This is a genomic window from Collinsella sp. OM06-18AC (assembly GCF_003438785.1).
GTDB lineage: Bacteria > Actinomycetota > Coriobacteriia > Coriobacteriales > Coriobacteriaceae > Collinsella.
In genome coordinates this window covers 1-56388 of the sequence record NZ_QSTX01000003.1, presented here as the reverse complement: position 1 = coordinate 56388, position 56388 = coordinate 1, and the positions used below count along the sequence as shown (strand labels likewise).

At 60.9% G+C, this 56388-nt stretch carries 54 protein-coding genes and 1 tRNA gene (1 of these 55 only partly in view); 19 read left to right on the top strand and 36 right to left on the bottom strand.

Going from position 1 to position 56388, the window contains the following annotated elements:
- Together DXB86_RS02690 and DXB86_RS02685 are read left to right on the top strand one after the other, a co-directional pair.
- Positions 1–613, top strand: the 3' portion of a protein-coding gene (locus DXB86_RS02690; protein ID WP_158555264.1) for a GntR family transcriptional regulator. The gene continues 107 nt to the left of window position 1, outside the view; only the last 613 of its 720 coding nucleotides appear in the window; its start codon lies off the left edge, out of view; the stop codon is at positions 611–613.
- 72 nt (positions 614–685) lie between these two features.
- On the top strand, positions 686–1618 hold the full coding sequence (locus DXB86_RS02685) for a type I phosphomannose isomerase catalytic subunit (protein ID WP_369831474.1): 933 nt from the start codon (positions 686–688) through the stop codon (positions 1616–1618).
- 284 nt (positions 1619–1902) lie between these two features.
- Here DXB86_RS02685 and DXB86_RS02680 read toward each other — a convergent pair whose 3' ends face one another.
- Positions 1903–4803, bottom strand: coding sequence for an ATP-dependent helicase (locus DXB86_RS02680; protein WP_117629941.1), 2901 nt, complete (start codon positions 4801–4803; stop codon positions 1903–1905).
- A gap of 227 nt (positions 4804–5030) precedes the next feature.
- The gene (locus DXB86_RS02675) at positions 5031–6011 is read right to left on the bottom strand and encodes an undecaprenyl-diphosphate phosphatase (protein WP_089572431.1); all 981 of its coding nucleotides are present in this window, start codon (positions 6009–6011) and stop codon (positions 5031–5033) included.
- Positions 6012–6260: 249 nt separating this feature from the next.
- Here DXB86_RS02675 and DXB86_RS02670 point away from each other — a divergent pair, with 249 nt between their 5' ends.
- The gene (locus DXB86_RS02670) at positions 6261–6698 is read left to right on the top strand and encodes a universal stress protein (RefSeq protein ID WP_117583590.1); all 438 of its coding nucleotides are present in this window, start codon (positions 6261–6263) and stop codon (positions 6696–6698) included.
- Positions 6699–7010: 312 nt separating this feature from the next.
- Here the strand turns inward: DXB86_RS02670 and DXB86_RS02665 are convergent, their stop codons facing one another.
- The 4 genes from DXB86_RS02665 to purH all read right to left on the bottom strand — a co-directional run bounded on the left by DXB86_RS02665 (position 7011) and on the right by purH (position 11503).
- Positions 7011–8054, bottom strand: a complete 1044-nt coding sequence (locus DXB86_RS02665; RefSeq protein ID WP_117564916.1) for a sensor histidine kinase — start codon at positions 8052–8054, stop codon at positions 7011–7013.
- A 9-nt stretch (positions 8055–8063) separates the two neighbouring features.
- Positions 8064–8735 (bottom strand): response regulator transcription factor, encoded by a 672-nt coding sequence (locus DXB86_RS02660; protein ID WP_117736057.1) that lies wholly within the window; start codon positions 8733–8735, stop codon positions 8064–8066.
- A gap of 178 nt (positions 8736–8913) precedes the next feature.
- A complete protein-coding gene (locus DXB86_RS02655; protein ID WP_117736056.1) occupies positions 8914–9645 on the bottom strand; it encodes a hypothetical protein in 732 nt (243 codons plus the stop codon).
- A 250-nt stretch (positions 9646–9895) separates the two neighbouring features.
- Positions 9896–11503, bottom strand: a complete 1608-nt coding sequence (gene purH / locus DXB86_RS02650; RefSeq protein ID WP_117736055.1) for a bifunctional phosphoribosylaminoimidazolecarboxamide formyltransferase/IMP cyclohydrolase — start codon at positions 11501–11503, stop codon at positions 9896–9898.
- A gap of 277 nt (positions 11504–11780) precedes the next feature.
- On the opposite strand from purH, the gene DXB86_RS02645 reads away from it, so the two are divergent.
- The gene (locus DXB86_RS02645) at positions 11781–12422 is read left to right on the top strand and encodes a GNAT family N-acetyltransferase (protein ID WP_117736054.1); all 642 of its coding nucleotides are present in this window, start codon (positions 11781–11783) and stop codon (positions 12420–12422) included.
- A gap of 452 nt (positions 12423–12874) precedes the next feature.
- Here DXB86_RS02645 and DXB86_RS02640 read toward each other — a convergent pair whose 3' ends face one another.
- Positions 12875–14821 carry a DUF2207 domain-containing protein gene (locus DXB86_RS02640; RefSeq protein WP_158555263.1) on the bottom strand — a complete coding sequence of 649 codons (1947 nt, stop codon included), beginning with the start codon at positions 14819–14821 and terminating at the stop codon, positions 12875–12877.
- Between the two features lie 514 nt (positions 14822–15335).
- On the opposite strand from DXB86_RS02640, the gene gluQRS reads away from it, so the two are divergent.
- The 3 genes from gluQRS to DXB86_RS02625 all read left to right on the top strand — a co-directional run bounded on the left by gluQRS (position 15336) and on the right by DXB86_RS02625 (position 17178).
- Positions 15336–16337, top strand: a complete 1002-nt coding sequence (gluQRS, locus tag DXB86_RS02635; protein ID WP_117736052.1) for a tRNA glutamyl-Q(34) synthetase GluQRS — start codon at positions 15336–15338, stop codon at positions 16335–16337.
- A 104-nt stretch (positions 16338–16441) separates the two neighbouring features.
- Positions 16442–16708 carry a DUF1778 domain-containing protein gene (locus DXB86_RS02630; protein WP_089572439.1) on the top strand — a complete coding sequence of 89 codons (267 nt, stop codon included), beginning with the start codon at positions 16442–16444 and terminating at the stop codon, positions 16706–16708.
- Positions 16705–17178, top strand: a complete 474-nt coding sequence (locus DXB86_RS02625; protein ID WP_089572440.1) for a GNAT family N-acetyltransferase — start codon at positions 16705–16707, stop codon at positions 17176–17178. The genes DXB86_RS02630 and DXB86_RS02625 overlap by 4 nt, the downstream gene beginning before the upstream one ends.
- A gap of 121 nt (positions 17179–17299) precedes the next feature.
- Here DXB86_RS02625 and DXB86_RS02620 read toward each other — a convergent pair whose 3' ends face one another.
- The 4 genes from DXB86_RS02620 to DXB86_RS02605 all read right to left on the bottom strand — a co-directional run bounded on the left by DXB86_RS02620 (position 17300) and on the right by DXB86_RS02605 (position 19750).
- A complete protein-coding gene (locus tag DXB86_RS02620) occupies positions 17300–18025 on the bottom strand; it encodes a metallophosphoesterase (RefSeq protein WP_089572441.1) in 726 nt (241 codons plus the stop codon).
- A complete protein-coding gene (locus DXB86_RS02615; protein ID WP_117635617.1) occupies positions 18022–18660 on the bottom strand; it encodes a hypothetical protein in 639 nt (212 codons plus the stop codon). Before DXB86_RS02615 ends, DXB86_RS02620 begins: the two co-directional genes overlap by 4 nt.
- A 9-nt stretch (positions 18661–18669) precedes the next feature.
- On the bottom strand, positions 18670–19425 hold the full coding sequence (locus DXB86_RS02610; RefSeq protein ID WP_117736051.1) for a metallophosphoesterase: 756 nt from the start codon (positions 19423–19425) through the stop codon (positions 18670–18672).
- Positions 19426–19510: 85 nt separating this feature from the next.
- Positions 19511–19750, bottom strand: coding sequence for a hypothetical protein (locus tag DXB86_RS02605; RefSeq protein ID WP_117736050.1), 240 nt, complete (start codon positions 19748–19750; stop codon positions 19511–19513).
- Between the two features lie 159 nt (positions 19751–19909).
- On the opposite strand from DXB86_RS02605, the gene DXB86_RS02600 reads away from it, so the two are divergent.
- Positions 19910–20221: a hypothetical protein gene (locus DXB86_RS02600; RefSeq protein ID WP_117736049.1), complete on the top strand. Its 312-nt coding sequence runs from the start codon at positions 19910–19912 to the stop codon at positions 20219–20221.
- A gap of 144 nt (positions 20222–20365) precedes the next feature.
- On the opposite strand, the gene DXB86_RS02595 is transcribed toward DXB86_RS02600, so the two are convergent.
- Positions 20366–20581, bottom strand: a complete 216-nt coding sequence (locus DXB86_RS02595) for a hypothetical protein (protein ID WP_117736048.1) — start codon at positions 20579–20581, stop codon at positions 20366–20368.
- 423 nt (positions 20582–21004) lie between these two features.
- On the opposite strand from DXB86_RS02595, the gene DXB86_RS02590 reads away from it, so the two are divergent.
- The gene (locus DXB86_RS02590) at positions 21005–23875 is read left to right on the top strand and encodes a DUF3427 domain-containing protein (RefSeq protein WP_117736047.1); all 2871 of its coding nucleotides are present in this window, start codon (positions 21005–21007) and stop codon (positions 23873–23875) included.
- Between the two features lie 40 nt (positions 23876–23915).
- Here the strand turns inward: DXB86_RS02590 and DXB86_RS02585 are convergent, their stop codons facing one another.
- Together DXB86_RS02585 and DXB86_RS02580 are read right to left on the bottom strand one after the other, a co-directional pair.
- Positions 23916–24311: a (deoxy)nucleoside triphosphate pyrophosphohydrolase gene (locus DXB86_RS02585; RefSeq protein ID WP_117736046.1), complete on the bottom strand. Its 396-nt coding sequence runs from the start codon at positions 24309–24311 to the stop codon at positions 23916–23918.
- Between the two features lie 97 nt (positions 24312–24408).
- Positions 24409–25032 carry a type IV toxin-antitoxin system AbiEi family antitoxin domain-containing protein gene (locus DXB86_RS02580; RefSeq protein ID WP_158555262.1) on the bottom strand — a complete coding sequence of 208 codons (624 nt, stop codon included), beginning with the start codon at positions 25030–25032 and terminating at the stop codon, positions 24409–24411.
- Between the two features lie 505 nt (positions 25033–25537).
- Between DXB86_RS02580 and DXB86_RS02575 the strand changes: the two genes are divergently transcribed.
- Genes DXB86_RS02575 through DXB86_RS02565 form a run of 3 tightly spaced genes read left to right on the top strand, consistent with a single transcriptional unit; the run spans position 25538 to position 28148 of the window.
- The gene (locus DXB86_RS02575; protein WP_117736044.1) at positions 25538–26080 is read left to right on the top strand and encodes a DUF4342 domain-containing protein; all 543 of its coding nucleotides are present in this window, start codon (positions 25538–25540) and stop codon (positions 26078–26080) included.
- A gap of 18 nt (positions 26081–26098) precedes the next feature.
- A complete protein-coding gene (locus DXB86_RS02570) occupies positions 26099–26869 on the top strand; it encodes a response regulator transcription factor (protein WP_117736043.1) in 771 nt (256 codons plus the stop codon).
- Positions 26853–28148, top strand: a complete 1296-nt coding sequence (locus DXB86_RS02565) for a cell wall metabolism sensor histidine kinase WalK (RefSeq protein WP_117736042.1) — start codon at positions 26853–26855, stop codon at positions 28146–28148. The genes DXB86_RS02570 and DXB86_RS02565 overlap by 17 nt, the downstream gene beginning before the upstream one ends.
- A gap of 294 nt (positions 28149–28442) precedes the next feature.
- On the opposite strand, the gene DXB86_RS02560 is transcribed toward DXB86_RS02565, so the two are convergent.
- Together DXB86_RS02560 and DXB86_RS02555 are read right to left on the bottom strand one after the other, a co-directional pair.
- A complete protein-coding gene (locus DXB86_RS02560; protein WP_117736041.1) occupies positions 28443–28817 on the bottom strand; it encodes a VOC family protein in 375 nt (124 codons plus the stop codon).
- An 11-nt stretch (positions 28818–28828) separates the two neighbouring features.
- Positions 28829–29116 carry a PTS sugar transporter subunit IIB gene (locus DXB86_RS02555; protein WP_117736040.1) on the bottom strand — a complete coding sequence of 96 codons (288 nt, stop codon included), beginning with the start codon at positions 29114–29116 and terminating at the stop codon, positions 28829–28831.
- 163 nt (positions 29117–29279) lie between these two features.
- On the opposite strand from DXB86_RS02555, the gene DXB86_RS02550 reads away from it, so the two are divergent.
- The 3 genes from DXB86_RS02550 to DXB86_RS02540 all read left to right on the top strand — a co-directional run bounded on the left by DXB86_RS02550 (position 29280) and on the right by DXB86_RS02540 (position 31795).
- Complete coding sequence (locus DXB86_RS02550) at positions 29280–29903, top strand: hypothetical protein (protein ID WP_117736039.1); 624 nt, start codon at positions 29280–29282, stop codon at positions 29901–29903.
- Positions 29904–29934: 31 nt separating this feature from the next.
- A tRNA-Leu gene (locus DXB86_RS02545) sits at positions 29935–30019 on the top strand.
- A gap of 474 nt (positions 30020–30493) precedes the next feature.
- Positions 30494–31795 (top strand): ATP-binding protein, encoded by a 1302-nt coding sequence (locus DXB86_RS02540; RefSeq protein WP_117736038.1) that lies wholly within the window; start codon positions 30494–30496, stop codon positions 31793–31795.
- 140 nt (positions 31796–31935) lie between these two features.
- Here DXB86_RS02540 and DXB86_RS02535 read toward each other — a convergent pair whose 3' ends face one another.
- The 3 genes from DXB86_RS02535 to eno form a co-directional block, all read right to left on the bottom strand.
- Positions 31936–32940 carry a hypothetical protein gene (locus DXB86_RS02535; RefSeq protein WP_117736037.1) on the bottom strand — a complete coding sequence of 335 codons (1005 nt, stop codon included), beginning with the start codon at positions 32938–32940 and terminating at the stop codon, positions 31936–31938.
- Positions 32941–32960: 20 nt separating this feature from the next.
- Positions 32961–33722: a septum formation initiator family protein gene (locus tag DXB86_RS10090; protein WP_233504122.1), complete on the bottom strand. Its 762-nt coding sequence runs from the start codon at positions 33720–33722 to the stop codon at positions 32961–32963.
- Between the two features lie 186 nt (positions 33723–33908).
- Positions 33909–35198, bottom strand: coding sequence for a phosphopyruvate hydratase (eno, locus tag DXB86_RS02525; protein ID WP_099432260.1), 1290 nt, complete (start codon positions 35196–35198; stop codon positions 33909–33911).
- Between the two features lie 375 nt (positions 35199–35573).
- Here eno and DXB86_RS02520 point away from each other — a divergent pair, with 375 nt between their 5' ends.
- On the top strand, positions 35574–36941 hold the full coding sequence (locus DXB86_RS02520; protein WP_117736036.1) for an ATP-binding protein: 1368 nt from the start codon (positions 35574–35576) through the stop codon (positions 36939–36941).
- A gap of 50 nt (positions 36942–36991) precedes the next feature.
- Here the strand turns inward: DXB86_RS02520 and mazG are convergent, their stop codons facing one another.
- From mazG to larC, 3 genes are read right to left on the bottom strand one after another with little or no spacing between them, the layout of a single operon-like run.
- Entirely contained in the window at positions 36992–37852 is an 861-nt protein-coding gene (gene mazG / locus DXB86_RS02515; RefSeq protein ID WP_117736035.1) for a nucleoside triphosphate pyrophosphohydrolase, read from the bottom strand.
- A 2-nt stretch (positions 37853–37854) separates the two neighbouring features.
- Entirely contained in the window at positions 37855–38403 is a 549-nt protein-coding gene (gene yfcE / locus DXB86_RS02510; protein WP_117736034.1) for a phosphodiesterase, read from the bottom strand.
- Between the two features lie 57 nt (positions 38404–38460).
- On the bottom strand, positions 38461–38946 hold the full coding sequence (gene larC, locus DXB86_RS02505; protein WP_233504121.1) for a nickel insertion protein: 486 nt from the start codon (positions 38944–38946) through the stop codon (positions 38461–38463).
- 383 nt (positions 38947–39329) lie between these two features.
- On the opposite strand from larC, the gene DXB86_RS02500 reads away from it, so the two are divergent.
- From DXB86_RS02500 to DXB86_RS02490, 3 genes are all read left to right on the top strand, one after another.
- Positions 39330–42896 (top strand): ATP-binding cassette domain-containing protein, encoded by a 3567-nt coding sequence (locus DXB86_RS02500; RefSeq protein ID WP_117736032.1) that lies wholly within the window; start codon positions 39330–39332, stop codon positions 42894–42896.
- A complete protein-coding gene (locus DXB86_RS02495; RefSeq protein ID WP_089573587.1) occupies positions 42896–43315 on the top strand; it encodes a nitrous oxide-stimulated promoter family protein in 420 nt (139 codons plus the stop codon). Before DXB86_RS02500 ends, DXB86_RS02495 begins: the two co-directional genes overlap by 1 nt.
- Positions 43316–43435: 120 nt before the next feature.
- The gene (locus DXB86_RS02490; protein WP_117736031.1) at positions 43436–44347 is read left to right on the top strand and encodes a PHP domain-containing protein; all 912 of its coding nucleotides are present in this window, start codon (positions 43436–43438) and stop codon (positions 44345–44347) included.
- Between the two features lie 27 nt (positions 44348–44374).
- Here DXB86_RS02490 and hisE read toward each other — a convergent pair whose 3' ends face one another.
- The 14 genes from hisE to DXB86_RS02420 all read right to left on the bottom strand — a co-directional run bounded on the left by hisE (position 44375) and on the right by DXB86_RS02420 (position 56155).
- Entirely contained in the window at positions 44375–44692 is a 318-nt protein-coding gene (gene hisE / locus DXB86_RS02485; protein WP_117736030.1) for a phosphoribosyl-ATP diphosphatase, read from the bottom strand.
- A 45-nt stretch (positions 44693–44737) separates the two neighbouring features.
- Positions 44738–45067, bottom strand: a complete 330-nt coding sequence (hisI, locus tag DXB86_RS02480; RefSeq protein ID WP_117736029.1) for a phosphoribosyl-AMP cyclohydrolase — start codon at positions 45065–45067, stop codon at positions 44738–44740.
- A gap of 141 nt (positions 45068–45208) precedes the next feature.
- Positions 45209–45991 carry an imidazole glycerol phosphate synthase subunit HisF gene (gene hisF, locus DXB86_RS02475; protein ID WP_089573592.1) on the bottom strand — a complete coding sequence of 261 codons (783 nt, stop codon included), beginning with the start codon at positions 45989–45991 and terminating at the stop codon, positions 45209–45211.
- A 3-nt stretch (positions 45992–45994) separates the two neighbouring features.
- Positions 45995–46738 (bottom strand): HisA/HisF-related TIM barrel protein, encoded by a 744-nt coding sequence (locus DXB86_RS02470; protein WP_117648476.1) that lies wholly within the window; start codon positions 46736–46738, stop codon positions 45995–45997.
- Positions 46735–47436 (bottom strand): imidazole glycerol phosphate synthase subunit HisH, encoded by a 702-nt coding sequence (locus DXB86_RS02465; RefSeq protein ID WP_233504120.1) that lies wholly within the window; start codon positions 47434–47436, stop codon positions 46735–46737. Before DXB86_RS02465 ends, DXB86_RS02470 begins: the two co-directional genes overlap by 4 nt.
- A 137-nt stretch (positions 47437–47573) precedes the next feature.
- Positions 47574–48161 carry an imidazoleglycerol-phosphate dehydratase HisB gene (gene hisB / locus DXB86_RS02460; RefSeq protein ID WP_117736027.1) on the bottom strand — a complete coding sequence of 196 codons (588 nt, stop codon included), beginning with the start codon at positions 48159–48161 and terminating at the stop codon, positions 47574–47576.
- Positions 48162–49277 (bottom strand): histidinol-phosphate transaminase, encoded by a 1116-nt coding sequence (hisC, locus tag DXB86_RS02455; RefSeq protein WP_117736026.1) that lies wholly within the window; start codon positions 49275–49277, stop codon positions 48162–48164.
- 1 nt (position 49278) lies between these two features.
- On the bottom strand, positions 49279–50715 hold the full coding sequence (gene hisD, locus DXB86_RS02450) for a histidinol dehydrogenase (protein WP_117736025.1): 1437 nt from the start codon (positions 50713–50715) through the stop codon (positions 49279–49281).
- A 105-nt stretch (positions 50716–50820) separates the two neighbouring features.
- On the bottom strand, positions 50821–52536 hold the full coding sequence (hisG, locus tag DXB86_RS02445) for an ATP phosphoribosyltransferase (RefSeq protein ID WP_117736024.1): 1716 nt from the start codon (positions 52534–52536) through the stop codon (positions 50821–50823).
- A gap of 169 nt (positions 52537–52705) precedes the next feature.
- Entirely contained in the window at positions 52706–53542 is an 837-nt protein-coding gene (locus tag DXB86_RS02440) for a sugar phosphate isomerase/epimerase (RefSeq protein ID WP_117736023.1), read from the bottom strand.
- An 83-nt stretch (positions 53543–53625) separates the two neighbouring features.
- Positions 53626–54462 (bottom strand): PTS system mannose/fructose/sorbose family transporter subunit IID, encoded by an 837-nt coding sequence (locus DXB86_RS02435; RefSeq protein ID WP_117564887.1) that lies wholly within the window; start codon positions 54460–54462, stop codon positions 53626–53628.
- Entirely contained in the window at positions 54452–55243 is a 792-nt protein-coding gene (locus DXB86_RS02430; RefSeq protein WP_117564886.1) for a PTS sugar transporter subunit IIC, read from the bottom strand. Before DXB86_RS02430 ends, DXB86_RS02435 begins: the two co-directional genes overlap by 11 nt.
- Before the next feature lie 8 nt (positions 55244–55251).
- A complete protein-coding gene (locus tag DXB86_RS02425; RefSeq protein ID WP_117564885.1) occupies positions 55252–55722 on the bottom strand; it encodes a PTS sugar transporter subunit IIB in 471 nt (156 codons plus the stop codon).
- 16 nt (positions 55723–55738) lie between these two features.
- The gene (locus tag DXB86_RS02420; protein ID WP_117564884.1) at positions 55739–56155 is read right to left on the bottom strand and encodes a PTS sugar transporter subunit IIA; all 417 of its coding nucleotides are present in this window, start codon (positions 56153–56155) and stop codon (positions 55739–55741) included.
- Positions 56156–56388: the final 233 nt, after the last annotated feature.

Below are 56388 nucleotides of genomic sequence, written 5' to 3'. Positions count from 1 at the left end.
CTATAGCGTTTCCAAAATCACCGTCAAACGTGCTATTGAGCAGATTACCGATGAAGGTCTTGTTACCAGCCGGCGCGGATCGGGCACCTACGTTAAGGACACGGCGGGGCTTCCCGGCCAGGCGTTTTTCCAGGGCAAGAACGATCGCTCCCAGGGCTTTTCGTATGAGCACCGCGGGGAGAAGGTGACCTCGGTGGTCTACGATTTCTCGATTGTCAATCCGCCAGCAGACGTCGCTGCCCAGCTGGGAATTGCCGAGGACGACTTTGCCTATCACATCGTGCGCGTGCGCCAGGTCGACGAGAAGCCCATCGTTATCGAGTACACCTACATGCCCCTCGAGCTGATTCCGGGCCTTAAGAAAAAAGACCTGTACGCATCGATCTACAGCTTCATCCGCGAGCAGTGCGGACTCAAGATCTCAAGTTTCCACCGTACCATTCGCGCTGTCGCGGCAACTGAAGAAGAGGCTGAGCGCCTGGATACCAAACCCGGCTCTCCCCTGCTCGAACTCAACCAGATTGGCTTCTTGGATAGCGGCACCGCGTTTGAATATTCTGTCTCGCACAACGTAGGCGACCGCTTTGAGCTGCACAACGTAACGCTGGCCTAGTTTTGTAATCCGGTGGGTGCTCGTTTTGAGCTGTCCTACGCGGCACCCGCACAACCTTATGGGAGTATGCACATGTCCGATTTGATTAAACTCACGCCAATCTTCCACGAGAAGATCTGGGGCGGCCGCCAGCTGGAGACCGTGTTTGGCTACGACATTCCCGAGGGTCCCATCGGTGAGTGCTGGGCCATCTCGGCCCATCCCAACGGCGACTGCCAGATTGCGGAGGGCCCGTATACAGGCCACACGCTTTCGTGGCTGTGGGCCGAGCACCGCGAGCTCTTTGGCAATTGCGAGGGCAAGGAGTTCCCGCTGCTCATCAAGATTCTGGACGCCAAGGACGACCTTTCGATCCAGATTCACCCCAACGACGAGTACGCCGCCGAGCACGAGAACGGAAGCCTGGGCAAGACCGAGTGCTGGTACGTGCTTGATTGCGAGCCCGGTGCCACGATCATCGTCGGCCAGCGCGCGCACGACCGCGCCGAGGCCGCGCAGATGATCGAGGACGGCCGCTGGGACGAGATGCTCAACGTGCTGCCGATTCACAAGGGCGACTTTTTCCAAATCGACTCCGGCACCGTGCACGCCATCAAAACCGGTACGCTCATTTTGGAGACGCAGCAGTCGAGCGACGTGACGTATCGCCTGTACGACTACGACCGCCCCGGCACCGACGGCAAGCTGCGCCCACTTCACATTGAGCAGAGCCTGGATTGCATCGATTTTGACGTTCAGGCTCCGACCGACGGCACGGTGACCGCGCCCGAGGTCGATGGCGTGACCGAGCTCGAGTCTAACTCCTGCTACACCGTCGATCGCGTGCGCGTCGACGGCAGCAAGACCTTGGAGCAGCACTGGCCCTTCATGTGCCTGTCGGTCATCGACGGCGAGGGCACCGTCTGCGGCGACCCCGCCCACAAGGGAAGCCACCTGCTGGCTCCGAGCACCGTCAGCTCCATCGACCTCGAAGGCGAGATGGAACTGATCATCAGCCACCTCTAGGTCGCACCAACAACCAAAACGCAACAAGGGGCTCCCCCGTCCATGCACGGGAGAGCCCCTACTCACATCTATTTTTCTATCAGCCCACCCGGCTCTCCAGACCAAAAAGCGAACGAGCAAAGCAACGTTCGCAAGCAACGTTACCCAAGGCCCCGAACAGGCGCCATGGACAACGTCGATCGCGAGTTCCGCACGAGCCGGAGAGCACTTAATGTGCTCTCCGTGCGAGCAGGACTGTCCGAGCAGGCGATGTTGCCCTATACGCCCACCCAGGTCCGCCGGGATCACGACAGCTTGACGATCGGTGCAAAACCTTTCATCAGCTTTTTGGTCTGGCCGGTCTTTTCGAATTGAACCTCGATCATGTCTCCGGCGACCGAGATCACGGTACCGGTGCCAAAGGTCTTGTGGCTCACGGTATCGCCCGCGGCAAAGTCCTGCGACGCGCTGGCGCGATCGACCTTGCGCTCCACCGTCGGCGACACCTTGGACGACGGCTTTTTAGCTCGCGGCGCGCCCGAACCAAAGGTCGAGGCAACACGGCCGGCGTCGGGCGAAACCCCGCGATGGCGCTCGGTGCCATAGGTGCTGCCACCAAAGAAATCGTCGAAGCTCGATCCGCCGCGCGAACCGGAACCGCCGGTCGAGCGCGTATGCGAACCGAACACCTTGCCGCCATACATATCCGAGCCCATGCCCGAGCCAAAGGTGCCGTGACGGTCGCCGCGCTTCTCCCAGCCCGTGCCCTCAAAACCGGCAGAACCGATACCGCTAAACTCGATATCCTCAAACGGAATCTCGTTGAGGAAGCGAGAGCGCGGGTTGGCAGAGGTCGAGCCGTAGGTGCGACGCGTGGCCGCATAGGTCAGGAACAGGCGCTTACGGGCACGCGTGATGGCAACGTAGGCCAGGCGACGCTCCTCCTCGAGCTTGCCCGGGTCATCGCTGCCGCCAAAGTCGTGCACGTGCGGGAAGATACCCTCCTCCATGCCGGCCACGAACACCGCCGGGAACTCCAGGCCCTTGGCGGAGTGGATGGTCATCATGGTAATGGCATGCGTCTCGCCGGCCAGGGAATCCAAGTCGGAGCGCAGGGCCAGCCACTCCATGAGTGCCGGCAGTGCCTTACAGGTGAGCGGACCGTAGGTGCGCTCGATCTCGTCGGCATGCACGGCGCCCGCCGGTAGCTCTGTTGGCACGGCATACGCGTTGCCCGCGATGGCGGCGGCCAGGGCATCCTGCGGCGAGAGCGCCGGGGCGGCTAGGCTATCGAGCGGATTGGAGCCCGCGGCGTCACGAGCGCCGACAAGTGCCTCAAACGAGGATGCCGGAGCGGACGGCCCCGGCTCGGACGCGGGCGCACTCACCACGACGGACTCGGACTCGGCGACGGACGGCACGTCGGCAACACCGGCCGCGCGCAGCTCTTCTAGACTCTCGAGCGTACCCTCGATATCCTCGTGCGTCTCCTCAAATTCGGCGGCGACGCCCAGGAATTCCTGGATGTTCTCGGCGCGGCTCTCGGACTCCATGGTGCCCTCGGCGCGAAACGCCTGCAGCAGGCCCGTCTTATCGACAATCATCTCGACGACGTCCTTGAGCTCGCCGTCCATGCGGCGGCCCTCGCGCACCAGCGCCACAAAACTCGACAGGCCGTTGCGCACCTTGGCACTAAACATGCCCGTCTCGGCTGTTGCGATCTCGCAGGCCTGGAAGAACGAGCAGCGGTTGTCGCGCGCCAGCTGCTCGATCTTTTGGATCGAGGTGGAGCCGATGCCGCGGCGCGGCGTGTTGATGACGCGCTTGACGCTCATCTCGTCGGCCGGGTTCACGATCATCTTGAGGTAGGCCATGACGTCGCGAATCTCGGCGCGGTCGAAGAATCGCGTGCCGCCGACGATCTTGTAGGGCACGCCCGCGCGCAGGAACATATCTTCGAGGATACGCGACTGGGCGTTGGTGCGGTAGAACACGGCGATATCGTCGTAGCTCGTACCCTTGGCATGCAGCTTTTCGATCTCGCCGGCAATCCAGCGACCTTCGTCGCGCTCGTCGCTTGCCTGGAAAGCCTGAATCTTCTCGCCATCGCCCTCGGCCGTAAACAGGCGCTTGTCCTTGCGCTGCGAGTTGTGACGCACCACGGCGTTGGCGGCGCTCAGGATATGACCCGTAGAGCGATAGTTCTGCTCCAGCTTGACGGTCTTGCAGTTTTTAAAGTCCTGCTCAAAGTCCAGGATGTTGGTGATGTCGGCGCCACGCCAGCTGTAAATGGACTGGTCATCGTCGCCCACGACCATAAGGTTTTGGTACTTGGCGGCCAGCAGGTTGGCGATCTCGTACTGGACGTGGTTGGTGTCCTGATACTCGTCGACGCTAATGTAGCGGAAGCGCTCCTGGTACTTGTCGAGCACCTCGGGGCGGGTGCGCAGTAGCTCGAGCGTGCGCACGAGCAGGTCGTCGAAGTCCATCGCGTTGGCGGCGCGCAGGCGGCGCTCCAGCTCCAGGTAGACTTGCGCGGCCTTTTTGTCGTTGGGGCTATCGGCGCTCTTGAGCATGTCCTCGGGCCCGATCATGGCGTTTTTAGCAGAGCTGATCTTGCTGCGGATCATGTTGATGGGGAACTGCTTTTGCTCGATGCCGAGCGCCTGCATAATGTCGCGCACCATGCGCTTTGAGTCGTCGTCATCGTAGATGGTGAATTGACCGGTATAGCCCAGCAGGTCGGCGTCCTCGCGCAGCATGCGCACGCACATGGCATGGAAGGTGCACACCCACATGCCACGGGTGCCGCTTGGGATGAGTGCCGCCAGACGCTCGCGCATCTCGGCCGCAGCCTTGTTGGTAAACGTGATGGCAAGAACCTGCCAAGGCTTAACACCCAGGTCGCCGAGCATATGTGCGATGCGGAAGGTCAAGACGCGGGTCTTGCCCGAGCCGGCGCCGGCGAGCACCAGCAACGGGCCCTCGGTGGACAGGACCGCCTCGCGCTGGGCGGGATTAAGGCTGTCGATGTCGACGAGCGGCTTGGCGGGCTTGGGCGCCGGCGCGGGAGCGTCGTAGATGTCGAGCGGAACGAGCTCGGGCTCCGGCGCAGCGGGGGCGGTGTATGCATCGAGTGGCACGGGTTCCGGCGCGGGCGGCACGGGCGCGGCAGTGTTCTTTTCCCAGGGCAGGGGCTGGGTCATGGGCGACTCCTCATCTGACGGACGGCGCGCCTGCGGGCAGCGCCATAGTTTGAGCCGTACCAGTATACCGAGCCGCGCGGACACCGACGCAAATCACACCACGACTCCGTGCGCCACCATCGGACCCACCCCATCGCCCAAAAAAGAGGGCAGCATAGACCTTTTGGTCATGCCACCCTCTTTGAATGACAAGCTGTCGCTCTGGCCGCCGCGCAGCGTCGACTAAGTTAGAGGCCGAGCATGGGCTCCAGAACGAAGAAGTATGCGAGCACTACGATGCCCAGGATGATGCGGTAAACACCGAAGCACTTAAAGTCGTGACGGCGGACGAAGCCCATGAGCCACTTGATGGCGATGAGCGAAACCACAAAGGCAACAACGCAGCCCACGCCCAAGATGGCGATCTCGTTGGTGCCGAACGTGCCGCCCTTGATGAAGTACTTGACCAGCTTGAGCGCACTCGCGCCAAACATGACAGGGATGGCCAGGAAGAACGTGAACTTAGACGCCACCGAGCGCGTGCAGCCCAAAAGCAGGCCGCCGATGATGGTAGAACCGGAGCGAGACGTACCAGGCACCAGCGAAAGCACCTGGAAGCAGCCGATACCCAGCGCAGTCTTCCAGCTGAGGTCCTCGAGCGTGGCGATGGAACCAAAGTCCAGATTCTCGTCATCGTCCTCATCCTCAGCGGTAGCCGTGGGGGGCGCCGCAAAGTGCGCACCGGCGGGACGTCCACCCGACACCACAGCACGCGAACCAAACGAACCGGCAACGGCCATTTCCTCGCGCTTGCTCGCGCGCCAGTTCTCGATCACGATAAACAGCACGCCGTACACAATGAGCGCCAGCGCCACGACGGGAGCGTTGTAGAAATGCTCCTCCATCCAGTCGTTGAGCGGCAGGCCGATCGCCGCCGCAGGAATGCAACCGAGCACAATCTTGCCCCACAGCACCCAGGTGTCGCGACGGCCCTCCTTGCCCTTGCTGGGCGAGAACGGGTTGAGCTCGTGGAAAAACAGCACGCAGACGGCCAGAATGGCGCCGAGCTGAATCACGACCAGGAACATATTCCAGAACGTCTCGCTCACGTTCATCTTGACGAACTCGTCCACCAAGATCATGTGGCCCGTCGACGAAACGGGCAGCCATTCGGTGATGCCCTCGACCAGGCCCATGAAGGCAGATTTTAGAAGCTCGATAATATCCAAAGGGACCCCCTCGTTAGACACCCGCCGGTAGATGTTCTGCGGACGATGCGGGCGATGTCCCATTATCAACCGTTGGCGGTGCGACCGCGCCTACCCTTACCAAAAAACTCGCCCGTTCACAGAATTGCGAGCAGTTAAACCGAAATCCTTGGGTATAACTGCAACAAGATAAAGTGTCCGGCGGTCAACGCACCCGCGCCCGCCCGACGCACGAGCCCCGCGCCCGTGCGATAGACCAAGGAGGAAACCATGAACGAGGGTTACACCAAGGTATTTGTTTCACTCGACGGTACTGAGCAGCAGGATTTTGTGCTCGCACGCGCCATCAAGGTCGCCGCGAACAACGGCGCCAAGCTGATTATCGGCCACGTTATCGATTCCACGGCGCTCGAGAGCGCCGGCTCCTATCCGGTCGATTTGGTCAACGGTCTGGAGGAGGCCTTTAAGAACTCCATCGAAAAGCAGCTCGAAGAGGCCAAGGCCAATCCCGATATTCCCGAGGTCGAGGTTATGATACGTGCCGGTCGTATTCGCGAGACGCTCAAAGACGAGATGCTCGACGTGGTCAAGCCCGACCTGGTGCTCTGCGGCGCTCGCGGCCTGTCCTCGATCAAGTATGCGCTTCTGGGTTCGATTTCGACGTTCCTGCTGCGCAACACGGACTGCGACATTTTGGTCGTAAAGTAGCGTTGCTCCCACCGGCCGCGGGGCCTGCGGGGTTTCCACGGGCACGTCCTCGCCGCGTTGCGGCTGCGGAATGTGCCCTTAGGAAACCCCTCCCGGCCTCGCGGCCTTCGCAGCCTTACTTCAGCGAGTTGGCTGATAAAAGATGGCGTGCCGCCCCGTTTGGGGCGGCACGTTTTGTTTGGGCTGCACGTTTTTGTTTTGGGAGATCCATTTGAGCCTCATAGTTATGTTCACGTTCGGGAACATAACGCCAGTTGCCTTAGCTAAGTTCACGTTCGGGAACATAGCCGTCCGCAGCGCAAGACGGCCCGGCTACTCAAAGTATTGGAACTTGTTCGTCGAGAAGGCGAACGTTACGACAAAGCCTTCGCCGGAGTCGGATGCCGCCGTGACGTCGATGCCCATCTTGGAGCATAGGCGCGCCACCAGGTAGAGGCCGATGCCCGTTGCGCGCTTGGTGGTGCGGCCGTTGTCGCCGGTAAAGCCCTTCTCGAACACGCGTGGCAGGTCTGCCGCACACACGCCGCAGCCGTTGTCCGCAACGGTGAGCTCGATGCGCTCGCTCGCCAGGCCCTCGTCCAGTAACGCGCCCGAAAACACGATCTTCGCGCCGTCCTCGCGCGCATATTTAATGCTGTTCTGAATGAGCTGGCCCAGGATAAACTCGAGCCATTTTTCGTCGGTAAAGACCTCGAAGTCGAGGTTCTCGCACACCGGAGCCACGTGCGCCGCAATGAGCTCGCGCGCGTTGGCCTTAATCGCACCCGTCACCAAGGTCTTAAGGTCCCAGCGGCGAATCAGGTAGTCGCGCTCCACGACTTCCGAGCGCGCGTAGTACAGCGCCTGGTCGATATAGCGTTCCACGCGAGCCAACTCGCGACCCAGGTCATCGACACGTGTTGGGTCATCTGCGCCGCCGTCGAGGTTTTCCAGAATCAGGTGAGCCGCCGCCAGGGGCAGCTTGGCCTCGTGGACCCAGCTCTCGATATAGTCGCGATAGTCTTCGGTCTGACGCCGGCCCTCGGCAACCTCGTCGCAGGCGGCTTTGCCCACCCGGCACAGGACCTCGTACTCGAGCTCGCCCTCGGCATAGGTTGGGCATTGCACCATCTCCTGCACCCATGCGGGACTCTCGAGCTCCTCTGCCGCGCGCTCCAACTGACGCAGAAAACGGCGACGGCGAGCGTACTCGATCACGATGCCGAGCATACCGAAGATAAAGGACACGCCAACCGCCACGACCACGATAGAAACGGGTGCGCCGGCGACCGTCAGCACAAAGCAGCTCAGCAGCACGCCGCACGTCCACACGGCGACGGGAAGCAGTGCATCTTTAAAGAACTTGCCAAACGACATAGCCGGCCCCTAGACCGAATAGCCTTGGCCGCGATGCGTCGTCAAATACCCCTTGATGCCGATTTTTTCGAGCGTGGTGCGCAGGCGGTTGATGTTGACGGTGAGCGTATTGTCGTCCACGAAGGCATCGGAATCCCACAGGTCCTGCATGATGGCCGAGCGCGAGACGATCTTGCCCGCGCGGCCCAAGAGCAGCGAGAGAATGCGCAGTTCGTTTTTGGTGAGCTCGGTACTGTCGCCGGTTGTCGTATTGGTAACCGTGGAGCGGGCAAGGTCGAGCTCCAGCCCCTTGTGGACCATGGTGCTGCGCTCGCCTGCCGCCGTGGTGCGGCGCAGCAGCGCGTTGATGCGTGCCACGAGCACGCGCGCGCTATAGGGCTTGGAGATAAAGTCGTCCGCACCGAGTGTCATGGCCATGACCTCGTCGATCTCGGTCGTGCGCGACGTGAGAACGATGATGGGGACCTCGGATTCGCGGCGGACTTCGTGGCAGATATGCTGGCCGTCTTTGACGGGAAGCGTGAGGTCGAGCAGTACCAGATCGGGCGCGGCAGCGAGAATATCGCGCGAGACGTGCTCGAACAATTCGCAGGCCTCGACCTCAAAACCTGCACGGACAAGGATGTCGGCAAGCTCGCGGCGAATGGGCTCGTCGTCCTCAACGATATAGATCAGCGCCATGGATTCCGCTCCCCTCTTGGTTGTCTTGCCACCATTATGGCTGCCAAACTGCAGGTGTGCGCCACGCACGTCGCCAAGGTGACAGAACTGTTCGCGAGCGGGGGCGTTTGGCTCGCCCCTCGCTCGCAACGGGTGCGGGGATCACATGATTATGAAATCCCCGTCCCAGAATAATCATTTAGCGGCGGGCGCGGAGCTTTTCGTAGCCTTCGGCGAAGAAGGCGACCGTGGCGGCGTCCGCCTCGGCGGCATCGGTATCGTCGGCGGGGACCACGCCGTGCTCGTCGCTCACCAGGAACAGCGCGCCCTTGAGCTGAGCGGGGATGTCTACGCGCGTGACCGGGATGTCCTTGGTCTGGGCCAGCTGTTCGATGAGCGTCGCCGTGCCGCACAGGCGCTCGTCCGCCGGCGCCACAAAGGCCAGCTCGCCGTCGTTGACGGCAGCAAGCAGCTCGGGCGCCACGCCGGTTTCGTCGGCCTCGGAACGGGCCTCGGCAGAACGGGCACGCAGCGCCTTGGCTGACGTATCGGCGAGCGGCTCGTACTCCCCCACTGTCATGGCGGCGTTGCCGTTGATGTCGATCACCAGCATGAGCACGCCGTCGTGCGCGGTGTAATCGCCCTCGGCAAGCGACCACTCAACGTGCTGCTTGGCCCAGCTGAGCATGTTATGGGTAAGCGGCTCGCCCTGCACCAAGCGCTCGGACAGCGCGCGAATGTGACGGTTGAGCATGGGCACCTTTTTGTTGGACATGCGCCAACGGCAGATAAGCGCGGGCTTGTCGAGCGTAAACTTCTCGACCGCCTCCTGATTGGCGCAAAAGTCCTCGTACGCACGCTGGTCCTCGGCATTGCCAAACAGCTCTGCATCATCAATCTGGGGCATGGTCATACCTTTCGTGTTAGTCATTCCGTCCTCTTATACCAAAAAGACGGCCCTCCAAACGGAGCGACCGTCTTTTGCAGAGATTATTTTAGAAGCGAGGCGGTCCAAGGGACGAGATAACATCCCATCCTCCCCAGTCAACCTAACAGGTCGGCGAGGGTTGCCCAGGTGCCGCAGATTGCCGTGAAAGAGGAGCGACGCGTACTTGGGTACGCGAGCGACGAATGAGCGGCAAGGTGCGGTGGCTGGGCAAGCCGCAGCGCCACCTCCCTACTTAATGGCGGAAGTGGCGGGCACCCGTGAAAACCATCGCAATATTGTGCTCGTTGCAGGCCTGGATGCTCTCGTCGTCGCGCTTGGAGCCACCGGGCTGGATGATGCAGGTCACGCCGTGTGCGGCAAGCACGTCGACGTTGTCGCGGAACGGGAAGAACGCGTCACTTGCGCAGGCAAAGCCGCCCTTCTCCACGCCTTCGCGCTCGCAGAAGTCCTCGGCGCGTTCGCAGGCAAGCAGTGCGGAGTCAACGCGGTTGGGCTGACCAGGGCCCATGCCAATGCCGGCCTTGCCCTTGGAGACCAGGATGGCGTTGGACTTAACGCCCTTGCAGACCTTCCAGGCAAACTCGAGCTCGGCCATCTCAGCGTCGGTGGGCTTGCGATCGGTGGGGAACGTAAAGGTCGCGGGATCCTCGGTCACGTGGTCGACCTCCTGCACCAGCATGCCGCCGTCGATGGAGCGCAGCTCCACCTGGGCACCGTGGTCCACGCCGCCGGTAGCCAGCACGCGCAGGTTGGGGCGCTTGACCATGCGCTCGAGCGCCTCATCGGTGTAGCTCGGGGCGATGATGACCTCGACGAACTGCTTGTTCTGGTCGGCGAAGTGCTCAACCAGCTCAAAGGGAACCTCGCGGTTGCAGGCGATGATGCCGCCGAAGGCGCTCTTGGGATCGCAGGCGAAAGCGCGGTCGTAGGCGGCCGTGATGTCCTCGGCAACGGCGGAACCGCAGGGGTTCTGATGCTTGAGGATCACGCAGGCCGGCTCGTCGAACTCGCGGACCAGGTTCCAGGCGGCATCGGCGTCCAGATAGTTGTTGTAGCTGAGCGGCTTGCCCTGGATCTGCTCGGAGCCCACAAGCGGGAACTGAGAGCTCGCGGTGTTCTCGCAGCCCTCGGCAAAGCGGTAGACCGTAGCCTTTTGCTGAGGATTCTCACCATAGCGCAGGTCGTCGACCTTCTCCAGCGAGATCTCGAGCTTGGCAGAGGTGTCCGCCACGTCGCTTGCCTGAGCGGCAAGCCAACGGGAGATAGCCGTGTCGTAGGCGGCGGTAGTCTGGTAGACCTTCACCTGCAGGCGGCGACGGGTGGAAAGCGTGGTGCAGCCACCGGTCTCGCGCATCTCGGCCAGGACGGCATCATAGTCGGCCGGGTCGGAGATGACGGTAACGCTCGCGGCGTTCTTGGCGGCAGAGCGCAACATGGAGGGGCCACCGATGTCGATGTGCTCGATGGCATCCGCAAAGGTGACCTCGGGGTTGGCGACGGTCTTCTCGAACTCGTACAGGTTGACGACGACCAGGTCGATCAGCTTAATGCCGTGCTGGGCGGCCTCCTGCATGTGCTGCTCGGAATCGCGGCGGGCCAGCAGCGCGCCGTGAACCTTGGGGTGCAGGGTCTTAACGCGGCCGTCCATCATCTCGGGATAGCCCGTGAACTCCTCGATGGGGGTTACGGGAACGCCCGCGTCCTCGATGGCACGAGCCGTGCCGCCCGTAGAGATGATCTCGACGCCAAAGTCATCAACCAGCGTCCGTGCGAAATCGACGACGCCCGTCTTATCGGTAACCGAGATCAACGCGCGCGCGATCTTCACATCAGATCCCATGCAGTCCTCCTGTCTGGTACGCCGCCGTGCTCTGTGAGTCGGTGATACGTCGATCTGCAGCGCTCGCGCAGCGGCATTGAAAATACTGATTCAATGTAGCGCATCGAGCGCGACGTTGCACCCCGCAACGAGCGCATGTGCAGAAAAAGTTTGCGAGCGGAGGGGATGGGCACGGCACCGGGCACGGTGAGTTCATGGAACACAGGGGCACCATAATTAGATGCCAATAGCGTGGTAGAACTGTGCTCGATATGCATCCGCAAAAGAAAGAGGCACCATGGTCTCGCGGGTTCTCTACCGACCGTTTGATACCGAAGACTTCGACGCCATCGCGCTGATTCTGCAGCAGCTTTGGCATAACAATTCGGATAACGATGAGTACAACCGCCTTGAGGCCGCATGCGACCTCGCCTATTGCCTTTCGTCATCGACGTTTTCGCAGGTTGCGGTAATTGACGGCGAGGCGCGCGGCATTGCGCTTGCACGCGCAGGACAGAGCCCCGACGTCACTATCAACGAGCATTGGATGGATACCGAACGCGCGTTGCTGTCGCAGATGCGCGAACTGGAGCCCGATGCCTGCGCCGAGTATCTCTCGTTTGTGCGCGCAACCATCCGAACCAACAACCGCCTGCTCGAGAGCAGCCCATTGCCGCACGACAACGAAGTCACGCTGCTCGCCGTCGACCCTGACGTCCACGGCCTGGGCGTGGGATCGGTGCTGCTCGACGCCGCAATCTCACATCTGTCCTCGTGCGGGGCGACCAGCGCACACCTGTACACCGATTCCAACTGCTCGTGGAAGTTCTACGAGCTGCACGGCTTTGAGCGCACGGCCACGCACCGCGCCAACCGCGAAGAGCGCCGTCACGACATGCCGCGCGAAAGCTTTCTCTACGAACTCGACCTAACAACCTAAACCCGGCATCCATACCTAGTCATTTAAGAACGTCCCCAACGACTGATCCCCAACGACTGGTCATTTAAGTCTGTCCCCAATGAGTAGCCTTGGTGATCTGCAAATAGCTGTGGTCAAAAAACATCAAATATGAGTACTGTTACCTTTTTAGTAGCAGCGATTTGAGGCATTTTTGATGCTTATAGGCATGACGACCAGCTGCACGAGCTGACGTAACTCCCCAAATGTTCAATAAAATGGGCTCCTAACGAGAAGTGCTCTCATTAGGAGCCCATTATTATGTGCAAACATATGTGACCAACGCAGCAACAGTACTCATATTTGGCATTTTTTGTCCACTGCCCCTTGCGCGAAGGTCCGCAGCGGAAAGTTTGACCCGTTTCGATGCACAAAAATGGGATGAATCTTCCCTGGCAACCGCCCAGAAAGATCCACCCCAAAGCAAGCGCTCGCTAGAACGTTCCGCCGCCGCCTCCGCCGACGCCGCCGCCTCCGCCGCCCGAGAAGCCGCCACCACCGCCGCCACTCGAGCTATCGGAGCTCGAAGCCAACTCGCGGATGGTCTCGTGATACACATCGTTGAACGAATCGAGCGGAGACTCGTTGCCGTAGTGATGGTAATACCACCAGTAGCAGGGGTAGTTGTCGTAGAAATCATCGCTGTTGCGCAGGTCCGCAGGCACGGCCTCGGCCAGCTGTCGCAGCACTTCTTTCGAAACGCCCAGGGCAACGCCCATCACCAGCAGCTTGTTCCACAGCACCAGATCGCCCGGGACGGCTTCCTTTAGGCGTGTGAAATCCTCGAGCCAATGCTTGAGCGCCTTGCAGCGAGCCGCCACCTCGGCGCCCTCCGGCGTGTAACGGCGGAAGGTGCAGCTCAGGACAAAGCCCACGATCGTAACGGGGATCGAGATCATAGCGGCACCGACGTTGGCGTCCGCAAAGTCGGTATAGAACAGAGAGCCCAGGATGCCAAAGACAATGATGATGCCGAGAACCAGGCCGGCCACTATCGCGATAGTGCCATCCGATGCAATAAGCTCGCGCGCCTCCAGCTTGCCCTTAACTGTGCTCTGATAGTCCTCGAGCTTGTCGCCAACAGATGTGGTGCGCTCGCTAGCGTACTCCTCCAGCTCGCTAAACGTGCGCGAACGGACTCCGTCCTTATCGGGCTTAACGCCAGCAAAGAAGACCTTGAGCACGTCGCGATCGATGCCGTCCTTCTTGGCAGCCTTCCAGGCCTCGTCGGTCACTGTGATGCGATACGTCTGCTCCTCTTTTTCGCGACGGAGCAGACCCTTCTTCTTGGTCTCGGTCGCTTCTTCCAGCTTGATCACGCGGTCGTCGGTGAGCTTCATAAGCGTGGCGATATATGCCTGATCGGGCACGTCGTTCCAGCTCATGAGAGCTGCAAGCACCGCGGGATGGTCGGCCGAGGGCACATCGCGGAAGTACTCGTCCTGAAAGAGCGGCTTGGGCTTGGACCTGCGCAGCTTAAGCATCACGATCACACCGGTATAGGCAACCGCCACGACAACACACACCACGGCAATCGCGCCGGCAACCGCACGCGCGTGCTCACGGCGAGCGTTGGCCTCGTCGGCCCATTCCTTCTCTTCGCTCAGGATCGTTGACATGCGCTCTTCGCCCGAAGCGGCAAGCTGCGGCACCCAGTCGCTAGGGAAGGCGATGCGTGCCTCGGCGAATTCGCCCTGGTGCACGCAGGGAATGGTATAGGTGACCATGGGCTCGTCCTCATCGAGCGACACGTCGCCCGTCAGCGGACCATGGCCCCATGCGCGGAAGTTATCGCCCTTGACGGCCGCCGTCCCGGCAGCGGCATTTGCGAAGCACACTTCCATCTCGACGTCATCGGAATCCGCAGACCAGCCGTCACCCACGAACTTCCAGTAGAGCTCGGCGGTATCGGCCCAGTTCATAACCGCACCGGTCATGGTGTAGCTCACGTAGTAGATTGCGCTGTCGCCGCTCTCGTGAGGGCTGAACACCTTAATCCTTACGCCGTCACCGGTCTGCTCGACCGTGTAGACGCCAGAGTCGCCCTTGTTCGCGCTATCGACTTTGTTAAACGCGGTGTCCTCTTCCTCGACACTCAGCACGTCAACGCCCGCCGTGCCGCCCTGCTGGTTGGTGCCCGTATTGATCTCCCAAAACACGCCGTTGATGTCGTCGTCGAAATCAAACTGGCGTCCCTCGACAACGGTCAGCGATCCATCGGCCTCGACCGTGGCACTGATGTAGGTTTGGGTCATGGAATACCCGTCGGCACGTGCAACGGCGGGCAACAGCAGCAGCGCGCACGCGACGAGCGCGCAAATGGAAGCAAATCGCGCAAACGGGCAGCGCTGCCGACAGGTCTTGGCAACGGGGGCGTTCATAGGCACATCCTTTGTCTGTGATACCAGTAGCGTCATTGTCCCACGTTTGCGGGTTCATGTGACGAACATCTAGGTCAGCGGAGTATTAAACGGGACGAAAGTCACGCCCGCGACCGGCACCTGGGGACGTTCCTTATCTGCCGGCAATCTGGGACACTCCTTGGCATAGCCCGCTCCGGCATAGATACCACTTCATAGCTCCGTCACAGGTGTAGCGGCTTTGTGCGGGCGCGGCGTGAGCCGATTAAGCCGGCGAGCGAGGGGCATAAAGCAGTTAAGCGAAAACGGTTTGCCCCTTTGCCGTTCGCTTGAGGATCATGTCCCCCTTTTCCGCGGAAACCCCGGCAGTTGCGAAGAGCTGCCGGGGCTTCTGTCGTTTGAGGGGTTGAAGGGGCTGAGCTTGGGGCGGTAATCGAGGTGTTGAGTCGGTGCCCGCCGCGCACAACACGCAGCCTCGGCAACTCGCGAGCATCGACGACGCCCCCTCACCTCACCCCGCGCTATACTCGTCCGCATGGATATCAACGCATGCAACATAGCAACACACGCCGCGGGCGCACCAGCAGCGGCCGCTCCCGCGCCCGTCGTGGGCCGCTTTGCCCCGTCGCCCTCGGGCCGCATGCATCTGGGCAACGTGTTCAGCTGCCTGTGCGCGTGGCTTTCGGCCCGCAGCCAGGGCGGCAGCATCGTGTTGCGCATCGAGGACCTGGACGATCGCTGCAAGCGCCCGGAACTTGCCGCCCAATTGATTGACGACCTAGCCTGGCTGGGGCTTGAGTGGGACGAAGGCCCCTACTGCCAGCACGATCGCCTGGACTTGTACGAGGACGCCCTGCACCAGCTGCTAGACGCCGGCCTCACCTATCCCTGCTTTTGCACGCGCGCCGAGCTCCACACCGCAAGCGCGCCGCACGCCAGCGACGGCACGCCCATCTACCGCGGCGCCTGCCGAGGCCTTTCTGCCGAGGAGGTTACCCGCCGCAGCGCCCTGCGCGCTCCCGCCACGCGCCTGCGTGTGCCCGCCGTCGACGACCTCGCCGGCGACGTGATCGAATTCGTTGACCGCACGTACGGAGCCCAATGCGAGGCACTCGCCACCGAGTGCGGCGACTTTTTGGTGCGCCGCAGCGACGGCGTGTTTGCCTATCAGCTGGCCGTGGTGGTCGACGACGCTGCCATGGGCGTCACCGAGATCGTACGCGGATGCGACCTGCTTGGTTCCACGCCGCGCCAGATCTATCTGCAACATCTGCTGGGACTGCCCACACCGCGCTACGCGCACATCCCGCTGCTCATGTCGCCGGACGGCCGCCGCCTTTCCAAGCGCGATCGCGATCTGGACCTGGGCGAGCTCCGCACCCGCTTTGGCACACCCGAGGCACTGTTGGGATGGCTCGCCGGGCAAACAGGCATCGCGCCGGACACCACGCCGCGTACCGCCGAGCAGCTGGTCGAGCACTTTAGCTGGGACGTCATCCGCGCGCACCGCGAGAACATCACCGTAATGGCCGAGTAGTCAAACGCCCTGCCCCCTTCACTACCCCCCCCCGACGAGTGCGTAATTCTGTATCTTGTTATGTACGGAATAGTTCCGTACAATGATGCAAAGGAGGTTTTACCATGCCAACGATTGAGAAACAGCGCCGTATGGATCTAAGGCTGACCGAGCGTCAACGCCTTACTTACGAGCGCGCCGCGGCCTTGCGCGGGCAAACTCTCACCCAATGGGCCACGGCTCACCTTGACGAGAGCTCCGCACGTGACATCGCCGAGGCGTCAACAACCTATCTTTCTCCTGATGGTTTTGATGCATTTTGCGAAATGCTCGACTCACCCATGCCCCAAGCCGCAAAAGCGTTGCTCGACCGTAAAGCGATTTGGGAATGAGCACGTTTACCAAGCCCGTTCAACTCCCCGTTGGTCAAGGCATCGAGGCTTTCCACTGCGGTAATACCCTTGTAGACGGATGGGCTAAAAACAGATCAGCCTCGGCGCGAAGAAGAGGGTCGGCGGTTATATACGCATCGTATTACGACGGCGCAGTCGCCGGGTTCTATACGCTATGTACGCACTCCGTAGCTCGCGAAAATGTTGACGGAGGATGGTTCGTTCGGAACTCCCCCTCCCAAGTTCCCGCAGTGTTGCTTGGAATGATGGGGGTTGATGAGAAATTCAAGGGGCTTGGTCTGGGAGCATCGTTGCTCAAAGATGCCATCGAAAACGCCTTGAAAATTTCTGCCCTAGCGGGAGCGCGAGCTTTGGTTGTCGATCCAGTAGATGATGAGGCGGCAGCGTTCTATGCGCATTTCGGCTTTGCAGCCCTACCCGGCACCAACCGAATGGCGTTGAAACTCTAGACCGCCAGCAGCATCTCCTCCAGCTCCCAGTATGTCTTAAGTTACCCTACAGATAATGACTATTGCCAAAATGTAGGGTAACTACCCAAGGCATCATACGAAGAGCTCGCTATGCCTGCCCCTACGCAACGTCCCAGGGCTGGAGCTCGCCGCCCAGGCGAACGATGCAGTCGTAGAGCACGGTGTGGCGCTCGGCCGGGTTGGCATCCCGATGAAAATGCCCGTAGTACCAGCGCTTGTAGTCCAAGCGATCTTCCAGCTCGTCGAAAAATGCCGTAAGCCGATCGACAGCTGGATAATTCCAGCCAGGTGCCGGATAGAGCGTGGGCGAGAGCATGCGCGTGGAGCAGGTGTGGGTGATCACGTAGTCGACCTTCCAGCCCACGCTATCGAGCTTTGCCCGCGCCTCCTCAAAGTTGCGCTCGCCCGGCAGCTCCTGCGGCCACCAGCTGGAATACGGGATGCGGTATTCCTTGTCCACACTCGTGGCGCCGCCCATGGTAAAGATCGTCGACCCACCGAGCTCAAAAACCTCGCCGCGCGTCAGGCGCCGTATAGGCGAGGTGTCCGACAGGCGTTGCGTCAGTCCACCGTGCCACAACTCCAGGGGGCGCTCCGCCCAATGGTCGTAGCGTTCGTGGTTGCCGTCGACGAACAGCACGGTATAGGGGCGCGACTCCAGCCAGGCGATATCGGCGCATTCCTCGGCAGAAAAATCCCACGGAAAGCCAAAGTCTCCCGCGATAATCAGATAGTCGTCGCTCGTCAGACTATCCCCAAGCTCCCAGTCGCGGAGCTTTTGCATGTCGATGCCACCGTGGACATCACCCGTCACATAAACCGTCATCGGATCACCACTTCCCTCTTATAGGCTTCGAGATCGTGCTCGATCTGCTCGTCGCCCGTGGCGTTGACCCACCACGGCCATTTAACGCAACACGCCGGCTCGTCGACCTGCGCAAACCACGACTTGAGCTCCTCCAGGCTCACCGGGGCGTAGCCGTTGGCGTCCACGCCCACGTCATAGCGCAGCAGCCCCTGCCTAAGGTTGAACGTGTTGTACGCGCCGCCGCAGCTGTGGATATGTCCGTGAAGATGCCAGCCGCCGTGCGACATGCCTTGCCAGTCGACCATGGGATAGTGGCTCAGCACGATTTTTTGGCGGTCGATCTTGAGCACACAAATGGGCGGCTCGACGATAAAAGCATCCGCCACCGCAGGCTGCGTCCAGTCTTTGTCGTGGTTGCCAGGCAGCAGATGGACGTGCTTGCATGCAATGCTCTTACGCAGCTCGTAGGCGTCTTGCACCGTCATCTTAAAGCTGAAGTCGCCCAGAATATAAAGCTCGTCGTCCAAAGCGACCTTGCTATTAATGTTGGCGACCATGGCGTCGTTCATCTGCGCACCAGTCGACCAAGGCCTGTCGGCGAGCCGCAGCATGTTCTCGTGTCCAAAGTGGGTATCGCTGGTAAACCAGATCATGGGAACCTCCTAACGCTGTTGCTCAAAATAGTCACTCGCCGTCTCATCCTGCCCATCGGCACATCGCGCTTCGATCGGCACGATATCTTGGTAGATAAGGCGATGCTTTTCATCACGCCATTCATCGTCATGGTAATGGCCAAAGAACCAGGTGCGGTAGTCGAGCCGCCCGTCGAGCTCGCCCAAAAAGGCCTGCAGCGAATCGTCGTAGAACTCGCGATTACACTCCATGCACAGTTCGTCCGCCAAATCGACCGGCGCCTCGTGAGTCACAACATAGTCAACCTTCCAGCCCACGCGATCGAGCGAGGCGCGACAATGGTTCATCTCGCCCTCACTCGGCATTTCCTCGGGCCACCAAGTTTTTCCCTCCCGGCGCCACTGCTTGTCATGGCTCGCGGCGCCGCCCATGATGAGCACCGCGCTCCCCGCGATGTCGAACACCTCGCCGCGCATCAGGTGCAGCACGTGCGGGCGAGCCTCGTGAACGAGGCCCCCGTTCCACTCTCGCGCCGGCAGTCCCGCCAGCAGATGGTGGTTCTCGTGATTGCCGTCGACAAAACACGTGGTCCAGGGCTTGGACTCAAACCAGTCGAGCCAGTATTTGTCGGTGTTCGAGCCGCCCCATATAAAGCCAAAGTCGCCGGCAACGATCACCACGTCATCGCGCGTCAGCGTTCGACCCAATGGCCAAGCGCGCGACGAGAAGCGGCTCGCCCCATACTCGGCAATACCGTGAACGTCTCCGGTAACGAAAATGGACATCAATCAACACCTCCGCGCTGTACGGCTCTGGACAAATCGATGGCAAAAACTGCAGGCCGGCCCCGGCATCTGCATCCCTTAGGGCTTACCCCTCGTTCTTCCATCCAAACGGGTCAAACACCCAAAAAATCAGATCGAGCACGCCGCCGGTTATCATGGCGCCGGCAAGGGCCATGCAAACGTGCAGAGAGCTGGCACTTCGGAGCACGTCAAACGGCCCCAGAACAGCCAGCAGCGCGACCGCTGCGCCGGCAAGGCACAGCGCGAGGCACGGCCCCGCGTCCTTGACGCACTTCTTTGCGAGATGCTTGGTGTTGTCACTCATCAATATCGAGCTCCTTAGAGGGTCGCCGTTCAGATGCATGCCGCCGCGACAGGGCTGGACGGCAGATTCAGTGTCCCATGTCGTGCGGACACGTATTAGTTACCCTACAAATAATTGCATTTGATAGAATGTAGGGTAACTGCTCAGAAGGGAGGCACCATGTCCGTCTTAGAAGATGCCCTAGAAGAGGAATACGCACGCTCGATCCGCCTCCTGGGCCTCATGGAGCAGGAAATTGGCCTCCTTCCAAAGGGCAGCATCCGCATGCGAAATATAAAGGGCCGCGAATACTGCTACCTCAACTATCGAGTCGGCGACAAGGTCAAAAGTGACTATGTCCCTGCTACAGAGGTTGAAGAACTGCGAGCCAAAATCGAACGTCGAAGGGCTCTTGCGGCCGCCATCAAAGAACAGAAGCAGTCTCAAAAGCTAATCATACGTGCGTTGGGAAGGGTACCGAATGCTGACTGAGCAGCAGCAAGCTTTCTCGAAAGTACTTGACCTGGTCGAGGAAGCAGGGTGCTTAGACCACGTTGTCCTCATCGGGTCTTGGGCGGAATTTGCCTACAGACAGGCAGCCTCGTTGACAAAGTGGTCATAAACCCACAGAACGCTCTAAGCCCCAAGCCCGCCCATCAAGAAATCGACCGCAGAGACGATTTTGATGCCGTCAATGTCGGTCGGATGGCTTCCCCGGCGAACGACGATGATCTTCTCGTAACCGCCGGTGATCTTCTCGAGCGACCTAAGCTCAAATGGACGCAGCTCGCGCTCGCGCGTCGCCTCCTCGTCAATCGACTCTGCAACCTGGGCATCACGAAAGTCTATCAACTAATCGAGATATCGATTCTAGGAACAATCCGGTTGTCCATTGCTCGCCCAAATCTGCAAGTTTTTCTCATCACATGACAAGAACTTGCGAATTCTGCAAGTTCTTCTCACGTAGCGACAAGAGCCTGCATATCCGTCCGTGGCCATTTGCGGTCGGATTCTGGCGAGGCCATGCAAAGCAGCAGGCCACATGGCCGACACGGAGCCATGGCATGCGCGGAATCTTGGGGGCAGGACTTCTCCCGGCAGCCTATAAGACAAAAACACATACACATAGATAAAGAGAAGCCCGGCAAGACACGGCGCCAAGGCCGCAGCCACAAACTTGAGTGGCCGATAGTCTAAAAATCACATACGCTCAAAACACGAACGATCGATCTGTTATCCTGGCGCCAACATAGTCTTTCGAAAGGTTTGGCCGGGATGACTACGCAACAGCAGATTGATATTGAATTCGACTCGCTTGCACGCGAGAACGATTCACCCAAGCTCATCGCCAACTCGAAGGCGACAGGCGGAACACTACTATCCGTTATCAAGGAGCAGCTCTCAACCTGCAGCTCTTTTGACTTTTGCGTAGCGTTTGTTGCAGACGGCGGCCTTCAAATCCTGGTCGAGGCGTTCCAGGAGCTCAAGCAGCGTGGCATTAAGGGCAGACTACTCACGTCCACCTATCTCAACTTCAACTCACCCGATGCGTTTCGAAAGCTCCTGGAATACGACAACATAGAAGTTCGCGTATTCCAGGGTAATTTGCATGCCAAGGGATACATTTTTGATAAGGGCGAAACCAGCACGGTCATCGTCGGCAGCTCCAACATGACGCAGACCGCCCTCACCTGTAATAAAGAATGGAACGTGCTGCACCAAACTGTCGAGAACAGCCGCCTGCTCGGAGAGCTTAGAGGCGAGTTTGATTCGCTGTGGAACGACACCTCAACCGTTTTGCTTTCCCAAGACTGGATTGAGAACTATGCCGCATATCGATCGGCACGTCCGTCAAAGCCCAAATCGAAACCGACGTTCCAGGCAACTATTAGCCCAACCACGAATGACCTCGAAGAAATCAAGCCCAATAAAATGCAGCAGCGCGCCCTTGAGGCGCTCGATGTAATCCATCGCAAGGGCGAGACCCGCGCCCTGCTGGTCTCGGCAACCGGCACCGGCAAGACCTTCCTTTCGGCGTTCGATGTACTCGCGTTTAAACCCCGGCGCGTCCTCTTTCTTGCGCACCGCCGGCGCATTATTGACGCCTCCCGCGCAAGCTACGAACGGCTCTTAGGTAGTGCCTATACGTTCGACACCTATCAAACTGGCAAGAATACAAGCAATGCCACCTGCGTGTTTGCCATGTGTTCTTCGATCGCCAAACATTTGAGCGATTTCTGTCCCGATGAGTTCGACTACATCGTCATCGACGAGGCCCACCGCACGGGATCCCAGGGCTACCAATCCATCATGTCGCACTTTACGCCTCGGTTTTATCTGGGCATGACCGCTACACCCAATCGCACCGACGGCTATGACGTCTTTGCCCTTTTCAATCACGTCATCGCGTTCCAGATCACGCTGCAGGACGCTTTGGCCGAGGAGATGCTTGCCCCCTTCCATTATTTTGGCATTCACGATCTGGAGATTGACGACGAAACGGTCGAAGATACCGCCTTGTTCGGACGCTTAACATCCGACGAGCGCGTGCGTCACATCGCCGAGAAGATTGAGGAATATAGCGTCACCAAAAGCAACCGCAGGGGCTTAATCTTCTGCAATCGAAACGCCGAGGCCGAAGAACTGTCACGCAAGTTCAACGCTCTCGGATATCGAACAACTGCGATTAGCGGTCAAGATTCCGATGAGGTCCGCGATGTCGCAATCAGCCGACTTGAAGCCGGCGAGCTCGAGTACATTTTCTCGGTTGATATCATGAACGAAGGCGTCGACATCCCCTCGCTCAATCAGATCATCATGCTTCGACGCACCGACTCCGCAATCATCTTTATTCAGCAGCTCGGCCGTGGCCTGCGCTTGGACAGCGGCAAGGAATACGCACTGATACTCGACTTTATTGGCAATTACCAGAGCAACTTCTTGGTACCCATCGCGCTGTCGGGCGACAAGACGTACAACAAAGATCGCCTGCGTCGTCTCGTCCAAGAGGGCGATTCGGTGATACCCGGATGCTCGACCGTGAGCTTCGATCGTATTTCCGAGGCACGCATTTACAAGGCCATCGATGGCGGCAACTTTACCTCCGCCCGCTTTTTGAAGAACGAATATCTCGACTTGCGGCAGAAGCTCGGAAAGATCCCCTCGCTGCTCGAATTTGATCGCAACGGCTCTATCGACCCGCTACTCATCTTCAAAAGCAGCAAGTCCTACCACGATTTTCTTTCCAAATGTGAGCCGGACTACACGGTCCAGTTTTCCTCGGACCAGATCAAAATCCTCAGATTTATTTCTCAAAAACTTGCCGCGGGCAAGCGATTTGAAGATCTCTATTTGCTTCAAACGCTCGTCGAAGCCGGACACGAGGGCTACCGGCATATGCGCGAGGCTGCGCTTAGGAACTACCACACACAGCTTAAGGACAGCGCCGTTAGGTCGGCAATCACAGTCCTTAAGGGCGACTTTGCCACTCCCAAGGATTTCGTTTCCCTGCTTATTGACGATGGATGCGGACCTCGTCTGACCGAAGCGTTTGCGACCGCTCTGCGCAACGCAGAGTTCAAGCGTCAGATTCTCGAGGTGCTGGATTTTGGCATTGCGCGTAACCGACTCGACTATGCCGAGACGTACCAAAACACAAATTTCGTTCTCAACGCCAAGTACACGTACGAAGAAGTTTGCCGCTTGATGAACTGGGAAAAGAACATCAACGGCCAAAATCTTGGCGGCTACTTCTACGACGAGAAGACCATTACATTCCCCGTGTTTATTAACTATGACAAGGCACCCGACATTAGCGAGTCCATTCAGTATGAAGACCGCTTTGTTTCGCCGAGTAAGCTAGTTGCAATCTCTAAGAACAACCGCACGCTCAACTCCCCCGAGATTCAGCGACTGCAGGCATGGCCGGGCAACGGGCTAAAGACGTATTTGTTTATGCGCAAGAACAAGGACGATAAGGGTGGCAAGGAATTTTACTTCCTAGGCGAAATGCATCCGACTGGCGAGTTCAAAGCTATTAAAACTAAGAGCGGCGACAACGCCGTCGAAATCGAATATGAACTCAATGCTCCCGTGCGCCAGGACATTTACGAGTTTATGCTCAGCGATCTGAGTGAGACAGAGTAACAAAGAAGGAGCGGGCCGCCATGCGACGTCCGCTCCTTTCTCACATAAGCCCGAGTTTCTTTTCGAGTTCCCTAACGACTTTAACGTCCGCCGGAAGCCAATCGACATCCCACAGGTTATTGGTATCGAGCCACTTCATGTCCTCGTGAGCGTGCTCTTTGAACTCGCCCGAAAGGATGCTAGCTAGGTAGCACTGCATCGACAGATGGAACGTCTCGTAATCGTGTTCGACCGTGCAAAGATAGTCGAGGTTACCGATCGTGACCTCGAGCTCTTCTTGAATCTCGCGCACGATTGCCTGCTCGCCGGTCTCACCCGGCTCGAGCTTACCGCCCGGAAACTCCCAGCCGTCTTTAAACTCGCCGTAGCCACGCTGGCAGCTCAGGATTTTCCCGTCCTTCTGAATAATTGCCGCTGCAACATTGATTGATTTCATAACTAGTTATCACCTCTCCAGTTGAGCCCAACCAGTATAGGTGATCAACAAAGATCCGCGTGACGGAACGCTGTTAGAGACTGCATGTTTATTCGCATTACCCGTTCAGTACCATCAGCAAAGGCCTCATTAGTTCGCGTCGTTTGGCGGTTTTAGAGTTTTCTTCTACAAGACCTCTCAGCCGCTGTATATCGAGCCCTCGCCCAAGCGCGTCGTTATAGGCATCGAGAATTAATGAGGGGTCCTCGCAATCGAGGCAAAGATCGACAAGCGTGCGCTCGGGTTTGGTTACTGGCAGGCCGTCGAGCCAAACGATGTCCTGCTCAGCGATCTCGCGCTTTACAAAAGAAAGGGATTCGTTTCTTGTATTGATACGCGTGGGCGCGGTCATCCTGTAGGGGGACAGATAGAAATCGCCCATTTGCTGCAGATTCGCCGCAGTCGTACCGCTCACGGCGATGCCATCCCACTGGCGCTTTCTCTCCCACGCGCAAAGAGAGGGATTGGTGAGTTTCCAAAAAGCGTTGAGCTCGTCGGTGTCTCGGCGCTGTGTTCCAGACATCCGGTAGGCACCGTGGCATATCCGTTCAAGACGCCCCGCACGACATGAGTGCGCCAGCGCATCTCGAGAGATGTCCATGCGAGCCGCCTGAGCTGTGGTGAACACGCCCTCGCTCTCGGAGAGCTCGCTTATCGCCGTTATGTTACTAAAATACTTCATGTTGCAATTGTAGGATATTTTCATACTTTTGCAACGCGATTTTGATCCATGCGATCCATACGACTTTCTTATCCCATTTTTGCCGCCGGCTTGATACCGGCTCACCATCCCCCGCTATCGAGGTCTAATACTTTTCCGTGAAGTGAACGTCTGCTTTTGGACCCCTGAAACATCCGCATTTTTCGGCGGCAAAATCGCAGGATTCCGGCATTAAAACCGCAGGAAACGACACGCTCAAAGTGTCGATGCTTCGGGGGTCCGATTTAGCTCGTTCACTTCTCGGGAAAAGTATTAGACTTCACCACCGGCCATAAAGAATAACCCCCTACCGCCACCCAAAAACTCATCCAACATTAATCTTGGCTCAAGAATCGCTTAATCTATAACCTGCACTATAGAGTTCGACCAAGGGCGGGGCGGCACCGCGCAACGCAGGCCGCCGAACGCAACGCTCGCGCCCGGGCAGATCGCCCGGCGTCGCGCCCATCGAACGAAAGGACAGGTCATGGACGACCTCGAAAAAGTTGAAACCATCCGCACCAAGTGCAACGTGAGTTACACCGACGCCAAGGCCGCGCTCGACACCGCCGACGGCAACGTTTTGGACGCCATCATTTGGCTCGAGTCGCAGGGCAAGACCCAGACCACGTCAGCGCACGCCGCCACCGAGTCCGCGCCGGTCGACGAGCCCTCGGCCGAGATGGTCGCCGCACAGGCCGCCTACGAGAAGTCGAGCGAAAAGACCGACTTTTCCAAGAAGATGGACAGCGTGTGGGAGTACCTCAAAAAGCTCTTCCGCCTGAGCCTGGACACCAAGTTTATCGCCACGCGCCGCGACGCCATCATCCTCAACATCCCCATCCTGATTCCCATCGTCGCCCTGTTTGCCTGGGGCGCCACGATATGGCTGATGCTGCTTGGCCTGTTCTTTGGCATGCGCTACCGCATCGATAGCGACGGCGACGTGCCCGGCAGCATCAACAACCTGATGGACAGCGCTGCCAATGCCGCGGACGACATCAAGCAAAATCTGAACGACGACAAGTAATCGCAGACGGGGGCACGTATGGCACGAATCCTGATCGTAGAGGACGAGGAGAAAATCGCCCGCTTTGTGACACTCGAGCTGGAGCACGAGGGCTACCAGGTGGAGCACGCCGCCGACGGACGCACCGCCGTTGACCTGGCGCTGGAGCGCGACTACGATCTGATTCTGCTCGATGTACTGTTGCCGCAGCTCAACGGCATGGAGGTGCTGCGGCGCGTACGCAAGCACAAGGATGTGCCGGTGATCATGGTCACCGCGCGCGATGCCGTGATGGACAAGGTGGCAGGGCTTGACGCCGGTGCTGACGATTACCTGACCAAGCCGTTTGCGATCGAGGAGCTTTTCGCACGGATCCGCGTGGCGTTGAAGCGCGCTGAGGCCGTACGGGCGGCTTCGGGTGTTGGCGGCGTTGGGGCCGGGGAGGGCGCTACGGGTGCCGCAGCGGTGCCCCCGGTCAGCGCCTCGACCCAAGCCTCTGCCATGCCCTCTCCCGCTGCGCTCACCGTGGGCTCGGTCGCGCTCGACCCCGACCGCCGCGAAGTCACGGTCGGCGGCTCGCCCATCGCGCTCACGGCCCGCGAGTTCGACGTCCTCGCCCTGCTTTTGGCACACGCCGGCACCGTGCTCACGCGCGAGCGCATTGCGCACGAGGCGCTGGGCTACGAATACGTGGGCGACACCAACAACGTCGATGTACACATCGCGCACCTGCGCGCCAAGATCGAGGACGCCGGCGGCGCCCGCATCATCCAGACCGTGCGCGGGGTGGGCTATGTCTGCCGCGCGTAACGACGAGGCTAAGCGCGTCACCTCCATCGCCCGCGCCATCAACTGGAGCTATATGTGGCGCCGCTTGGTGAGCTACGTCTGGCTGGATCTGTTGCTGCTGCTTGTTGCGGCGGCGATCCTCGTCTATGGCTACAACCAGACGCTGCCCGATGGCGCGTTTACCGCGGGATGGATCCCCGGCGCCGCCGTTCGCAGGATGTCGCTGACCCCCGCGCGCGGCTGGAACCTGACCACGCTCACCTATACCGTCGAGCTCGCGCGTAACACCAAGACCTTCCCCCTCGCACAGGACCTCGTCACGCTATGGCCTCTCTACCTTGTCGTTGCGGGCTGGCAGGTTATCAGCGTGCTCAACATGCTCGGCGGAGCCCGCCGCGTGCGCCGCACTATGGCGCCGCTCAACGACCTGGCCCTGCGCGTTGACGAACTCGGCCGCATGCAGCTCGCCGGTGGCAAGATGGAAACGCTCGAGCAGGCCATCGAGCGCGCAAGCGTCGACTCGCCGAGCGTCACCACCGGCGACGCCGATCTGGCGAGTATCGAGGTCGCGCTCAACCGCCTGCTGCGTCAGATGCAAGAAGCAAAGCTGCAGCAGATGCGCTTTGTCAACGATGCGAGTCACGAGCTGCGCACGCCCATCGCGGTGATTCAGGGCTACGTGAACATGCTCGACCGATGGGGCAAAAACGACCCGGACGTGCTATCAGAGTCCATCGCCTCGCTCAAAGCCGAAAGCGAGCATATGCAGGAGCTCGTGGAGCAGCTGCTGTTTTTGGCGCGCGGCGATGCCGGTCGCACCGTGCTGCGGCGCGCGAATACCAACCTGGCTGCACTGGTCGGCGAGGTTTGCGAAGAATCGCAGATGATCGATGCCGGGCACACATATCGGCTGGTGTATGATGCCGCACTTACCAGCGACCCGCGCTGCAACGCATCGGTTGACGTGGCACTCGTGAAGCAGGCACTGCGCGTGATCGTGCAAAACGCCGCCAAGTATTCGGACGCGGGCACAACCGTCACGTTTGCCATAACGCCGGATGCGGGCGCGGGCACGATCGACATAAGCGTTGAGGACGAGGGCATCGGCATGAACCAGGAATCCGCAGCTCACGCGTTCGAGCGGTTCTACCGTGCCGACAACGCGCGCGATGCCGGCGCGCAGGGCTCGGGTCTGGGACTCGCCATTGCCAAGTGGATTGTCGATAGCCACGGCGGCGTCATCGGTGTGACCTCGGTCGAAGGGGTCGGCAGCCGCTTTACGATTCGCCTTCCGCGGTAGGGGCGTCTCTCACGAATCGAAGGTGAATGCTTTTCCGCGAAGTGAACGACCTATTTTGGACCCCCGAAGCATCCGCACTTTTTAGCGCCAAAACCGCAGGAAAAACCTGACAAAACCGCAGGAAACGGTGCCTCCAAAGTGTCGATGCTCCAGGGGTTCGATTTCACTCGTTCACTTCGCGGAAAGCCATTCACCTTCGATTTACGGCAGCCCGTCAGTCACCCTCTCGGCATTAAAAATGGGGCAAGGCCACACGCCTTACCCCATTTTTCGTTAGCTATGGCAGCCTGTGCGCTACTCGCGGCACAGGTGCACGGCGAAGCCGGCGAACTCGCGCTTAAAGTACACGAGCTTGGTGCCGCCGTCGGGCAGCAGCACGCGCGACTCCTCGTTGACCTCGAGTCCGCGCTCGGCAAACCACTTCTCGGCCGCATCGATGTCATTGACAGCGAAGCCAATGTGGCCCTTGGTGCCACGACCGTTCTGCTTCATGACCTCGATCAGCGAATCGTTAAAGTACGAAACCGAGGTCTCGATGACGGGCAGCCCCATCATCGTCGAGAACAGCTCCGCGATCTCCAGCGCATCTGCCGGGTCGGTGGCGTTAATGCCCACATGGGCAACGCGCATGCCAAAGAGCTCGACCGGGTTGGCGTTCTGCTCACCCATACAGTCAGCGCCTACTGAGCCATGACGTCGAGGACGGCCTTCTCGGCAGCAACGCGGTTCATGCCGGTCATGAAGGGCACGCCGCTCACGTACGGGCAGGTGAGGCCCTCGGGGGCAACGGTGGTGGCGATCAGCAGGTCGGCGCCCTCGTCGCAAGCGTCCTTGGCCTCGGAGATGGCGCACTGCACGATCTCGTACTTGTCGGCGTAACCGTTGGCGTCGAGCATGGTGGCGACCTTCTGGGCAACGAGCGTGGAAGTGGCAGCGCCAGCACCGCAAGCCAAAACGATCTTCTTCATAGGTAATGTCTCCCTTCATGGTTTACTTTAGGTAAGTGTACCGCAGCGAGCGATGGCGCTCGGCCTCGATGCGCTTTTATGCCAGTTTGCTTGCACGCTGCGTATAATACATCTAGTACGTGTTGTCATACCGCTCGCTTTACGAGCGACTAAGGACCCCAATATGCCCGATTCCCGCACACTCTGGACCGCCGTCGTTATCATCTGCATCGCCGTGTCGGTGTTCTTTAGCGTCAAAAAACGCACCACGTTTAAGCGCCTACAGCAGCTTATGGCCGCTAAGCAGTGGGACGAGTTCGATCGCTTGCTCGACGCCAAACTCACCAGCATGCTGTACCCGCGCTACAACCGCGACTACCTGCGCCTGAACTCCTATCTGCTGCGCGAGGACCACAAGCGCGCCGACGAGATGTTCGATTTGCTGCTGGGACTCAACCTGCCCAAGATGCAGCGCGTCGACCTGGTAATCAAGGCCTTTAACTACTACGTTGGCCAGGAGGACCGCAAAAAGTCCAAGGAGTTGCTGCACGAGATCAAGGGCTTTGAGGGCGGTCAGGCCGAGGCAGTCGCGCACGAATGCCAGCTGATGTACGACACGATGATCCTCAAGCGCCACAACGACATCCCCGAGCTGGAGCGCATGCTCAAGGAGGCCGGTGACGACAAGGTCAAGAGCTGCCGCCTGGAATACCTGCTGGCCCTGCAGTACAAGAACAAGGGCGACGAGGCCAAGTTTGCCGAGTACTTGGAAAAGTCGGGCCAGCACTCGATGGCTGTCAACGCGTAACGGGCGGCTTGTGCTAGACTTCTAGTCTCACGGGGGCGTGGCGGAATTGGCATACGCAGGAGACTTAAAATCTCTCGCCGCAAGGATTGTGGGTTCGAGTCCCACCGCCCCTACCATATGGAGCTTTCGAGCCCGTGTCCCCCAGGGATGCGGGCTCGTTTCTTTTGGACGCCGGTGGGGCTCGAACCCGCGAGGGGGCGAGCGTCAAGCGGACGCGCAGCGTCCGCAGCGAGCCGACGAGGGCGCCGACAGGCGGCCGAAGCCGGTGCGTATTTGCGCAGCAAATACGCGGACGTCCCACCGCCCCTACCACGTATTGTTTACGGGCCCGTGTCCCCCAGGGATGCGGACTCGTTTCTTTTGGACGCCGGTGGACTTTAGAAGTTGCGGTGGAATAGTTCTTGTTTATGCCGTTTACCGGCCCATTTAGGAACTATTTCACCACAACTTAGATTGGTACTCCCACATTTTTCTATGGAAAAACGTGGCTAACTCCCACATTTTTCGATGGAAAAATGTGGTTGTCTCGCACATTTTCAAAGGGAAACGCCCAAATGGCCTTATACTAGCCAAGAGAGTTGGGAGGCAATATGCAGCGACAGCTTATGAGTGAACTTATCGCTTGGAAATCGAGAGCGAATCGCAAACCCCTCTTGCTTAAGGGTGCCCGCCAGACAGGAAAGACTTGGCTTCTTAACGAATTCGCGAGCCAACAGTATCGAAACATCATTCGTTTCGACTTTATGCTCGAACCGAGCGCACGCTCGCTGTTCGATGGAGACCTCGACCCCAAGCGCATCATCTCCCAGATAGAGCTTCTTCGCGGCCAAACCGTAACTCCGGCAGACACGCTCATCATCTTTGACGAGATCCAAGAGGCACCGCGCGGCATCACCTCGCTCAAGTACTTCAACGAGCTTGCGCCCGAATACCATATCGTCGCAGCCGGCTCCTATATGGGCCTCGCGCTCCGGCGCGAAAACGAGTCATTTCCCGTCGGCAAAATCGACCAGCTCACCATGCGTCCCATGGGGTTTACCGAGTTCGTTCGCGCCGTCGATGGCGACCCGCTCGCCGACGCCATCCTTGCCGCAGACATGAATCTTCTGGCAAACGTTACCGAAAAGCTCGAGCACTTGCTCAAGGAATATCTCGTTGTCGGCGGCATGCCCGAAGTCGTCTCCGCCTTCGCCGCGACCCGCGATTTCATTGAAGCCCGCAGGCTTCAGCAACAAATCATCGAGGCTTACGAATCCGATTTTGGCAAACATGCGCCCGCCCGCATTGTCGAGCGCATGAGGCTGGTTTGGAAATCCCTCCCCGGCCAGCTTGCAAAGGAAAATAAAAAGTTCATCTACGGAGCCCTTCGCCCCGGGGCGCGCGCACGCGATTTCGAAGAGAGTCTCCAGTGGCTCATGGATTACGGAATCGTTCATAAGGTGCCGCGCGTTTCCGCTCTCAGGGCACCGCTTTCGAGCTATGAGGACCTCTCGGGCTTCAAGCTGTTTTGCATCGACACCGGCATCCTCGGCGCGCTCTCCAACCTCCCACCGACCATCGTCCTGGACGGCTCCGCTGTTTTCACCGAGTTTAAGGGCTCGCTCACCGAGCAATATGTCGCACAGGAACTCTTGCTGCAAGACAAAAGTCCTGCGTACTGGTCCTCTACCTCCGGCAATGCCGAAACCGACTTTGCCATCGACCATGCGGGAACCGCGCTTCCGCTTGAGGTCAAGGCGGCGGAGAACCTCAAAGCAAAGAGCCTGAAAATAGCCTGCGATAAATTCAAACTCGAACGCTGTGTGAGGACCTCCCTGGCGGCATATAGAGACGAGGGCACGCTCGTCAATATTCCGCTTTGGGAGATTGGGCAGATCGACAAGCTGGCATAGGCGCTGTGGGGACGCCCCGCAAGGACTGGCCCAAGGTGCCGGCAGAAAAGGAACGTCCCTAAGTGCGGCTGTTGAGTTGCGGTGGAATAGGGACTGTTTGGGGCCCGAAAGGGCGATTTTAGTCCGTATTTCACCGCAACTTATTGGAGGGCACTCAGGCTGGGGATCCAACCGATGGTGGGGGTCGCGCCGTCGAGAACCTCATTGATGGTAGCGGCCATGCCGGCGAGTAGGCTGTTCTCGCTTACGGCGAGCGTGTCGTAGCCGCCGGCTCGCATAAGCTCGCGGATCACCGCGGCGCCAGCGAGAATCACGCCCGCGCGTTTGGGCTGCACGCCTGGCAGCGCGGCGATGCCTGCAACATCCAGCGTGGACATGCGCTCGATAGCGGCCGAGACCTGCTCCAGCGAAAGCTCGCGCAGGTGCACAAAGCTCGAATCGTACGGTTCCAGCTCATGAACGAGCGCCACGAGCGTGGTGACGGTGCCACCCACCGCGACCAAGCGCTCGGCGCGTTCAAAATTGCTCGGCAGGCCTTCAAAATAGGCAGCGAACTGCTCGCCCGCCCAGTTGGCGGCGGCAGCAAGCTCGCCGTCCGCAGGCGGCAGCACCGAGAAGAAGCGCTCCGTCACACGACGGCAGCCAATGTCCAGCGAACGCGTGCCCTCCAGCGCAAAGACCCCACGCTCCGGTGCGTACACACCCGTCGCGAGTTCCGTGGACCCGCCGCCCGAATCCGCGACAATAATGCGCTCGCCTGCAAAGTCGTGCGCCACGCCAAAAAACGTCAGGCGCGCCTCGACCTCGCCCGGAATCACCTGCGGCTCAAGCCCCAGATCGCGCAGGCCGTCCAGCAGCAGTGCGGCATTGGATGCATCGCGCGCGGCGCTCGTGCAGGTGGTGCAGATGCACGCGACCCCAAAGGCACGTGCCTCGTCCACAAACATGCGGCATGCGGCAAGCACGCGCTCAACGGCCGCCTCGCAAAAGCGCCCCGTCGCGTCGACACCCTCGCCTAGATCGGTAATCTCGGTATGCTTGGACGATTCCACGATCGCCCCGCCCTCGACCTGGGCCAGCACCAGTCGCGACGACACCGTTCCCAAGTCAATCGCCGCCACCTTATATCGTTTGCAATTCGTCATTGCAGGCTCCCCTCCGGGCGCTATTCGCCGCTGGACGCGACCGTCTGACCCTCGACGCCGTTAAATCCAAACAGCATGTCGAGCGTCTGGATGTACCACGGCACGTCCTTGCCCACCTCTTCGATCTCTTTGGCCACTTCGCTGGCCTTTTTGGCGTTCGACGACTTCTTGCTCGAAGACGAATCCGAATCGTCGTACAGGCCCAGCACGTCAATCTTGGTCTCGCCGGGCATCACCAGGCCCAGATCCTCGGTCGCCGCGTCCTTAATGCCCTCCTCCGAGAGCAGTTTGTCGACGCTTTTCTGCAGCTCGTCGTTGTACTGCTGGCGAATCTCGACCTGCTTGGCCAAGATGTCGCTCGAGCGTTTGGCAACGTAGAGGTCGCGCACGGGAAAGTACAGGCTCACGAGCACCAGGGCAACGACAATACCGATAAACAGTCCACGCTGGGGCCCATGGGTAAAGTCGTAGATTGCCTTGACCACCGCGTTGTCGTTGGCGTAGTGCATGAAGTCCGAGCCCGAAAGACGGCTCGAGGGCTTGGTCGACTTGTCGTGCGCTTGAGCAGACGGGCGCGATTCGTACGTCGCGCGCGACGGACGGTCCGGGCGATGCGTCGACATATTCGTTTGAGCATGGGAGTGCGAAGTGCCCGGCGTGCGATGCGTGGGACGGGCAGCACCCGTATATTCGGGCCCGCCAAGCTGCACCGAATGCGCGCGGCGAGACGACGGCTCACGCGAACCGGCGGAATAGTACCTGTTGTCGTAAATCTGATCCATGTGCGCCTTGTGCGGTTGAGGTTTGTTTGCGCTAAGTATTCTAGTTATAGCACGAGCGCGCGCACCGCCTTCGGCAGCCTTTGCTCGACATAAAAAAGGCGCTGAGCCACACGGCCCAGCGCCCAATAGCGGCCATCAGAAGTGGAACGGAGCCGAGTCAACTCCGCCCCCGCGAGCACCGCGTGTTTAGCGAATGTTGTAGAACGCAGACTTGCCGGCGTAGCGCGCGCTGCCCTCGAGCTCGTCCTCGATGCGGATGAGCTGGTTGTACTTGGCGATACGGTCACTGCGGCACGGGGCGCCCGACTTGATCTGGCCGGCGTTGACGCCCACAACGAGGTCGGCGATCGTGGAGTCCTCGGTCTCGCCGGAGCGGTGGCTCACGATGCAAGCGTAGCCGGCCTCCTTGGCGGTCTCGATGGCCTCGAGCGACTCGGTGAGCGTACCGATCTGGTTAACCTTGACCAGGATTGCGTTGGCGGCACCCAGCTCGATGCCCTTCTTGAGGCGCTCGGTGTTGGTGACGAACAGGTCGTCGCCCACCAGCTGCACCTTGTTGCCAATGCGACGTGTCAGCTCGACCCAGCCGTCCCAGTCCTCCTCGGCCATGCCGTCCTCGATGGAGATGATGGGATAGGTGTCGACGAGTTTCTCCCAGTAATCGACCATCTGGGCACTCGTGTACTCCACACCCTCGCCCTTGAGCTCGTACATGCCTGTCTCGGCGTTGTAGAACTCGGTGGACGCCGGATCCATGGCATACATGAAGTCGACGCCGGGCTTAAAGCCGGCCTTCTCCACGGCCTTGGTGATGTACTCGAACGGCTCGGCGTTGGTCTTAAGGTTGGGCGCAAAGCCGCCCTCGTCGCCCACGCCGCCGCCCAGACCCGCCTCGTGCAGCACGCCCTTGAGAGTATGGTAGACCTCGGCGCACCAACGCAGGCCCTCGGCAAAGCTCGGGGCGCCCACCGGCATGATCATGAACTCCTGGAAGTCGACGTTGTTGTCGGCATGCACGCCGCCGTTGAGGATGTTCATCATGGGCGTGGGCAGCAGATGAGCGTTGACGCCGCCCAGGTACTGATACAGCGACAGGCCCGCCGACTCGGCAGCGGCGCGGGCGACGGCCAGCGACACGCCCAGAATGGCGTTGGCGCCGAGCTTGGTCTTGTTGGGGGTACCGTCCGCGGCGATCAGCGCGGCATCGACGGCGCGCTGATCGAAGGCATCGAGGCCCACGACGGCATCGGCGCACTCGTTGTTGACGTGCTCGACGGCCTGCGAGACACCCTTGCCCAGGTAGCGACCCTTGTCGCCGTCGCGCAGCTCGCATGCCTCAAAGGCGCCGGTCGAAGCGCCCGAAGGCACCATCGCGCGGCCGAAGCTGCCGTCCTCGAGCACGACCTCGACCTCGACGGTGGGATTGCCGCGGCTGTCGAGTACCTCGCGACCGTAAACGTCCAAAATATCGCTCATGTTGTCTCCCTCTCACTTGGAAACGTAGTGGATGCAAGCGACTGGCCGACTGTGCACCATCGGTGTGCCTCCGTAAGTTAGCCGTGTCGCACTTTTTGCATTATGCCCTAAGTTAGCCGAGGGATACATATGAATTGGAGAAATCATTCTTTGGGGCGCTTGTTTTTGCACCGAGCATTCATCTCTAGAGGTCGCCCCCCCCATTAAATTCTTCTATCGGCATACCGTCTTTACCTGGCTTGCGAATGAAAGAGCCAATAATGTGCTTTTACATCGTGCAAAGTTCTGGATATCGTGCAATTCTAATGGTCTGAAGTTCTGGATATCGTGCATAATCAGGTTATAAAAGTTCTGGATATCGTGTACGAGGTAGCCATGCTTAAACGAAAAGCCTATGACAAACTACTAAAATGGAAGCATGAAAGCGCTGGTAAAACGGCACTTCTTATTGAAGGAGCCCGTCGCGTCGGCAAGAGCACGCTTGCCCGCATGTTTGGAGAAACCGAATACAAGTCCTGCCTTGTCATTGATTTCTTTCAAGCACCTGCCGAAGTTAAGCAATATTTTGAGGACTACCGCACTGACTTCGACTCGCTCTTCCTCTATCTCTCGGTTTTCTATAACGTCAAACTCTATGAACACGAGACGCTTATCGTCTTTGACGAGGTCCAGATGTACCCGCAAGCACGCGGACTCATCAAGTATCTCGTTGCAGACGGACGTTACGACTACATCGAAACTGGATCCCTGCTCAGCATCAAGCAGAACATTAAAGATATCGTCATCCCATCCGAGGAAGAGTCTCTGGAACTTGAGCCCCTCGACTTTGAGGAGTTTCTTTGGGGCATGGACGAAAAGGGGCTGGCCGATCTCATTCGCATGAGTTTTAACAAGATGAAGCCGCTCCCCGATGCCCTACATCGCAGAGCGCTCTCCCTTATGCGCGAATACATGCTCGTAGGCGGCATGCCTGAGCCGGTATCCATCTATGTTGAACAGCGCGCTTTTGCGCCCGTCGACGCTTCGAAGCGCCGAATCGTCCAGCTCTATCGCAACGATATCTCTCGTTTTGCAACCGGTTACGAATTCAAAGTCGTCTCCGTACTTGATGGCATCCCGGGTCAGCTCTCTAGGCACGAAAAACGATTCAAGCTTTCCTCACTTGATAAAAACGCACGCATGCGCACCTACGAAGAAGCCTTCTTTTGGCTGGCAGACGCGCGAATTGCCAATATCTGCTATGCCGCAAGCGAACCGAGCGTGGGCCTTTCGCTCAGCATGGAGCAAACGGCCCTCAAGTGCTACATGGCAGACACCGGCCTGCTTGTAACGCTTGCCTTCTCTGACAACAACGATACCGATGAAGACGTTTACAGGGCCGTGCTTCGCGGCGACATCGGATTGAACGAAGGAATGCTGACCGAAAACTACGTTGCCCAATCTCTAAAGGCCAATGGGCACAGGCTCTTCTTTTATTCCCAAAGCGGAAAGAAGGAGGGGGAGGAGCGCATGGAAATCGACTTCCTCGTTACCCGACCCTATATCAACGCCGCTGGAAAGCCGCGCATCAGCCCCATCGAAGTTAAGTCGCCGCGCAAATACGGGACCATCTCCCTCGATCGGTTCCGCGCACGCTTTAACAAGAAGATCGGGACGGCATATGTGCTGCATCCTAAACAACTCGAGTGGGATGCCGAAGCACAGCTGGCACATCTTCCGCTGTATATGGCTTTTTGCTTGTAGAGACCTCTCTGTGAGGCGCTGACGCAAACGAATACTGCATGAGGCGCAGGTCACTCGTTTGCCTTGGCGGCGTCCCACAGGTCGTTGAGGCCGTGGGTCGAAAGCTCGGCAAGATCCACGTGGGCGTCGGCCGCCATCTGCTCCATCGCGGCCCAACGGTGGCGGAACTTGGCCGTGCTGGCACGCAGAGCGCTCTCGGCGTCAATTCCCTCTTTGCGCGCGACGTTGACCAGAGCAAAGAGCAAATCGCCAAACTCCATCTCGCGCTCGGGCGAGCCAGGCTCCTCGGCCTCAAACTCGGCACGCTCCTCGGCGACCTCGTCCCACACGTCCTGGACCGTCTCCCACTCAAAGCCCACGGCAGCCGCCTTGCGCGACACCTTCTGGGCCTGCATCAGCGCCGGCAGATGCGTGGGCACGCCGTCGAGCAGGCCCTCGGGCGCAGCCTCGCCTGCCGCCACGGCCTTGTCCTTGGCAGCCTTCTCGGCAAGCTTAACCTCGTCCCAAATCTTGAGCACCTCGTCGGAGCCCTCGGCGTCCGCATCGCCAAACACGTGCGGATGACGACGGATGAGCTTGGCGTCGATATCGCGTGCCACATCGGCAAGCGTAAACTCGCCGGCGTCCGCCGCAATCTGCGCATGCAGTACCACCTGCATGAGCACGTCGCCCAGCTCCTCGCGCAGATGCGCCACGTCGTCCGCCTCGATGCAATCGAGCGCCTCGTAGGCCTCCTCGATCATGTTCTTGCCAATGCTGCGGTGCGTCTGCTCGCGGTCCCACGGGCAGCCATCGGGCTGACGCAGACGCCAGATGGTCTGCACCAAATGCTGCAGCTCGGCCGACGCGTCAACCAGCGTGGACAGATCGCGCGAGCCCTCGGCATTTTGCTGAGCCATATGCTCGGACATGGTTACTCCTCCTCCAGGATCACGTGGCGGAACGCGCCGCCCTCGTAGATACCGTAGCTGTGCGTGCCGTCTTTGGGGATGCTCACGCTACCGGGATTGAAGAGCCACAGGCCCGGGTGCGTCGCGCTCGCTTCGTTGACCTTAATGTGCGTGTGGCCGTAGACGAGCGTGGAGCCCTCGGGCAGCGCGGGCGCGTGGTCGACGCTGTTGTGCATGCCGGCGCCAAAGACGTGGCCGTGCGTCAGGAACAGCTCGCGGCCGGCCTCGTCGAACAGCGTAGCGTAGTCCGCCATGACGGGAAAGTCGAGGACCATCTGGTCGACCTCGGCGTCGCAGTTGCCGCGGACGGCAATGATGCGGTCGGCCAGGGCGTTGAGCAGCGGAATCACGCGCTTGGGGGCGTAGTCGCGCGGCAGGTCGTTGCGCGGGCCGTGGTAGAGCAGGTCGCCCAGCAGCACGATGCGGTCGGGCTGCTCGGATTCGATGGCGGCGACCAGGCGCTCGGTCCAGTATGCCGAGCCGTGAATGTCGGAAGCGATGAGGTATTTCATGGGGAGTCCTTTCGGTGTGGGGTTGATGGGGCTGGGCGCGGGATGTCGCCGGCCGCGCTATTCAAATCGCAGTGCTGGGGCTTGTGCCGCCTGCATCACGCGCTGGAGCGGCACATTATGCTCGCGGGCAAGACGGGCGCAGTCCTCGTACTCGGGCGCCGCACGCTCACTGCCGTCGGGCAGGGTGGCTACTTTGACGGCCACCTCGCCCCAAGGCGTCGCTACCTGCTCAAAACGACGCGGCAGGCAGACGCGTTCCATCACCTGGCGACGAACGGCGTTGGTCGTGGTCTCCAAAAAGATAATCGTCTGTAGGCGCTCGATATCCTCGTGCGAGCAGATCACCTGCAACTGCCATCCGGGGCGGCCCTTTTTGCAGTAGAGGGACAGCCAGTGCACCTCGCGGGCGCCGGCCTCGCGCAGGCGGTCAGCGGCGTAGGCGAGCACCTCGGGCGACGCGTCATCGATGTCGCACTCCAGCTTGACGATAGTTTCGGGCGCATCGGTCTCGCGAGACAGCGGAGATGTACTTCCACGTTGCATACGGTCCGAATCCTTTCCGCACGGGCTCGTTTTATTCACCCAAACGCTAGCACATCGAACGTGGCACAGGCGTGACATTCGTCCGTCGCCGCCCTCACCCCTATCCAAACGTGTACGTCAGCCTCCAAACATGTCATTTTTTGTCGGTTTTGGAGGCTGACGTACACGTTTTGGAGCGAGGCCGCACACGATCAGAATTGCGCCCGCACTCCGTCCACCACAAAGTTCGCCGCACTCAACAATTTTGGACTTTCTACGCAGTTCATCGACCAAAAATTACCCTCGACATACTTACCCGCTGCACGATGTTACTCTAGTTGCATTTGGCTAACTAATCGGCTGCCGAGGACCCCGCCCGGCACCGTTACGGCATCGGAGGTTTCATGTTCGAGAAGCGGCTCTTCTCCCTGGTTCCGCAGGCAACGCCCTACATTGTGGCGAGCGTCCTGTTTAAATGGATAGCGCTCATGGCAATCATCACGGTGATGTGGGTGCTTGCGCGCATCTTGGGCGGCATCGTCACGGACGGTCTTTCCGCCGCGCTCGCCGTCGATGCCCTCGCACAGGCGGCCTTGCCGCTCGCCGCCGCCATCATCGTGCGCGCCGCCTCCATCTACCTGGCCCAACGCGCCGGCGACAAGGCCGCGTTCGAGGCCGTCCGCCGCGTGCGCTCGCTCGTCTACGACAAGCTCACCGCACTCGGCCCCTCCTACACCGAGACCGTCCCCACCGCCGAGGCCGTCCAGACCAGCGTCGAGGGCGCCACGCAACTCCAGGTGTACTTTGGCGGTTACCTGCCGCAGCTCTTCTTTGCCGGCTTGGCACCCATCACGCTGTTTGTACTGCTCGTGGGCCAGGCGGGTCTTCCCGCCGCGCTGCTGCTCGCCTGCGTTCCGGTCATCCCCGTCTCCATCATGATGGTCATGCGCAACGCCAAAAAGATCGGTGCCGAGTACTGGGGCAGCTATGTCGATCTTGGCGGCATGTTCCTGGAGGCCGTGCAGGGTCTCACCACCCTTAAGGTCTACCAGGCCGATCGCAGCTGGCACGAGCGCATCAACGCCGAGTCCGAGCGTTTCCGCACAGCGACCATGCGCCTGCTGGTGATGCAGCTGCGCTCCATTTGCGTTATGGACCTGGTCGTCTATATGGGCGCCGCGCTCGGCATTATCGTAGCCGCGCTGCAGCTCGCCACGGGCAAGATCGGCTTTGAGGCGGCCTTCCTCATCGTCTTTCTGTCGCAGGAGTTCTTTTTGCCCATGCGCCGCCTGGGATCGCTGTTCCACACGGCTATGAACGGCATGGCCGCCTCGCGCCGCATGTTTGGCATTTTGGATACGCCCGAGCCCGAGCGCGGCGATGTTGAGCTTGACGGTCGCGGCAATATCGAGCTCGCGGGCGTGAGCTATGCATACGGCGACCGCACGGTGCTGGACAGCGCCAGCGCGACCATTGCGCACTGCTCGCTCGTGACACTCGTGGGCGAAAGCGGCGGCGGCAAGTCCACGCTCGCGGGGATTATCGCGGGCCGCAAGGGTGCCTACCGTGGCAGCGTTCGCATCGGCGGCGTTGAACTGCGCGATGCCACGGCCACCTCACTCATGCGCGCCGTCACGCTGGTGCCCACCAACGGCTACCTGTTTGCCGGCACCCTGCGCGACAACCTGCTGCTCGCCCAGCCCAACGCCACCGACGCCGAGCTTTTGCGCGCGCTCGGCCGCACGCGCGTGGCGGCCTTTGTGCAGGCCAACGGCGGGCTCGACATGGTGATTAACGAGGGCGGCACCAACCTTTCGGGCGGCCAGCGCCAGCGCGTGTGCATGGCCCGCGCCCTGCTGCACAACTCGCCCATCTATGTGTTTGACGAGGCGACGAGCAACGTCGATGCCGCAAGCGAGGCCGCGATCGGCGAGGTCATCGCGTCGCTTGCCGGCGAGCACACCGTAATTGTGGTGGCACACCGCCTGTCGACGATCGTGGACGCCGATCAGATCCTGGTGCTGGAACGCGGCCGCATTGCCGAGCACGGGACTCACGGCGAGCTCTTGGCCGCCGCGGGCGCCTATGCGCGCATGTGGAACAGCCAGGAGCAGCTCTCGGCATATGCGTATGCAGAGGGTGATGCTGAGGATGCCGGCGCGGTTGAGGCTGTTGACGGCAGCGCCGCCTGTGCCGATGGCCTCAACGGTACTAGTTCGTCTTCCGCTGCCGCGGCGCCTGACTCCGGCCGCGCCCGTCGCTCGGCGCCGTCCATCATGTGGCGCATGATGGGGCTCGTCCGACCGCTTGCCGGCTGGCTTGTGCTAGCCGTCGCGCTGGGCAGCATCGGCATGCTCACCGCCGCGTTCGTGTCGGCCTTTGGCGCCCTTGGCCTTATGGCCGCGCTGGGCCGCAACGCCTTGGGGCTTGGTCTTATCGCAGCATGCGCGGCCTGCGCCGCCTGCGGCATCGCGCGCGGGCCGCTCCACTACGGCGAGCAGCTCTGCAACCATTACATCGCATTCCGTCTGCTCGCACACATTCGCGACCTGGTGTTTGGCGCCCTGCGCCAGCTCGCCCCCGCCAAGCTCGAGGGCCGCGGCAAGGGCGAGCTCGTGAGCCTGGTCACCTCGGATATCGAGCTGCTCGAGGTCTTCTACGCGCACACCATCTCGCCCATTGCCATAGCTCTGGTCTGCACCGTTGTGTTTGAGGGCTTTTTGCTGGCTGTGAGCCCCGAGCTCGCGGGCATCGCGCTCGTGGCCTACGCGGTCCTGGGCGTGCTGCTGCCCCTGACCTCGGCCAAGGCATGCGGCACCACCGGCCGCCAGAGCCGCGAGGGCGCCGGTAAGCTGGGCGCCTTTGTACTCGACAGTCTGCGCGGCGCGGGCGAGACCATCCAGTTTGCCGGTGGCACCGATCGCAGCCGTGCCCTGGGCAAGCTGACCGAGCAAGTCGGCGCCGTGGACGCGCGCCTCAAGCGCCGCCAGGCGGTCAGCGAGGCCGTAGCCGATGCGCTTATTCTTGTGGCTAATCTGGTGATGCTCGGGCGTGCGCTGCAGCTGGTGGCTGCGGGAACGATTGACTTTGCCGCAGCGTTTGTCGCCGTCTTTACCCTTGTGTCGTCGTTTGGCTCGGTGATGGCCGTGAGCCGCCTGGGCGCCTCACTGCAGGAGACGCTCGCCTCGGGCGCACGCGTGCTCGATTTGCTCGACGAGCAGCCCCAGTGCGCCGAGGTCGCCGATGGACAGAACGTTGAGTTTGCCGGCGCCGCAGCCGGGCATGTGAGCTTTAGCTATGTGGGCGGCGTGGACGCGGGCGGTGCGGGCGCCACAGAGCAGGTCGCGAACGACACCGCTGCGAGTCTCATCCTCGACGACGTGACCTGCACCTTTGCGCCCGGTACCATGACCTGCATCATGGGGCGCTCGGGTTCGGGCAAGTCGACGCTGCTTAAGCTGCTCATGCGCTTTTGGGACCCCGCAGCCGGCACCATCACGGTGAGCGGCGTCGATGCCCGCCACATCAACACGGCGAGCCTGCGCAGCCACGAGGCCTATATGACCCAGGACACGCATCTGTTCTGCGGCACCGTACGCGAGAATCTGCTGGTCGCGCACGCCAACGCCACCGATGCCGAGCTGCTCGACGCTTGCCGCTCCGCCTCACTCACCACGCTCATCGACCGTCTGCCGCAGGGACTCGACACGCCCGTTGCCGAGCTGGGCGACTCGCTTTCGGGCGGCGAGCGCCAGCGCATCGGCCTTGCGCGCATCTTCCTCAACGACGCACCCTTCATCTTGCTCGACGAACCCACCAGCGCGCTCGATGCTCTCAACGAGGCGTCCGTGATGCAGGCAATCGACGAGCTCAAGCGCCGCGGCAAGACCATTGTGCTCGTGAGCCACCGTGCCAGCACCTGCGCGTTTGCCGATTTCTCGCTTTCGGTCGAGCACGGGAGGCTGAGCTAATGGCGCGCCCAGTCGACACACCGGAGCTAGCACGCAAACGTGAGCGTGAGGCCCAAATGGTGTCGCAGATGATTGCGCTGTGGTGTCGTGGGCATCATGGCGGCGGGCATGTGGTCGAACAGGCTGGCGGCGATGAGTCCGTGCGCGTGAAACTCGGCCTTCGAACCATTACGCTCTGCCCCGAATGCGCCGAGCTGCAGAAATACGCCATCGCGCGCATTGAGCACTGCCCGCACATGGGCACCAAGACATTTTGCTCGGCATGTCCTTCGCATTGTTACCGGCCTGCCATGCGCGAGAAGATCCGCGAGGTTATGCGTTGGTCGGGACCGCGTATGATCCGCTATCGCCCCATCACCGCCGTGAGACACGCGATGGTAACAGTGCAGGCCAAACGCGCGGCGGCACGAAGCAAGTAGTCGCCGGCGCCGGCACGCGCCGCCCCGCCTTTCCACTCGATTTCGGCACCCGGCGTGCGCGGCGTGTTGAGAGCTGCACCATTACAATGGAGCGGATTCACCAAATGCAAAGGAGTCGCCATGCCCGCGTGTCCGCTGGTCGATTGCCACACCCATACTTCGTTTTCGGACGGCCATGCCTCGTTTGAGGACAACGTCCGCGCTGCTGCCGCCACCGGCTGCCGTGTCATGGTCTCGACCGACCACCTCACCCTGCCCGCCAGCATGGACGCCAACTGCGAGGTGCAGGTCGTCGAGGGCGACTTGCCGGCACATCGCCTGGCCTTTGAGGACGCCCGCAAACTCGCCGCGCAGATTGCGCCGGAGCTCACCTTTATCTACGGTTTTGAATGCGATTGGTACGAAGGCTGCGAGCCCTTGGTAGAGCGCTGGTCCCAGGACGCCGTGGTGCGCTTGGGCAGCGTGCACTGGATTGGCGACCCCGGCGATACCATGGCAGGTGCCGCGGGTACGGCGGGAACGGAAAACGCCGCGCGCCCCGATACGCCCGACTCACGCTGCGGCTGGATCGACGACGACACCAACCTGCACGTTTGGGAAAACTTAGGCGTACGCGGCGTATGGGAGCGCTACGTCGACGACTGGTGCCACGCCTGCGAAAGCTCGCTCAGTTTTGATGTGATGGCTCACCCCGACCTGGTCATGCGTTTTTCGAAGGAAGGCTTCGCGCCCGACTTTGACCCCGCGCCGTTTTGGAGGCAGATGGCCGAGTGCGCCCACGATACGGGTCGCCGCGTTGAGGTCTCGACCGCCGCGCCGCGCAAGGGCCTCGGCGACTACTATCCCGCAACCGGCCTTTTGCGCTGCTTTGCCCATGCCGAGGTGCCCATTACCTTTGGCTCGGACGCGCACCGCGCCTGCGATATCTGCTGGAAAATCCGCGCGGCCCAGGCCCACGCCTACGACTGCGGCTACCGAACCTTCGACATCCCCCACCCCACCGGCGAATGGGAACCCACACCCCTCGCCTAACTAGTCATTGGGGACGTTCTTAAATGACTAGCGGCGGCGGGCGTTGAGTTCGCCGGCCAGCTCGTCGAGGGTGATACCGTAGCGTTCGAGCGTTACGAGCAGATGGTAGACCAGGTCGCCGGCCTCGTAGCGGATGTGGTCATGGTCGTTATCCTTGCAGGCCATGATGACCTCGCTCGCCTCCTCGGCAAGCTTCTTGAGCAGCTCGTCCTCGACGTCGGTCAACAGACGAGCGGTGTAGCTCTCCTGTGGCGACGCATCGCGACGACCGTGAATCACCTCGGCCAGACCCGTCAGTGTCTCGCCGATATTTCCATCCTGAACATTTGCGGTGCGTACACCCATAGTTCAATCCTTTCTGGTAACCGAGCGTCTAATCGAGCGCCCGCCCTACGCGAGTTTCTTAAAGAAGCAGGTACGGTTGCCGGTGTGGCAAGCCGGGCCCGGAGAGTCGACCTTGACCAGCAGCGTATCGCTATCGCAGTCGGCCCAAAGCTCCTTGACCGCTTGCATGTTGCCGCTCGTCGCGCCCTTGTTCCAGAGCTCCTGGCGGCTGCGGCTCCAAAACCACGTGGTCCCGGTCTTGAGCGTCAGCCCCACCGATTCCTCGTTCATCCAAGCAACCATAAGCACCTCGCCGGTGTCATACTGCTGAACCACGCAAGGAATCAGCCCGTGGGCATCGTACGTAAGCCTTGAAGGATCGGTTATCTCTTCCATTTCTCTCCCCAATTAAAATCCCGCATGTCGGCGAGGGTTGTCCAGGTGCCCGAGATTCCGAGCGACAAGCCCGACGACGCGTACTTAAGTACGCGAGGAGGGTTGGAGCCGGAAGGTCGGGCGCCTGGGCAAGCCGCAGCACTAGAAGTCCAGCCTCACAGGGATGCCTTGGCTGGCCATATACTCCTTCACCTGGCGAATGCTGAAAGTTCCAAAGTGAAAGACGCTGGCCGCCAGCACGGCATCGGCCTCGCCCTCGATCACGCCCTCGGCAAAATGCTCGAGCGTGCCCACGCCGCCGCTTGCGATCACCGGGATCGGCACCGCGCGCGCCACGGCGCGGGTGAGTGCCAGGTCGAAGCCAGCCTTGGTGCCGTCGCGATCCATGCTGGTGAGCAAGATCTCACCGGCGCCGCGACGAGCCGCTTCCTCGGCCCACGCCACCGCATCGATACCCGTGGCGTTGCGACCGCCCGCCGTGAAGACCTCCCACTTGTCGGCATCCGGCTGACCGGGCAGGCCCACGCGCTTGGCATCAATCGCCACGACCACGGCCTGGCTGCCAAACGCCGCGGCGGCCTGGCTGATCAACGACGGATCGCGCACGGCGGCAGAGTTAAGCGACACCTTGTCGGCACCGGCGGCAACCATGGTTCGCATGCCCGCCAAGTCGCGGAAACCGCCGCCCACGGTATAGGGAATAACGAGCTCCTCGGCCGCGTGCGCCGCCATCTCGATGGTCGTCGCGCGGTTGTCGCTCGTCGCGGTAATGTCCAGGAAGACGACCTCGTCTGCACCCTCGCGGTCGTAGGCGCGCGCCAGCTCCACCGGGTCGCCAGCATCGCGCAGGCTCACAAAGTTGACGCCCTTGACCACGCGGCCGTCCTTAACATCCAGACAGGGAATCACGCGTTTGGCAAGCATGGGCTACTCCTTCCCTCGGGCGGCGGCCAACGCCTGGGCCAGCGTAAAGTTGCCCTCGTAGAGCGCACGACCGGTAATGGCACCCTCGATGGCATCCTCGCCCACCGCGGCCAGTGCGCGGATATCGTCGAGCGTCGAGATGCCGCCCGAAGCCACGACGGGAAAGCCCGCGACCTCGGCCACATGGCGATACGCCGCCACGTCGATGCCCGTCTGCATGCCATCGCGCGCGATGTCGGTATACACCAGATGCTTAAAGCCCAGCTCGGTGAGCTGCGCCACGGCGTCGTCGAGCGCCACACCCGCGCCGTCGCGCCAACCATTCACCTTGACCTGGCCGTCACGGGCGGCAATGTCTGCCACCAGTAACTCGCCAAAGCCTTGCGCCGCCACCTCGGCAAATCCCGGCTCGGTCACGAGCACCGTGCCTAGCGCGATGCGACGCGCGCCGTAGCCGGCCAGCTCGTCGATGCGCGCGAGCGAACGAACGCCGCCGCCCACGTCCGCGGACAGACCGTCGACGCCGCAGATGGCCTTAATCGCTGCCAAGTTGGCAGCGCACGCGTCCTCGTCCTCGCCAAAGGCAGCGGACAGGTCGACGACGTGCACCCAGCTCGCGCCCTGCTCGGCAAAGGAGCGGGCAACGGCCACGGGGTCGTCAGAATACACCTTACAGCGGCTCCGGTCGCCGCGCTCCAGGCGCACGACCTTGCCGCCGATCAAATCGATTGCGGGAAACAGAATCATCGGCCGGCCCCCTCGACGATGCTCACGAAGTTCTTAAGGATGCGCTGACCCAGCGCAGAGGATTTCTCGGGATGGAACTGGCAGCCCCACACGTTGCCGTGGCGCACGATGCACGGGAAGCTCCGTGTATAGTGCGTGCGCGCCAACACATCGGCGGCATCGACGTCGTCGGCCACCGCGTAGCTGTGAGTGAAATACATGTTGGCGCCCTCGGCAAAACCGGCGAGCAGCGGGTCGGCAGCACCGGCGGGCGTCATGTGCACCTGGTCCCAGCCCACGTGCGGGACCTTCAGACAGCTCGACTCCAGGTGCGTGCACGAGCCACGCATGATGCCCAGGCCATCGACCCAGGGACCACCGGCCTGCTCGGAGGCATCGTCGTCCGCGTCCGCGTCCTCGTTCGCAGGCACGCCCTCGTTGCCGCGCTCAAAAAACAGCTGAAGGCCCAGGCAGATGCCGAGCAGCGGAGTTCCGGCGGCAACGGCATCGAGCACGGCCACCTCCTCGCCGCTCTGACGCATAAAGGCGATCGCGTCATAGAACGCACCCACGCCCGGGATGACCAGGCCGTCGGCGTTGCGGATCTGCTCCGGATCGTCCGACGTGCAGGCGGCAGCACCGGCGCGCGCAAGCCCGCGCACGACGCTCGACAAGTTGCCCTTGTGGTAGTCGACCACCACGATCTTCAGTTCGCCCACGCGACCCTCCCTTTTCCCATTCAAAACCTGCCAAAAAGGGACAGGTTTATTTTGGTCGGTAAAACGTTTACCCACCGCATGAGACAGCATTTCCGCAGATAAAACCTGTCAAAATAAACCTGTCCCTTTTTGGCAGGTTACAGCGAGCCCTTGGTGCTGGGAATACCTTGCGCGCGGGGATCGAGCTCGCAGGCGTGGCGCATCGTGCGGCCCACGGCCTTAAAGGCGGCCTCGATAATGTGATGCGAGTTACCGCCCGCCAGCTCGCGCACGTGCAGCGTGAGCTTGGCATCGCGCGCAAAGGCATAGAAGAACTCGACGGCCAGCTCGGTATCAAAGCTGCCCACGCGCTCAGTCGGCACGGGCAGCTCGCAATAGGCCTGCCCGCGACCCGAGATATCCACGGCGGCCATCACGAGTGTCTCGTCCATGGCGATCGCCGCGTCGGCAAAGCGCGTAATACCCGCCTTGTCGCCCAGCGCCTGGCAAAACGCCTCGCCCAGCACAATGCCCGTGTCCTCAACGGTGTGGTGCGCGTCGACCTCGACGTCGCCCACCGCATGCACCGTCAGATCGAACAGGCCATGGCGGCCAAAAGCGTTGAGCATGTGGTCGAAAAACGGCACGCCGGTCGAGATATCGCACACGCCAGATCCGTCCAGGTCGAGCTTTACGACAATGTCGGTCTCGCCCGTCTTGCGGGTTACCTCGGCATAGCGGTCCATCTACATCTCCTCCTTCACCAGCGCGGCAAACGCGGCCAGCACCTCGTCGTTTTCCTGCGGCGTACCCACAGTGATGCGCAGACAGTCCGCAAGCCCCGGCGCGTAGCTAAAGTCGCGCACCAAAATCGAATACTCGTCGCGCAGACGCTCGCGCACGCGCGTGGCATGCGGCGTGCGCACGAGCACAAAGTTCGCCGCGCTCGGCCATGCCTCCACGGGCATGCCCTCGGCAGCCATTGCGCGCAGGGCGCACAGCTCGCGCTCGCGCTCGGATGCGATCTGTGCCACCACGGGCGTGTAGGCATCACGGGCACGCACGCAGGCAAGTGCTGCCGCCTGGCTCAGCACGTTAACTGAATAGATCTGGCGAATCGCCGCGAACACGTCGATGACTTCCGGCGCCGCGATCACGTAACCCAGACGCGTACCGGCAGCGCCAAACGCCTTGGACAACGTATGCAGAATCACCAGGTTGGGATGCTCGGCGATAAGCCCCTGCGCCGTGGTGACCGCGCCAAACGAATCGTCGGCAAACTCCACGTAGGCCTCGTCAACCATTACCATGCCGGGGCACGCATCGCACAGCGCCGCGACAAAGTCGAGCGGTGCCACGCCACCCGTGGGGTTGTTGGGCGAGGTCACGATTGCCAGGTTGCACTCGGACGCCGCCGCAAGCACGGCTGCCTGGTCGAGCTCAAAGGTCGCGGGGTCGCGCCACACGTCGCGCACCTCGGTCTGACAGAGCGACGCAAAGAACGCATACTCGCTAAAGCACGGCGGGCAGTTGAGCAGGGTCCGTCCCGCGCCGCCAAACGCCAACAGGTAGTTATAGAGCAGCTCGTCGCCGCCGTTGCCCACGCAGACATTCTCGCGCGTCACGCCATGCCAAGCGGCAAGCTCGTCGCGCAGGTCGTTGGACATGGGGTCGGGATAGCGGTTGAGCGGCGTGGCAGCCAGGGCGGCGTCGACCGCCTCGCGCACGCCAGCCGGCACGGGATAGGTGTTCTCGTTGGCCGAAAGGTTGATGCGCGTGGGCGTAAAGTTGGGATCGTAGGGCTCAATACCGGCCAGGTAAGGCTGGACGAGCTCCTTCATGCGAGGCGTGAGTTCGGCCATATTAGGCCTCCCCGCCGGTTACGCCAGCGCCATCTGCGCCTGCAGCCGCCAGGTCCACGCCCTCGGCAACCGTCGCCACGGCGTCGCCCGGCCAGGCAACCTTGGTCAGGTCGGCCGCGGCGAGCGACTCGGCGCTCACGGCATCCTCGCCCTGCTCCAACACGCGGCGACGCAGTGCGGCCGAAAGCGCGTGCGCCCACAGGCCCTCGGCCTCGGCCAGACGCTGCGTAGCGGGAGCGTCGGAGAGCAGGCCCTCGGGCGTATAGCATATAACGCTCGAGCGCTTAACGAACTCTTCGACCGAAAGCGGGTTGGAGAACATGGCCGTGCCGCCGGTCGGCAACGTGTGGTTGGGACCGGCAACGTAATCGCCGAGCGGCTCGGAGCTCCAAGCGCCCACAAAGATGGCGCCGGCGTTGCGAATGCCGCCGAGCAGGCCCATCGCATCCTTGCAGTGCAGCTCGAGGTGCTCGGGCGTCACGGTGTTCACGGCCTCGACGGCGGCCGCCATGTCGGCGGCCACCACGATGGCGCCTTCGTTATCGAGCGAAGCGCACGTAATCTCGGCACGCGGGGACTGCGCTACCAGAATGTCGATACCCGCCTCGACCTCACGCGCAAACTGCTCGTCGCAGGTCACCAGATAGCAGGCCGCCAGCGGATCGTGCTCGGCCTGAGCCATCAGGTCGGCCGCGACCACCATAGGCTTGGCCGTGGCATCGGCCAGCACGCAGACCTCGGAGGGACCGGCGACCATGTCGATACCCACGTCACCCGAGACAATCTGCTTGGCAGCGGCAACAAAGGCGTTGCCCGGGCCGGTGATTTTGTCGACGCGCGGAATGGTCTCGGTACCGTACGCCAGCGCGGCCACGGCCTGGGCGCCGCCCACCATATAGATTTCGTCCACGCCGCCGAGCTTGGCCGCCGCGAGCGTATACGGGCTAATCAGTCCATCTTTTTGCGGCGGGGTCACCATGACCACGCGCTCAACGCCGGCAACCTTGGCGGGAATGGCGTTCATAAGCACGGTGGAAGGGTACTGCGCGCGACCGCCCGGCACGTAGATGCCGGCCGCAGCAAGCGGGGTCACCTTAACGCCGAGCATCGTGCCGTCCGGGCGCGTGGTAAACCAGCTCTGCTCGACCTCGCGCTGGTGGAACTCGCGAATCTGGCGCGCAGCCTTTTCGAGCGCGGCGACAAAGGCCGGATCGAGGCCTTCGAGCGCGGCATCGATCTGCTCCTGCGGAAGACGGAAGCTCTGCAGCTCAACACCGTCAAAACGCTGACAGTAATCGCGCACCGCGGCATCGCCGTTGGCACGCACGTTGGCCACGATATCGCGAGCGGCGTCGACGATGTTTTGCGGCAGCACGCCCTTACGGTTGAGCTGGTTGGTAACGAGGCGCTCACCGGGAGCAAGCTTGATGGTCTTCATTTCGGTATCCCCTATCGGTCGAGGTTTTGTTCGAAAAACGAGAGACCGGGCGGCGGCGTCAGTCGGCCCGCCGCCCGGACGTTGGGGCGCCCGTGCGTGCTCGCGCTATTGTGCCGAGCCCGCAACGGGCTCAAAATGCTTGTCCTTCACGGCTGCCGCCAAGCGATCTGCCAGATTGCGTACGCGCGGATCCAGACGTGCGGCGCCCGGATTGACAAAGAAGCGGGCCGTGCAGTCCATGATGCGGCCGGTGATGACCAAGTCGTTGTCGCGCAGCGTGGCACCCGTGGCGGTAATGTCCACGATGCGATCGGTCATGCCGACGATGGGTCCCAGCTCGATGTTGCCGTGCAGCGAAACGATGTCGGCGTTCACGCCGCGCTCGGCATACCAGGCGCTCGCGATGCGCGGGTATTTGGTTGCCACGCGAAGCGACCCGCGGCGGGCATAGTTGCGCTCGGCCTGACCGGCGCGCCATGCGGGCTCCGCCTCGATAAAGGTGCACAGGCCGTAGCCCAGATCGACCAGCTGTAGCAGGTTGAGGTCGGCCTCGATGAGCGAGTCCCAGCCGCAGATGCCGCAGTCGGCACCGCCGCAGCCCACAAAGGCGGGCGCGTCGCTGGGACGCACGATGACAAACTCGATATCGCCGACCGCGCCCTCGCCGGCACGCGTGTCGCGGCCGCGCACGATCAGGTGACGGCCGGGGTCGCGCAGCTCCGAGACATCCAAGCCCGCGGCCTCGAGCACGTCGAGCGTGTCGGCCTTGAGCGAGCCCTTGGGCACGGCGATGCGAAGCGGGCCCTCGACGCCACGACCCACGGCGTGATCGCCATCGGAAGCGGCGTCCTCGGCCGAGGTGCGCGCGGCCTCCAGGCGCTCGAGCGAAAAGGCGAAGCCCGCCGCCGGCACCTCGATGCCGTCGCCAAATGCGCCGGTAAAGATAGAGTCGTAGCGTCCGCCCGAGCCGACCGGATCGGGTAGGCCGCCGGCATAGGCCTTAAAGACCAGGCCCGTGTAGTAATCGAAAGAGTTCATGATGGAGAAGTCGAACGACAGCACCTGGGCGTCCTCGGGTGCCAGGCCCTCGACCAGGGCACGCAGCTCGCGCGTCAGCGGCGCGACGATACCGGCGGCCTCCAGCAGCGCGTCCACGCGGTCGAGTACCTCGGCACCGCCGTGCAGACGCGGCAACTCGCTAATGGCGGCCTTGACGGCATCGGACTCGGCGCTTGCCGCCACGCGGGCATCGAGGCCCACAAAGTCGTTGGCGTGCACGCAGCGCAAGGCCTCGGCGGCCAGCTCGCGATCCTCGCACGCCGCGAGCAGCTCCTTAAACGGACGCACGCTACCTGCGATAATGCGCGCATCGGGCAGCGCCAGCTCGCGCACGGCCTCGGCCACGAGCGAGACAATCTCGACATCGCCCGCGGTATCGCCCGCACCGATAAGCTCAAAGCCCAGCTGCGTAAACTGACGCGAGCCACCGGCATTGCGCTGGCACTCGCGAACCACCGGCGCCTCATAGCGCAGGCGCAGGGGCAGGTCGGCCGCGCGCATGCGGGTCGAGACCAGACGCACGATCGGTAATGTGTTGTCGGGACGGACCACCAGCAGACGGCCATCATCGTCAAAAAGCTTAAACGGCGTGTCCGCGATGCGGCCGCCTTCCTCGAGTGAACCCTTGTCCTCGAGCAGCGGCGTTTCGACCGGAAGGTAATGATGCTCCCTGAAGCAGCCCTTCACCGTCAGCGCAATCTCCTCGCGCGCCTGAGCCTCCTCGGGCAATATGTCCCGGAATCCCCACGGTGTGGCCGTCATCTGGTGAGCCTCCTCATGCTGTGTTTCATATGGAACAGAAGGCCGGCATAGCTCCGCCGGTCTTCTGCGTACTTTAGCATACTAGAGTGCTTGCGGGGAAAATCCGTCGCCGCCGCTCACACCGTATTCATTTGGAAACATAGGGTAAGTTGCCGCAACCCAACCCCACTTAGGCGCCAATCGCACGACGATACTCTGCCATTACCTGCGCATCGGCAGCTGCGGGGTCGGCAAAATAGCGCCCGTCATAGGTCTCGGCCGAAACAACTCCGCGATAGCCGCGCGCCACCAGCCTATCCAGGTCGGCGCGCATGTCGCGGTTGCCGTCACCCCAGGCAAGATGCGTCGTGCCATCTGCCGCAACATCGACAAAATGCACGTGGGCGACATCATCGCCAAGCAGATCGAAATAATCGTCGATGGTATCCCCCGCCACCGCCATGGCGCCCATATCCAGACACGCCTTAAGTGCCGGATGATCAACTGCCTCAATCATGCGCTTCGTGTCGGCCGCCGAGTTCACGATTATCGACTCAACCGGTTGTAGAGCCTCGAGCACCAGTCGCACGCCGCGCGCTCCCGCATGCTCGGCAATCGCACGCAGCATCGAGGCGCTGCGACCCCACGCGTCCTCGATCGGCTCGTTCAAAAATGCCCAACCGCTCGAAACCATGACCTGCTCGGCTCCAAGTTCCGCCGCGATATCCACAACGTTCTTAAAGTACGCGAGCGTGCGGGCACGCGCTTCATTCCCGCGCGCCGCGATATTCCACGGCTTGGGGTTGTTCTGTTCGGGGCAAAGCCCCACAATCCGAACCCCATACCGCTGTGACAGCTCCCGCACCTGCTCGAGCGAATCGTATCCATGGCAATCGACATACAGATGCATCGCCCCGGTCCAAAGCTCGCAACACGTGTAGCCCGAGGCCGCAGCCGAGGAAAAGAATTCCTCAAGGTCAAAATAGCGATGGCTGATATTCATGACGGCAAGCTGCGGATACTCCATCTTGTCCACCTTTCGGCAAAAGGGCGCCGCAGCACAATGTGCGCGACGCCCCCTCTTACATTGTTTTAATTATGACGGATGCCCTACTGAACACCAAGCACTCCAAAGAACGCGCCGGCGATACTCACGAGTAGGATCACGAGCATGATGAGCAGCGGATTCATCTTCTTCTTTAGCATGAGATAGACAATTCCAAACAGTCCCATCGTGACAAAGCCCGGGAAGATTCCGTTGAGCAGCTCGGCGAGCGTCTGAGCGCCATCGCCTGCGCCGACCATGAGCGGAATGTCCACGGTGACCATCTCCATGGTCATAGCGCCGATCACCATGGCGCCCATGATAGAGGCCATCTTGACGATCGTGTCCATAATGCCCGATTCCTGGACCTTGCTGATCATGTCCGAGCCAAAGCGATATCCCACAAACGTCAGCAGGTAACGGATGATGTAGTGAGGAACGTTGAACACGAGCAGGAACAAAATCGGGCCAAGAATAGAGCCCTGCAGCGCCAGCGACGTGCCGACACCCGTTGCCAAAATTCGCAGCGTGCCCCAGTAGAAAGCATCGCCCACGCCGGACAGCGGCCCCATCAAAGCAAGCTTGACATTAGAGATCGCGCTCGTGTCAAAGCTATCGTCAGTAGCGTTGACCTCCTCCATTGCAGCGGCGATGGACATGGGAAGCGTCGAGATGTACGGCGTGACGTTATAGAGCTCCATATGGCGCTTAAGGGCGGCCTTAAAGTCCGCATCCTGCGGATACAGCTTGCGAAGGATCGGCATAAGGGCCCACATAAAGCCGATATGGCCCATACGCTCGTAGTTCCAGGAATGCTCATAGGGAATCGAGCGCCAGAACAGCTTCTTAAGGTCTGCGCGGGAAATCAGCCCGTCGTAAGAAGACTCAAACTTAAAACTCATCGAACCCACTCCCAATCGCAGGATCCTCGGTTGCCGCTGCGGGCTGCTCCGCTTTTTTCTTATCACCCAAAACCGTCATCGCGACGACGATGATCGCGGCAAAGATCGCCACGCCCGTCGTGCTAATGCCAAAGTAGGCGACGAGGAAGAAGCCAGCGAAGAAGAACGGAGCCACTGTTTTGTTCATAATCATCTGCGCCAGCATCGCAAAGCCGAGTGCGGGCAAGAAGGCGGCGGCGACATCCATGCCGGTCTGAACGAAATCGGGGATGATGTTGAGCAGGCTGGCAACAGCATCGGCACCAAAGAAGAATGCCAGGGGAATAATCAGCAGGCCGCACCAGCTCTGCGCGTAACCGGCGATGAGCATGTTGCGCGTGATGGCCTTGGTGTCTCCGTCCTCGACGTTTTTGTCGATACGGTGCACCAGCAGCAGCATGACCGGTTGGCCCAGGGCCGTGTCGAGCGCCAGGACGATCGTGGCGATAGGAATACCCAGGGTCAGGGCCGCCGAAGCGTCCGCGCCGGCCTGCATGGCAAGAGATACGCCCAGGATAGTGCCGGAAATCGTATCGGGCGGGTTATAGGCGCCGACCGAGATGGCGCCGACCATGGCAAGCTCCATCGTGGCGCCCATGATCGTGCCGGTCACCATGTCGCCCATGACAAGGCCAACCAGAGGTCCGAGCACGATCGGGCGCTGGAGGTAGCTCGTGCCCGTCAGCCACTCGGAATAACCCAAAAGGGCAATAAGGAAAATCAGGATTGTCTTGATAACCATGACGGCCCCTAACCGATGACCTTCGCGGCGTCAGTCTTCGCATCTGCCGGAATCATCTGAATGAACAGTTCATAGCCCTCGCCGAGCAGCTCCTTCACGTAGGCCTCGTTCTCGGGCGTGAGGAACACGCTCGTCGAGACCTGGCGGGCATTCTCGCTAAAGGCAACGTTGCCGAGGTTGATCTTCTTGACTCCCATCGCCTTGGCGACGGCACCGGCCTGCTGAATCGTCTCGCAAACCACGAAGAGTTTGTACTTATCGGTCACACCGCTCTGGAGCGCCTTGACAGCATCCTCGGTGTTTTTGACGACGACCTTGCATCCTTCGGGCTTTGCAAGGGACAGGGCCTGCAGACGAAGCTTGTCATTGAGGACCGTGTCGCTCACTAACAGGATGCAGTCGGCACCCAGAGCCGAGGTCCAGCTAACGGCAACCTGGCCGTGAAGCAGTCGATAATCTACACGAATCATCTGAATCATGATGTGCTCCTAACGATTAAAACTCATCGAGTTCGGCCTGCCCCAGCAGGTCGTTGACGTACTTGACCTTAGTGTCGTCCGCCTCGACGATCTGGCGAATGGCCTCGTCGATCGGAGTGGAATCGGGTACGAACAGCAGCTGAATAAGGAGTGGCAAGTTCATATTGGTCACGAGGTGCGTGTTGGGACGCGTCTGGACGATCTTGGTGAACTCGTTGTTGACGCTGCCGCCAAAGAGGTCAGTGCACACGACAACTTCGTCGTCCGCGGCAAAGCCGTCCAGAATCGCTGCAGCCTCCTTGGACAGGTCCTCGTTTCCGTCGACATACATAGAGAGCGCATGGACGTTTTCGCGCTCACCGGAAAGCAGGCCGATGCTCTCGACGATTCCAGACGCGAAATGAGCATGGGACGCCACGATAAACTGCCTCATTCGATCCCCTTCCTAGCGAATTTCGGCATAAAAATGCCCGGACGCATGCGCCCGGGCAGGGTGCTTCTTAAATGAGTGGTCAACTATTAGTAGTCGAACTGGTGATAGTAGCGACGGTAGTTGAGGTTGTGCTTGGTGACCGTCTCGTAGTAAGCGGCAAGGCGATCGGTGATCAGCGAGGAAAGGATCCACGGAGACACGATGACGCGGAACTCGTCGTCAAGGCCGGGGAT

Bases quoted from the DNA above. Each gene is read 5' to 3' on its own strand.
- DXB86_RS02685 (WP_369831474.1), top strand. From the start codon at position 686: ATGTCCGATTTGATTAAACTCACGCCAATCTTCCACGAGAAGATCTGG.
- DXB86_RS02680 (WP_117629941.1), bottom strand. From the start codon at position 4,803: ATGACCCAGCCCCTGCCCTGGGAAAAGAACACTGCCGCGCCCGTGCCG.
- DXB86_RS02670 (WP_117583590.1), top strand. From the start codon at position 6,261: ATGAACGAGGGTTACACCAAGGTATTTGTTTCACTCGACGGTACTGAG.
- DXB86_RS02665 (WP_117564916.1), bottom strand. From the start codon at position 8,054: ATGTCGTTTGGCAAGTTCTTTAAAGATGCACTGCTTCCCGTCGCCGTG.
- DXB86_RS02660 (WP_117736057.1), bottom strand. From the start codon at position 8,735: ATGGCGCTGATCTATATCGTTGAGGACGACGAGCCCATTCGCCGCGAG.
- DXB86_RS02655 (WP_117736056.1), bottom strand. From the start codon at position 9,645: ATGACTAACACGAAAGGTATGACCATGCCCCAGATTGATGATGCAGAG.
- purH (WP_117736055.1), bottom strand. From the start codon at position 11,503: ATGGGATCTGATGTGAAGATCGCGCGCGCGTTGATCTCGGTTACCGAT.
- DXB86_RS02645 (WP_117736054.1), top strand. From the start codon at position 11,781: ATGGTCTCGCGGGTTCTCTACCGACCGTTTGATACCGAAGACTTCGAC.
- DXB86_RS02640 (WP_158555263.1), bottom strand. From the start codon at position 14,821: ATGAACGCCCCCGTTGCCAAGACCTGTCGGCAGCGCTGCCCGTTTGCG.
- gluQRS (WP_117736052.1), top strand. From the start codon at position 15,336: ATGGATATCAACGCATGCAACATAGCAACACACGCCGCGGGCGCACCA.
- DXB86_RS02630 (WP_089572439.1), top strand. From the start codon at position 16,442: ATGCCAACGATTGAGAAACAGCGCCGTATGGATCTAAGGCTGACCGAG.
- DXB86_RS02625 (WP_089572440.1), top strand. From the start codon at position 16,705: ATGAGCACGTTTACCAAGCCCGTTCAACTCCCCGTTGGTCAAGGCATC.
- DXB86_RS02620 (WP_089572441.1), bottom strand. From the start codon at position 18,025: ATGACGGTTTATGTGACGGGTGATGTCCACGGTGGCATCGACATGCAA.
- DXB86_RS02615 (WP_117635617.1), bottom strand. From the start codon at position 18,660: ATGATCTGGTTTACCAGCGATACCCACTTTGGACACGAGAACATGCTG.
- DXB86_RS02610 (WP_117736051.1), bottom strand. From the start codon at position 19,425: ATGTCCATTTTCGTTACCGGAGACGTTCACGGTATTGCCGAGTATGGG.
- DXB86_RS02605 (WP_117736050.1), bottom strand. From the start codon at position 19,750: ATGAGTGACAACACCAAGCATCTCGCAAAGAAGTGCGTCAAGGACGCG.
- DXB86_RS02600 (WP_117736049.1), top strand. From the start codon at position 19,910: ATGTCCGTCTTAGAAGATGCCCTAGAAGAGGAATACGCACGCTCGATC.
- DXB86_RS02590 (WP_117736047.1), top strand. From the start codon at position 21,005: ATGACTACGCAACAGCAGATTGATATTGAATTCGACTCGCTTGCACGC.
- DXB86_RS02585 (WP_117736046.1), bottom strand. From the start codon at position 24,311: ATGAAATCAATCAATGTTGCAGCGGCAATTATTCAGAAGGACGGGAAA.
- DXB86_RS02580 (WP_158555262.1), bottom strand. From the start codon at position 25,032: ATGAAGTATTTTAGTAACATAACGGCGATAAGCGAGCTCTCCGAGAGC.
- DXB86_RS02575 (WP_117736044.1), top strand. From the start codon at position 25,538: ATGGACGACCTCGAAAAAGTTGAAACCATCCGCACCAAGTGCAACGTG.
- DXB86_RS02570 (WP_117736043.1), top strand. From the start codon at position 26,099: ATGGCACGAATCCTGATCGTAGAGGACGAGGAGAAAATCGCCCGCTTT.
- DXB86_RS02565 (WP_117736042.1), top strand. From the start codon at position 26,853: ATGTCTGCCGCGCGTAACGACGAGGCTAAGCGCGTCACCTCCATCGCC.
- DXB86_RS02560 (WP_117736041.1), bottom strand. From the start codon at position 28,817: ATGGGTGAGCAGAACGCCAACCCGGTCGAGCTCTTTGGCATGCGCGTT.
- DXB86_RS02555 (WP_117736040.1), bottom strand. From the start codon at position 29,116: ATGAAGAAGATCGTTTTGGCTTGCGGTGCTGGCGCTGCCACTTCCACG.
- DXB86_RS02550 (WP_117736039.1), top strand. From the start codon at position 29,280: ATGCCCGATTCCCGCACACTCTGGACCGCCGTCGTTATCATCTGCATC.
- DXB86_RS02540 (WP_117736038.1), top strand. From the start codon at position 30,494: ATGCAGCGACAGCTTATGAGTGAACTTATCGCTTGGAAATCGAGAGCG.
- DXB86_RS02535 (WP_117736037.1), bottom strand. From the start codon at position 32,940: ATGACGAATTGCAAACGATATAAGGTGGCGGCGATTGACTTGGGAACG.
- DXB86_RS10090 (WP_233504122.1), bottom strand. From the start codon at position 33,722: ATGGATCAGATTTACGACAACAGGTACTATTCCGCCGGTTCGCGTGAG.
- eno (WP_099432260.1), bottom strand. From the start codon at position 35,198: ATGAGCGATATTTTGGACGTTTACGGTCGCGAGGTACTCGACAGCCGC.
- DXB86_RS02520 (WP_117736036.1), top strand. From the start codon at position 35,574: ATGCTTAAACGAAAAGCCTATGACAAACTACTAAAATGGAAGCATGAA.
- mazG (WP_117736035.1), bottom strand. From the start codon at position 37,852: ATGTCCGAGCATATGGCTCAGCAAAATGCCGAGGGCTCGCGCGATCTG.
- yfcE (WP_117736034.1), bottom strand. From the start codon at position 38,403: ATGAAATACCTCATCGCTTCCGACATTCACGGCTCGGCATACTGGACC.
- larC (WP_233504121.1), bottom strand. From the start codon at position 38,946: ATGCAACGTGGAAGTACATCTCCGCTGTCTCGCGAGACCGATGCGCCC.
- DXB86_RS02500 (WP_117736032.1), top strand. From the start codon at position 39,330: ATGTTCGAGAAGCGGCTCTTCTCCCTGGTTCCGCAGGCAACGCCCTAC.
- DXB86_RS02495 (WP_089573587.1), top strand. From the start codon at position 42,896: ATGGCGCGCCCAGTCGACACACCGGAGCTAGCACGCAAACGTGAGCGT.
- DXB86_RS02490 (WP_117736031.1), top strand. From the start codon at position 43,436: ATGCCCGCGTGTCCGCTGGTCGATTGCCACACCCATACTTCGTTTTCG.
- hisE (WP_117736030.1), bottom strand. From the start codon at position 44,692: ATGGGTGTACGCACCGCAAATGTTCAGGATGGAAATATCGGCGAGACA.
- hisI (WP_117736029.1), bottom strand. From the start codon at position 45,067: ATGGAAGAGATAACCGATCCTTCAAGGCTTACGTACGATGCCCACGGG.
- hisF (WP_089573592.1), bottom strand. From the start codon at position 45,991: ATGCTTGCCAAACGCGTGATTCCCTGTCTGGATGTTAAGGACGGCCGC.
- DXB86_RS02470 (WP_117648476.1), bottom strand. From the start codon at position 46,738: ATGATTCTGTTTCCCGCAATCGATTTGATCGGCGGCAAGGTCGTGCGC.
- hisB (WP_117736027.1), bottom strand. From the start codon at position 48,161: ATGGACCGCTATGCCGAGGTAACCCGCAAGACGGGCGAGACCGACATT.
- hisC (WP_117736026.1), bottom strand. From the start codon at position 49,277: ATGGCCGAACTCACGCCTCGCATGAAGGAGCTCGTCCAGCCTTACCTG.
- hisD (WP_117736025.1), bottom strand. From the start codon at position 50,715: ATGAAGACCATCAAGCTTGCTCCCGGTGAGCGCCTCGTTACCAACCAG.
- hisG (WP_117736024.1), bottom strand. From the start codon at position 52,536: ATGACGGCCACACCGTGGGGATTCCGGGACATATTGCCCGAGGAGGCT.
- DXB86_RS02440 (WP_117736023.1), bottom strand. From the start codon at position 53,542: ATGGAGTATCCGCAGCTTGCCGTCATGAATATCAGCCATCGCTATTTT.
- DXB86_RS02435 (WP_117564887.1), bottom strand. From the start codon at position 54,462: ATGAGTTTTAAGTTTGAGTCTTCTTACGACGGGCTGATTTCCCGCGCA.
- DXB86_RS02430 (WP_117564886.1), bottom strand. From the start codon at position 55,243: ATGGTTATCAAGACAATCCTGATTTTCCTTATTGCCCTTTTGGGTTAT.
- DXB86_RS02425 (WP_117564885.1), bottom strand. From the start codon at position 55,722: ATGATTCAGATGATTCGTGTAGATTATCGACTGCTTCACGGCCAGGTT.
- DXB86_RS02420 (WP_117564884.1), bottom strand. From the start codon at position 56,155: ATGAGGCAGTTTATCGTGGCGTCCCATGCTCATTTCGCGTCTGGAATC.